Consider the following 56,565-nt stretch of genomic DNA (forward strand, 5'->3'; position numbering starts at 1 on the left):
CGCGCGTGGTCGGGGAGTCCGATTCCCGCGCCGACAACGGATGACGCCGCGAGCGCAGGCGACGAGAATACTGTCGACGAAGAAGGGGGTCGCCGATGACCACTGCAGAACAGCCGTCCGAGCACTTCGCATTCGATCCGCGGAACGAGGTGCACGCCCGGGCGATCGCCCGGCTGTCTCGGGAGGAGATCGCCTGGATCGGGTCCGTCGGCGGCGACGGAACACCGCACGCGGTCCCGGTGTGGTTCCTGTGGCGTGATGGCCGTGTGCTCATCCTGAGCCAGCCGAACACCGCCAAGGTGCGGAACCTCCGGCGCAACGACAAGGCGCTCGTGCACCTGGAGGCCGGGGACGACGGCGAGCAGCTGCTCGTTCTGCGCGGCACCGCCCGCCTGTCGCCGACTCCGGCCGGCGACTGGATCGCCGAGATCGGCCGGGAGTACTCGGAGAAGTACGCCGACGGCCTGGTGCGCGAGAAGCTCACGATGGAGTCGATGGCGGCCAGCTACAGCGTCGTCATCGAGTTCCTCCCGAAGCGCCTGATCGCCTGGTGACGCGGACCGCTCAGCGCTCGACCGGAACGATCTCCACATCGCGCAGCGTGCCGGCATCCGCCACAGCGGTCATGATCGTGCACACGGGCTGACGTCGGCGATCCGTCGGGGATCCGGGGTTCAGCAGCCGGATGCCGCCGGGCGTCGTCGAGTCCCACGGGATGTGGCTGTGCCCGAACACGAGAACGTCGAGCCGCTCGTCGGCGCCGTACCGGGCATCCATCCGCGCCTCTCTGCCCGCCGCGGAGCCGGTCTCGTGCACGACGCCGAAGCGCAGCCCGTCGATCGCGGCCGTCGCGAACTCGGGCAGCCGCATCCGCAGGTCCGCTCCGTCGTTGTTGCCGTACACGCCGACGAACCGTGCCGACCGCGCCTCGATGGCGTCGAGGGTGGCAGTGTCGACCCAATCGCCGGCGTGGATCACCACGTCGGCGGCGTCGATCGCCCGCCACACCGCATCGGGCAGCCGGCGCGCGCGCGTGGGCAGATGCGTGTCCGAGATGAGAAGAAGCCGGGTCACCATGGGTCCATCATCGCGCGGACGGACCCAGGGTGACCCGGCTTCACCGGGATGCGGCTAGTTGACCTCGCCGCGCCAAGCGCCCTCGGCCGTGCCCTGCTTCTCGATGAGCTCCTTGAAATTCTCGAGGTCCTTCTTCACAGCGCGGGAGTCGAAGCCGAGGGCGGATCCGACCTTCTCAGCCGCGCCGGTGGGCTCCCAGTCGAGCTGCACGGTCACCCGGCTCGTGGTGTCGCTGAGGCGGTGGAAGGTCACGACGCCGGCGTGGTTCACGTCACCGTTGATGCTGTTCCAGGCGACCCGCTCATCGGGGTGCTGTTCGGTGATCTCGGTGTCGAACTCGCGGGTCTGGCCGGCGATGGTCACGGTCCAGTGCGTGTGGGTGTCGTCGGTCTGCGTGATCTCGTCGACGTAGTGCAGGAACTGGGGGAACGATTCGAACTGCGTCCACTGGTTGTACGAGGTCGTGACGGGAACGTCGACGTCGATCGTTTCGATTACCTGAGCCATGGTGTGCGTCTCTCTTTTCGTAGGTCGTACCTGAAGTCGGTGCGCTGGGCACCGGATGCCTCCGTCAACGACGGTACGGGCCGGGCCGGTCCGCTCTTTAGGGGTTGACTTCCCAGCCGCCGGAACCCGCCGGCGTGCCACACTCGTTCCATGCGGAGGATCACCGTGACGAACAACATCTCGCTCGATGGCGTCATGCAGGCGCCGATGTCGCCCGAGGAGGACACCCGCGGCGGCTTCACCCTCGGCGGGTGGGCCGTCGGCGCCGGAGCCGACCCAGAACTCGGCGCCGAGATGGGCAAGGGCATGGCCGCCAGCGGTGCGATGCTGTTCGGCCACCGCACCTACGACAACATGGCGGCGTTCTGGCCGCACCAGACGGATGCGAACCCGTTCACCGAGCACCTGAACCGCACCGAGAAGATCGTCGTCTCGCGCGACCCGTCGCTGGAGTTCAGCTGGCAGAACTCCACCCTGCTCGCCGGTGAGGCCGTTCAGACCGTCGCCGAGCTGAAGAACACCGAGGGCGGCGACCTGTCCATCCTCGGCAGTGGTGAGCTCGTGCGAGCCCTCGCATCCGCCGGCCTCATCGACGAGTACGTGCTGATCATCCACCCGGTGCTGCTCGGCAGCGGGCAGCGCATGTTCGATGGCGTGCGGCAGGACCTCACGCTTCTCTCGAGCATGACGACGGCGACGGGCATCATGCTGGCGCGATACGCGCCCGCTGATCGCTGAAACGCCTCCGGGTCTACGCTCGCAGCATGCGTCTGCTCCTCCTCCGCCACGGCCAGACATCCTCGAACGTCCTCGGCCTGCTCGACACCGATGCCCCCGGCCCGAGCCTCACCGAGCTCGGCGAGGAACAGGCCAAGGAGGTTCCCGGAGCGCTCATCGGGCTCGCGCCCGGACTTCAGCTTCCGCACGCCCAGGTGCCCGACGCACTCTTCGTGTCGACGGTGCTGCGCACGCAGCAGACCGCTGTGCCCGTGGCCCAGCATCTCGGCCTGCGGGGCACGGTGCTGCCCGGCGTGCGCGAGATCGAGGCCGGGGACTTCGAGGATCGCAGCGATCCGGAGTCGGTGCGCAGCTACCTCGAGGCGGCCTTCGCGTGGGCGGCCGGAGACGTGGACCAGCGCATCCCGGGTGGGCCCGACGGCCACGAGTTCTTCGCCAGGTTCGACGCCGCCATCGCCGAGGTGGTGGCTTCCGGAGCCGGCTGCGCGCTGGTCGTCAGCCACGGCATGGCCATTCGCGCCTGGGCCGGATCCCGGGCGCAGAACGTCGGCGGCGACTACGCCGCCACCCACGAACTCGACAACACCGGCCTCGTCACCCTCGACTCCGACGCCGACGGCGGATGGAGTCTGGTGGACTGGCACGCCGAGCCCATCATGGGATCGCACCTCGTCGACGAGTCGGCGGTCGACCCGATGAAGCGCACTCTCGCTGAGCTCGAGCATCCGTCGGGGTCCGTCGTCGACTGAGCTGGGGCCGCGCTCACACTGCGCTGCGCCTAGTCGGTTGCGGCGATCACTCCCTCTGCGGCCGCGCCCCGCCGTGGGCGCCGCCGCACCTTGGCCCGCGGCCCGAGTGCCTCCTCGAGCACGGCCAACAGCACCGAGACCACGACAAGGATCGGGAGGGCCACGAGCGCGACCTGCTCGGCGATCACCGGCACGAGCACGAGAGCCAGCACGGCGGCGCCGAAGCGGAGCAGCGACCACTGGCCGGACACCCGCGCCCAGATGAATCCCGTGGTCGCCAGATACAGCGACAGTCCGCCGCCCAGCGCCCAGGCCGCGAAGTAGCCGATGGCCTCCGGAGATTCGACATCGTGCATCGACTGCTCGACGCCGAGCGCGACGATGATGATGCCGGCCACGACGAACGGATGCAGGTAGGTGTAGACGTCGGTGGCTGCATCCACCCTGTCGCGACCCTCACGCTGCTGCAGGGCGTGCTCGGCGCCGCCCGCGAGGTGGTGGAAGTAGTTCCACCACATGGCGACGGCCAGGGTGATGGCGAACAGTGACCCGATGATGATCGGCACGCTGATGGCGAGCTCCGCGACCCCGACGCCCGTCGCCACGACGGACTCGCCCAACGCCAGGATGACGATGAGCCCGTGCCGCTCCGAGAAGTGGGCCATGGAGTAGATGCGCCAGTCGCCGCCGTGCGAGGTCGTGAAGATGATGACCCCCTGCAGCACCGCCGTCCCGAGCCAGATCCAGCCCTGCCAGGCGCCGCCGACGAGAGCACCGACAGTGGTCAGCACCAGCACGGGAACGATCGTGATGCCGACGCTGCGCAGGATCTGCCGGCGAAGCGCGGCATCCTCTCCCGCCGCGATCCAGTAGACGACGGCGTGCACGATGCTCACCAGCGTGATGCCGACCACGAACACCATCGGGGCGAACAGGCCGCCCTCGAGATCGTCGAAGCTCTCGGGGATCACGAGCGACACGATGAACATGATGGCGATCGCCAGCATGATTCCCACGCGAACGACTCCCCGGTCGGCGTGCGCCTGATTGGTGAGCCAGGCGAACGAGGTCCACGACCACCAGATGAGGGCGAGCACCGCGAGCCCCTGGAGCACGCTCTCGGCACTGTGACCGTGCGCCATCAGCTGCGTCACCTGGGTGAACGCGAACACGTAGACGAGGTCGAAGAAGAGCTCCAGCGTGGTGACCCTGTCGCCCTCGCGTGAGGTCTCCGCCGTGAGCAGTTGACCCGTGACCATCGCCCGGAAACCCGTCATGGCGGCAGCCTAGGGGCGGGGTCCTCAGGCGTCCAGAGGTCGCGCCCACCCCGCCGCCGTCCGACGACTCTCAACTGAGGGGGTCAGCGCAAACCGATCGGCCGACGCCTCCGAATCACCTTCACGACCGCGGACGTCTGCCCTTCTTCGTCTCGGCCCGCTGAAGCTCCATCTCAGTGCTGCGTCAGGTGCCCGAACCACCTGCCGCACGGCACCACGCGTAGCAGCACGACCCGCTAGCTCCACCACTCAGCGTTGCCCAAGGAGAAGCTCCCCATGAGAAGGACGATACGAACGACCCCGGTGCGCCGCCGGCTGATCGCAGGCGCCACCGCTTTCACCGCAGTCGCGCTCGCCAGCCTCGGCCTCGCCGCAGCGCCAGCACTGGCGGCCACCCGCACTGCCCCAGCCGACGCCGGCTGGGTGCGGGTCGGACACCTCTCGCCGGACACCGTCGCCGTCGACGTGCGACTCACTCCCGCTGACGGTGGGGCGGCACCGGTCGAGCTGGACGACGTGAGCTACGGCCAGGTGTCTCCGTACGCCGCTCTGGCGGCCGGCGACTACGAGCTCACGATGGTGCCGACGGGCGCGCCTGCCGGCACCACGCCCGTCATCGCGACCGAGGTCGCCGTCACGGCCGGCGTGGCCAACACGGTGGCGGCCTACGGCCTGAACGACTCCCTGCAGACCTTGTCTCTGGGCGACGACCTCACCAGCCCGGCCGCCGGCGAGGCCCGCATCCGCGTCGTCTCGGCATCGACCCAGGTGGATTCGGTCGACGTCACCACCACCACCGGCGTCGCCATAGCGACCGGGGCACTATCGGGCACGGCCACCGACTACGCGAGCGTTCCCAGCGGCCCGTGGGACCTCGTCGTCACGACGCCCGATGCCGCCAGCTACGACGCCTCGGTCACTGTCGACCCCGGTACCATCAGCACGCTGTTCGTTCTCGACAACGCCTCGGGCGGGCTCACCGTCATGCCCGTGCTCGACAGCTCGGCTGCCGGCGACGCCCCCGACGGATCGCTCGACACCGGCGGAGGAGCCCTCCGCGACGCCGGCGGTGCGGGTGCGCTCGGCGCCGCTGGCGCCAGCGCCACCGCGCCACTCACCCTCATCGCGGGCTTCCTCGCCGCCGTCGTGCAGGCCGCCACTGCAGCGCTGCGCTGATCGTCTGACGCCCAACCGATCATGACCGACCCGACCCTGCTCCTCCGTCCACGAGATCGTCGCCATCGCCGACGCCGCCTGCTGGTGACAGCGGTCATCGCTGCATCGAGCCTGGCCGTCGGCGGCATCGCCACGGTCTGGGTGTCCACCACGCGAATGGCGACGGATGGCGCTCCCGCCGCTGTGTCCGCTCCGCTGTCGACGGCCACTCCTCCGGAGGCTCCGCCGCGGAACCGTGACGTCAGCGCATCGGCCGGCAGCATCCAGGACCCCGTCGCTCCGGCGGCATCGGCCGACCGAAGCGGAGTCAGCGTCCAGCGCGTGCAGATCCCGGCGATCGGCGTCGACGCCGCCGTCGAGCCCATCGGTCGCGACCATACCGGCATCCTGCAGCCTCCGACTGCATGGGCTGATGCCGGCTGGTACAGCGCCGGTGTGCTCCCCGGCGCGATCGGCCCGGCCGTGCTTGCCGGCCACCTCGACACCACCGAGCGCGCCGCCGTCTTCGCCCGGCTCAAAGAACTGACGGCGGGCGACACCATCATCGTTTCGCTCTCCGACGGCGCGCAGGCCACGTTCGCCGTCGACTCCGCACTCGACACGTCGAAGGTCGCGTTTCCGACCGACGAGGTCTACGGCCCGACGCCCGATGCGCAACTGCGGCTCATCACCTGCAACGGCCCCTACGACGATGCAGCCCAGTCGTACGCCAACAACTTCGTGGTGTTCGCGTCGCTGGTTCCGAGCGACAGATGACGCGGCCCGTCGAGAGATCGGATGTCTGCGGGAGTGCACGCTACGATCGGGGCATGGCGGTCACCGACGAAGCGATCCTGAAGATCAAAGAGATGATCATTGCGGGTTCGCTCGCTCCCGGCGACAGGCTCCCTCCCGAGAAGGAACTCAGCGAGAGCCTCGGGCTCTCCCGCTCCTCCCTGCGCGAGGCGGTCAAGGCCCTCGAGGTCATCAGGGTGCTCGACGTGCGACGCGGCGACGGCACCTACGTCACCAGCCTCGAGCCACGCCTGCTGCTCGAGGCGATGTCGTTCGTCGTCGACCTGCATGACGACCACTCCGTGCTCGAGATCTTCGCCGTGCGACGCATCCTCGAGCCTGCTGCATCGTCGCTCGCCGCTCGCAACGCCACCGAGCCCGACCTCGAGAAGCTGCGCGAGGTCGTGGCCAGCGTGGATCAGGCGGCGGATGTCGCCGGCCTCGTCGAGCACGACCTCGAGTTCCACCGCGGCATCGCCGAAGCCGCGGGCAACGCCTACCTCGCGAGCCTGATCGACTCGCTGTCGTCGCACACCGTGCGGGCGCGCATCTGGCGCGGCATCACGCAGGAGAACGCCGTCGGCCGCACGCTGCAGGAGCACCACGCCATCCTGGACGCCATCGCGGCAGGCGACGGCGACCTCGCCTCCGCCCTCACCGTGGTGCACGTCTCCGGCGTCGAGCAGTGGCTGCGGAGCGCGCTCGGGCCTGACGCGCCGAGACTCTAGCGAGCGCGCAGAAGAGGCGCCGACTCTCGTCGACGCCTCCCCTGGTACCGCTCCGATGTTCGCTGCGTTCGCTGCGTTCTACTCGTACAAGACGGCGGCGATCTTCTCGTCGTCGATGTTGTCCTTGTCGTACCAGTAGTAGCCGGTGTCGATCGTCTTCGGCAGGTCCTTGCCGTCGATCGCCTCCACGGCGGCCTTCACGGTCTCATAGCCGATGCCGACCGGGTTCTGCGTGATGGCGCCGAGCATCTGGCCGTCACGGATGGCGTCCATCTGGGCCTTGCCGGAGTCGAAGCCGACCACGACGAGCTTCGTCGGATCGATGCCGAGCTCCTTCACGGCCTGCACCACGCCGATGGCCGAGCCCTCGTTCGAGCCGTAGAGGCCCTTGAGGTCGGGGTTGGCCGAGATGATGGCCTTCGCGAGGTCGGCCGACTTGGCCTGGTCGCCGCCGCCGTACTGGATATCGACGATCTCGATCTTCGGCTCGTTGTCCTTCATGTAGTCGACGAAGCCGTCGCGACGCTCCTGCCCCGTCACCGAGGTCTGGTCGTGCACGACGAGAGCGACCTTGCCCTCGTGACCGATCGCGTCGGCCATGTGCTTGGCCGCCTCGGCCGCTGCGGCGGTGTTGTCGGTCGCCGCTGTGGTGACCGGGATGTCGCTGTCGACGCCGGAGTCGAAGGCGATCACCGGGATGTTGGAGTCCTTCGCCTGCTGCAGCAGCGGGCCGGCTGCCTGGCTGTCGAGGGCCGCGAATCCGATGGCGGCCGGGCTCTTGTCGAGCGCCGTCTGCAGCATCTGGATCTGCTGGTCGACGTCGGCCTCGGTGTCGGGTCCTTCGAAGGTCAGCTCGACCCCGAACTCGTCGGCGGCCTGCTCGGCCCCCGACTTCACGGCCTGCCAGAACTGGTGCTGGAAGCCCTTCGAGACGAGGGCGACGTACGGCTTGTCACCGTCGCCGCCTGCGCTGCCGCCCGAGCTGTCTCCGCCCCCGTCGCTCGCGCATCCGGAGAGGATGAGCGCTGCCGCAGCGAGGCCGACGACGGCCCCCATCGCGCGCTTTGTGAACATGGTCACTCCTTTGTGTTGGTGTTTCGCTGTGTGTTACGGATGTCTCAGTCCCGACGCCGCCGCAGCATGTCGAGGTAGACGGCCACCAGGATGACGATGCCGACCGCGACCGACTGCCACTCCTGCGGGACTGAGATGATGCGGAGGCCGTTGGTGAGAACGGCCATGATGAGGGCACCGATGACGGTGCCGATGATGGAGCCCTTGCCACCCTGCAGCGACGTTCCGCCGATGACGACGGCCGCGATGGCCTCGAGCTCGAGGCCCATGCCACCTGTCGGCTGTGCCGACGAGAGACGTGAAGCGCTGAGCACTCCCGCGAGTCCGACGAACAGGCCGGCCAGCGTGTAGATGATGATCTTCCAGCGGCGCACATTCACTCCGGAGAGCGCTGTTGCAGCCTCGTTCGAGCCGATCGAGAACGTGTAGCGACCGATGATGGTGCGCGACAGCAGGATGGCGGCGACGATGATCATCACGATAAAGATGGCCACGCCGAGCGGGAAGCGCACACCGGGGATGATCGACAGGTTCATGATCTGCTGGAAGGCCGGGGTGTCGTTGAAGTAGATGGGCTTCGTTCCCGAGATCACCAGCGACAGACCGGCGGCGATGAGCATCATGCCGAGGGTCGCGATGAACGGCGGGATGCCGAGCACCGACACGTTCACGCCGTTGATCAGGCCGATGATGCCGCCGAACACGATGGTAGCGAGCACGCCTGCCCAGAGTGGCCAGCCCCAGTAGGTCAGGAAGACACCCGCCATCACGCCGCAGAGCACCATCACGGTGCCGATGGAGAGGTCGATGCCGCCGGTGATGATGACGAACGTCGTTCCGAGCGCCAGGATGCCGGTGACGGTCGCGGCCGTCAGGATCGAGATCAGGTTGTTTGCCGTGAAGAAGTGCGTGCTGGTGACCGAGAAGAAGATGACGATCACGATGAGGCTCGCGGCGGCCAGAACCTGCTGCAGTGAGCCGCGCACCCAGGCGAAACGGGGCTTTCCGGCCTCGATGGCCGCGTAGGCGGAGGTCGACGGTGTCTGCGGATCGGCGTTCCGTCGACCGCTGGGGTTCGCTGTCGGTGTCGTGGTGGGGCTCATGCGATCGTTCCTTCGGCGCTGAAGCGGGTGGCGTAGTCCATGACGACCTCGGGAGAGGCGTCGGCATTGTCGAGCACTGTGGTGAGGCGGCCCTCGGCCATGATGGCGATGCGGTTGGAGAGCCGCAGCACCTCGGGCAGCTCGGAGGAGATCATGATGATCGCCTTGCCCTGATCGGCGAGCTGGCGCAGGAGCACGTAGATCTCCTCCTTCGCCCCGACGTCGATGCCTCGCGTCGGCTCGTCGAAGATGAGCACGTCGCAGTCCTTCGCCAGCCACTTGGCGATGACCACCTTCTGCTGGTTGCCGCCGGAGAGGTTGCGCACGAGCTGCGCCGTCGAGGGAGTCTTGATGCGCAGCTTCGAGACGTACTCCTTGCCCGTCGCCTCGATGCGCCGATTGTTCACGAAGCCGAGACCGCTCACGTAGTCGCGCAACGACGCCAGCACGATGTTCTCGCGCACGCTGCGTTCGAGCAGCACGCCCAGTTGCTTGCGGTCCTCGGAGAGGTAGCCGATGCCGAGGCGGGCGGCATCCGCCGGATTCTGGATGTCGACCTGCGCGCCCCGCATCGTGATGACGCCGGAGTCTCGGCGGTCGGCACCGACGATGGCCCGCGCCACCTCGGTGCGCCCGGCCCCCATGAGGCCGGCGAACCCGAGGATCTCGCCGGCGTGCACCTCGAAGCTCACGTCGCGGAGCAGGCGCTTGGTCGACAGCCCCTGCACCGAGAGCACCGGAGCCTCGGATGCCGCCACCGGTCCCGGCCGCTGCTCCGAACGCAGTTCCCGCCCGACCATGAGCGAGATCACGTCCTTCTGGTCGGCGGATGCCGTCTGGAGCGTGTCGATGTAGCGGCCATCGCGCAGCACCGAGATGCGGTCGGAGATGCGCGCGAGCTCCTCCATGCGGTGCGAGATGTAGATGACACCGGTGTCGGGCGAGCGGAAGCGGCGGATGAGGTCGAACAGCACGTCGACCTCGGCATCGTTCAGGGCCGCCGTCGGCTCATCCATGATGAGCACCTTGGCGTCGAAGGAGAGCGCCTTGGCGATCTCGACCATCTGCTGGCGGGCGACGGTGAGCTTCTCGACGGGCTCGTCGGGGTCGAGCGCGAGGCCGAGCCGGTCGAACAGCTCCTGTGCGCGGGCGTTGAGCGCCTTGTCGTCGAGGAAGAGTCCGGCCGAGCGCTTCTCGCGACCGATGAAGATGTTCTGCGCGACCGTGAGGTCGGGCATCAGGTTGAACTCCTGGTGGATGATGCTGATGCCCTGCTCCTGCGCGTGACGAGGGCCGTCGATCACCAGTTCGCGGCCGTTCATCCGGAACACGCCGGCGTCGGGGGTGTAGATGCCGGCGAGCAGCTTCATGAGCGTCGACTTGCCGGCGCCGTTCTCGCCGACGAGGGCGAGCACCTCACCGTGGCGCAGGTCGAGCCGAACATCGTCGAGGGCGAGCACGCCCGGGAACCCCTTGGTGACGCCCTCGAGCTCGAGGAGTGGTGGCGTCTGTACCGCGCTCACTGGGGGCCTCTCTTCCTTGAGATGGGTGTGCTCGAGTGTACTACTCGTCGGATGTCTGTGACCGTTTCCAGCGTAAATCCGGCATTCGAGCCATCGAAGGTCGTCATAGGTCGGATCTGAAGGCGCCTCTCAGCACTGGCCCTCATGGCGCGAACCCCTCGTCGCGCAGCGCATCCCACAGCGCGCCGGGCACGGGCGACGTCGCGCGCTCGACGTTCTCACGCATGGCATCCGCCCGGGCCGATCCGACCACGACGGTGCGCACTGCGGGATGCCGCAGCGGATACTGCATGGCGACGACGGGCAACGCCACCCCGTGCTCCCGGCAGATCGCGGCGATGCGCCGAGCCCGCTCGAGCACGTCATCGCCGACCCGGGCGTAGTCGTAGTGGGCGTTCGCGTCGGGCTCATCGCTCGCGAGCAGCCCGGAGTTGTATGGCGCGGCCGCCACGACTCCGACGCCGCGCTCGAGGCAGAGCGGCAGCAGTTCGGCGAGGGCCGGCTGCTCGAGCACCGTGTACCGGCCGGCGATCATCACCAGGTCGATGTCGCCCTCGCGCACGGCACGCACCGCGGCATCCGCGTCATTGGTGCCGACGCCGATGGCGCCGACGACCCCTTCGTCGCGCAGTCGCTGCAGGGCGGGCAGGCCCTCGGCGAGACCGCGGTCGAGGTCGTAGACGTCGGGATCGTGCAGGTAGGCGATGTCGACGCTGGCCAGGCCGAGGCGCTCGAGGGACTCCTCGATGCTGCGACGGATGCCGGACTCACTCGGATCGAACCGGCGCACGAGGTCGTTCGGAACCGCATAGGCATCGGCGAGGTCGTCGCCGCCGTCGAATGCCGGATTCGGGTCGAGCACGCGGCCGACCTTCGTCGAGATCGTGAACTCATCGCGCGGCCTGTCTCGCAGCGCGGTGCCGAGGCGCTTCTCCGACAGGCCGAGCCCGTAGTGCGGAGCCGTGTCGTAGTAGCGGATGCCGCTCTCCCACGCTGCCGCGACGGCGGCGGCGGCCTCCGCGTCGTCCACGGCCCGATAGAGGTTACCGAGGGGTGCGCCGCCGAATCCGACGGGGCCGAGGCGCGCGGCTGAGGTGACGCTCATACCGAGGCCGCCGCGGTGGCCACCGGGGCCGCCGCCGAGGTGCCGTGCCAGGTGTACTCGTCGATCGACGCCGGCAGCATCTCGGTGCCGGCTCCCGGCGCCGAGGGCACCAGGTAGCGCCCGCGTTCCACCACCGTCGGAGTCACGAAGTGCTCGTGCAGGTGGTCGACGAACTCGATCATGCGGCCGTCCATGCTGGCGGACACCGCGACGTAGTCGAACATCGACAGGTGCTGCACCGCCTCGCAGAGCCCGACGCCGCCGGCGTGCGGACAGACCGGAACGCCGAACTTCGCCGCCAGCAGCAGGTTCGCGATGTTCTCGTTCACGCCGCCCACACGGGTCGCGTCTATCTGCATCACCTGCATGCCCTCGGCCTGCAGCAGTTGCTTGAAGACGATGCGGTTCTGCACGTGCTCGCCCGTCGCCACCCGCACCGGGGCGACACCGCGGGCGATGGTGGCATGGCCGAGGATGTCGTCCGGGCTCGTCGGCTCCTCGATCCAGGCCAGGTTGAAGCCCGCGAGCTCGTTCACCCAGGTGATGGCATCGGCCACGTCCCAGCGCTGGTTGGAGTCGATCGCGATCGGGAAGTCGGGGCCGACCGCTGCTCGGGCGATGCCGAGGCGACGGATGTCGTCCTCGAGGCTCGCCCCCACCTTGAGCTTGATCTGCGGGAAGCCGTCGGCAACGGCCTCGCGGCAGAGGCGATCGAGCTTCTCGTCGGAGTAGCCGAGCCAGCCCGGCGTGGTCGTGTAGGCGGGGTAGCCGGCGTCGAGCAGCTGCGCGATGCGCTCCTGCCGTGTCGGTTCGGCCGCCCGCAGGATGTCGAGCGCCTGCTCGGGCGTGAGCGCATCGCTCAGGTACCGGAAGTCGACGACGGAGACGAGCTCCTCGGGGCTGAGGCTGGCGAGGTGCAGCCAGAGCGGCTGCCCGGCACGCTTGGACCGCAGATCCCAGAGTGCGTTGACGATGGCGCCGATGGCCATGTGCATCACGCCCTTCTCCGGTCCGAGCCACCGCAGCTGCGAGTCGTGCATGAGCAGACGCGACGCCGCGCCCATGTCGGCGAGAAGCTCCTCGACGTTGCGGCCGACCAGGTGTCCGCGCAGGGTGTCGAGCGCTGCGACCTGCACATCGTTGCCGCGACCGATGGTGAACACGAAGGCGTGGCCCTCGAGGCCGTCCTCGGCGTCGGTGCGGATCGCCACATAGGCGGCCGAGTAGTCGGGGTCGGGGTTCATCGCATCCGAACCGTCGAGTTCGAGGGAGGTGGGGAAGCGGATGTCCCGGGTGTCAACGCTGACGATGGTGCTCATGATGTCCTTTCGAGGGCGTTGCCGAGCCTAGACATCGGATGTCTCGAATGTCAAGCGCACCGGTTCCACGAAATTCCCCGCGATGGGCTGCCTTCAGTGGCTCAGAGTTCCGATGTTCGTCTCATGCCGCCTGAACACCCGCACCGCTCCCGCGCACCCCGCTGCTGCCACTGCCCGCCGGCATCAGTAGTCGGCGGAGGTTGTTGCCGGGTCTCGGTCGTTGTCCGGGGTCGATGTGGACGGGTGGGGTGAACCAGGTGCGGTTCTCGACCACCTGGATGCTCCAGCCCTCGCGGTGCAGCAGGTGATGATGGTGGGAGCAGAGCAGCACCCCGTTGGCGATGTCGGTGGAGCCGTGGTGGCGGTCCCACCAGCGGATGTGATGCGCATCGCAGAACTGCGGAGGGCGGCCACAGCCGGGGAACGCGCAGCCGCCGTCCCGTTCGGCGAGAGCGAGCTTCTGCGCCCTCGTGAACAACCGTTGCGCCCGGCCCAGGTCCAACGGGACCGAGTCCCCGCCGAGGACCAGCGGGATGATGCCGGCGGATGCCGCCAGGCCGCGGGCCGTGCTGGCTGAGATGGGCTGGGCGATGCCATCGATCGACGCGACACCGGCACTCTCGGGATCGGCGAGGTCCCCGACGTCCATGCGCACCACCACAGCGGTGCTGGCGTCGATGGTGGTCTGCTCGCGGCCGATCACATGCCGGGCGAGATCCGCCAGGGCGTCGGCGCGCATCTGCGTCAGAGTGCGCTGCTCGGTCACCACCGGATCAACGCAGGCACAGGTATCAGCGGGTGTCCCGTCGGGGCAGGTGCAGGCGCGCCCGGATCCGAACGCGTCCCGTGCCCGCCGTAGCTCGGTGGACACGAGGGCGTTGATCGCCGCCGCGACGACGGCACCATCCACCGGAGCGAACACGCCCGTTAGCCGCACCGCTCCGGACTTGTCCTCCACGATCGACAACGACCGGCCGGCGTGCAGTTCGTCTTCGCGGGGTTGCACCCCGTCGGTGTCGAGTCTGGCTTCGGCATACTTCACCGCCACGGCGAGGCTCCCGAGACTCAGCTGCGCGGCAGCCGCAGCAAGGGCTTCCTCGGTCGCGGCGAGCAGTTCCGGGTCGGCTCGGCAGGCGACCCGATCGAGCATGCGGGTGATCATCGCCGCCGCAGCCACACTGATCCGACCGGCCGTCAACGAAGCCTGCACGAACGGGTGCGGGGACGGCATCCGTTCCCCGGTGAACGACTCCCGCCCGGCCGTGGCCTCACCCACGGTGATGAGGGCCTCCGCTTCCCCCAGGGAGGCGCCTGCACTGGCCGCCAACAGATCCGCCGGCGACGCGAAGCCCTGCCCCTTCGCCAACCCCTCAGCACCCAGCTCGGGCCGCGACCGGCGCGCCACCTCCCCCGCCACCAGGGCCTGCAACGCACCGATGGCCCGCGCGAGCGCCGAGAGGGCGTCGACGACGCGAACCAGCCCGGCATCGCTCATCGACCGCACCGCCGCAGCGGCATCCGCCCCCGGAAGCAGCACCGCGGGCAGGGCATCCTTCCATGCTGTGCGCAGCGCCGTGAGGCTGTCGCGCAGGAGCCGGAAGTGGTTCTTCATGCCTCAATTCTCGCGCGACCCACTGACATTTCCTCGACTTTCTCTTCGAATGTGGATAACTCAGGCAGCGCGAGAATGGGAACACAGAAACGAGAACGCACACCTCATAGATTCCACCCCGGATACCCTCGATCCATGCCCCTCTTCCTCGGCGTCGACCTCGCCTGGGGCGAGGGAACCGCGACCCGCGCCGCGAACGAGACCGGCCTCGCCGCCATCGCCGCTGACGGCACGGTCATCGACGCAGGGTGGGCCCGCGGCATCAACGAGGTCGAGCGCTGGCTGCTGGCGACGGCATCCGTCGGCGACGTGATCGCGATCGACGCGCCTCTCGTGGTTGCGAACCGCACAGGCATGCGCGAGTGCGAGCGCGAGGTCGGGCGCCGCTACGGTCGCTGGAAGGTCTCGGCGAACGCCAGCAACCTCGGCCTCGGCTGGCTCGCCGGAGTCACCCTGCGCAGACGTCTGGAGGCCGCTGGATTCACCTGCATCAGCGGAACGGATGCCGCCCGCGACGACATCGTGCAGTTCTTCGAGTGCTACCCGTACACGACACTCGTCGGCGCCGTCGAGCTCGGCTACGACGGGGAACGCCCCCGCTACAAGCGCCCCAACCTCGCCATCCCGGCGTCGGAGCGACGCGAGTTCAGGGCACACCAGTGCGACGACCTGATCGCGCGCCTCGCAGCGCTCACCGTCGCCGAGACGCCGCTCGACCTTGGCTCGCATCCCGTGACGCATGACCTTCTGAACACCCCGTCACCGCTGACGGATGCCGCCTACAAGCACCGCGAAGACCTCATCGATGCGGTCATCTGCGCTTGGACGGCCTCGCTCTGGGCGCGCCATCACCTCGATCGCTGCCAGGTGCTCGGAGCCGACTCGCAGCCCGACGACGAGGGCCGGCTCGCGACCATCGTCGCCCCGGCGCGGCCGGAGCAGCGGCGACCGCGGGAGCACTGACGGCGGCGCTGCCTCAGGAGTCGCGCTTCGCCTGCCGCTTCGCGCCCTGAGCCGCGCTCGACGCGTCGCGCTTCACGCCACCGCTCGTCTTCTGGTGTTCACGGGCGCGGCCCTCCGACCCGACCCCGCCGGTGTGCGAGGTCTGCGACTGCGGTCCGGCCCACCGGCCCTCGCGTGCGCGGGCCAGCCGCTCGTCCCTGAGGGTCTCCGCCTCCTCGTGGGCGACCCGCGCCAGCTCAGCGCTGATCCGCGCCAGCGCCTCCTCGAACACGGATGCCCGCAGCCGCGCCTTGTCGGATTTCGGTGCCGCAGCCCCTCGGCCGCCGGCCGCCTCGACCCTGGTCGCGGCGTCCCGCCGGTATCGCTTCACATGCTTGTTGCGCGCCTGCCGCACGCGCTTGTGCAGGGCGAGCAGCCCGTCTTCGTCGAGTTCCGCGAGCCGCTCGGGCTCCAGTTCACGGATGAGGTCGAGCTCGTCGTCTTTGAGAACCCACAGGCTGTCTTCCATAGCCCTCATAGTGGCACTCGGCTCGAGCGGGCGATAGGGCGAGGCGGCCATAGGGCGAGGCGACGATCGAGCGAGGCGGCGATCAGCCCCTCTTCACCACCCAGACCTCGGGCTCGGCCGGTGCCTCGGAGGCGGCCTCCTTCGCCGCTCGCCTGCGGTCGCGTGCCTGCTTGGCCACGCCGACGCCCTTTTTCACAGCAGCGTTGGCTTTGGTGCTGACCTTCTTGGCCGTCTCGAACTCGGTCGAGAGGATGCCGAGGCCCCCGAGCACCACGAGGGCTCCCGGGCCCGGCAGCGGGATCATCACTACGCCGAGTGCCACGGTGCCTCCACCGACGACGCCCACGCCGGCCCGATAGGCCTTGTCGACAGTCGGATTGCGGCGGATCGTCTCTCGGGTTCCGTGCGCGGCACTGCGTGTGGCCCGACCGAGGGCGGCCCCCACGCGACGGGTCGTGCTCGGCGCCGTCGGCTCGGACCGCTGCTGCTGACGCTGCTGATCCTGCTGGAAGGTGTCACTCATGCGCACAGCCTAGGAGCCGATGCTGGAAAGCGCCCCAGCGCGCCAACACCCCAGCGCCCCAGCGCCGGCCACCCCGACTACGGCATCCGCTCCAGCACGACATCGGCCACCACCGGGAAGTGGTCAGACGGATACATGCCGTCAACGGCACGGTCGACGAGAAACGCCCTCTCCACCTCGAGCGCCGGCCGCGTGAGGATGTGGTCGACGCGACGGTCGATCTGCTTCGTCGCCTCCAGCGGGGCGAACGGCACGGCGGAACTCAGCGTGACCGCATCCGTCATCCCGCCACCGCGTTCCCAGGTGTCCGATGCCACCTCAGCCAGAGGCGCGAACTCGACCTGGCTCGCATCGGCGTTGAGGTCGGCCAGCAGCATCACGGGCCGACCTGCCCGGGCCAGCTCTTCGATCAGGCGCGCCAGCCGCTTGGTCTGGGCACGATGGTCGTCGGCGTACTCCGGCTCCCACTCCGTCGCGGCCACCACGAGGCTCAGAGGTCCTGACGGATGCTCGACCGACGCCACGAGCGCCACAGGCGGAACCTGGCGATGGGTCACCGGCAGTTCGATAGCCTCGGTGGCGGTGATCGGCCACCGACACACCAGCCCGATGCCCATGCGCATCCCCAGGCGATCGGCGTCTTCGGGCGGGACCGGCGGCAGCGAGGTGGCCACGAACGCGGCATGCCCGCCGGTCACCTCGGCGACGGCATCCGCCTGCGTCGTCTCCGCCGATGCCCAGCACTCCTGCAGACCGACGATGTCGGGGGCGAGGTCGGCCACGATGCTCCGGATGCCGCGCTGGCGCGCCTCGGGCTGCGGATCGAACCACCACAGCACGTTCCACGTGACGACCCTGATGACCGCGCGCTCCGGTCGCGGGTCCCGAACGCCTCCGCCCATCGTGCGCGACCTCCACTCCTGCCTGGCTCGGCGACGCCCTCGCCCGCTCGTCACCTCATCCACTGGAGCACCCGCACCATCGCCCTGCACCATCGCGCGCTCGCATGCGTCGCCTACGCGACGCCCACCACTCGGGCGGCGTCGACGGCCTCCCTGATGCCGTGCCGCCACGGTTCGCCGTGGCCGGGCAGCACGAGGGCGGCATCCGTCTCCTCGAAGACCGCGAGCGATCGCATCGCCTGGTCGCTGTCGGCGGTGGCCGCGCGCGCCACGATGCGGGGTCCGCGCTCGGCCGTGTACGGGTCGAAGGTCACCAGGGCATCGCCGCTGATCAGAACACCCCGGTCGGCGAGATGGAACCCGCAGTGTCCGGCCGTGTGGCCAGGAGTCGCAAGCGGGATCGGCTGCCCGGGCAGGTCGACGGCGACTCCGGGCTGGAGAAGGTTGCTCACGTCGACCCCGTGCACGGCGAGCGCCCCGGCCGCCGCCATCGCCGCCAGTACCGGCACCGACCGCGGATGCTCCACCGGGTAGCGCGTGCGGGCGCGCTCGTGCTCGTAGCTGTACGGATGCCGAGTGATGTACCTGTCGTCCTCGTGCACCCACACCGGGATGCGGTGCTCCTCCACCAGACGCTTCGCCGTCCCGACGTGATCGAAGTGACCGTGCGTCAGCACGAGCCCGCGAATGTCGCCGAAGTCGCGGCCCAGCCAGCGCAGCGTCGCCGCGAGTGCCTGGTACCCGCGCGGCAGTCCGCTGTCGATCAGGGTCAAACCGTCGGTGTCGCTCGTTCCGGCGACGAGATAGCTGTTCACGTGACCGTGCTCCACCAGGAAGACGCCGTCACTCACTTCGGCTGCACGCATGCGCTGGGGACTCATGCGGGGAACGATATTCAGGCCCAACGGATGCCGGAACAGGCTTGACAGCCGGCAGCAGAGTAGCCACCGCGCATCCGCGCGGCAAGGGCCTTCTCCGATCCGAACGGCCGGAGTTGGCTGGCAGGCACGAGCCTGGAGGAGGAGACCATGTCCAACGCATTCTTCGGATCGACCGGTGAGGTGGAACCTCGCGCCGCGGATGAGCCGCGCGGCTCGCTGGAGCTGGTGCACTCCTTCGACGACGGGCCGATGCCGACCGGTGTCAGCGTCTCGCACTCTGGCCGCATCTTCGTGAACTTCCCGAAGTGGGGCGACGACGTGCGCGCGACCGTGGTCGAGCTGCGGGATGGCGAGCAGCATCCGTTCCCCGATGAGGCGTGGAACAGCCCCTCGAGCGACGACGACGAGAACGCCCTCGTCTCGGTGCAGAGCATCGTCGTCGATCCGGCCGACCGACTGTGGATCCTCGACACCGGAAGCCCCATGTTCCAGCCGACGAAGCGGGGCGGACCGAAGCTGGTCTGCGTCGACCTGACAACGGATGCCGTCGTGCAGACGATCGTGTTCGAGCCCGACGTCGCGTTGCCCACCACCTATCTCAACGACGTCAGGTTCGACCTGAGGCAGGGCGACGGCGGAGTCGCCTACATCACCGATTCCTCCGACCAGGGCCCGAACGGCATCATCGTCGTCGACCTCGCCACGGGTGAGGCATGGCGACGCCTGCACGATCACCCGAGCACCAAGGCCCTGCCGCCGCAGGAGATGGTGCCGATGGCCGAGGGCCGGGTCTTCGCCGAACGCTCGGCCGGGGAGCCGCCGAAGCCCGTGACGATGGGGTCGGACGGCATCGCCATCTCGAGCGACGGCGAGCGCCTCTGGTACTGCCCGCTCATCTCCCGCCGCTGGTACAGCGTGTCGACCGAGGCGCTGCGCGATCGCGCCGTGAGCGAGCTGGCCGTTGCGGCATCCGTCGTCGACGAGGGTGACAAGGGCGGGGGAGCCGACGGCCTCGAATCCGACGACGCCGGACGCCTCTATGCGACGAACTACGAGCACAACGCCATCCTGCGCCGGCTTCCGAGCGGCGAACTGCAGACGCTGGTGCAAGACGAACGGATGCTCTGGCCCGACACCATGTCGGTGGCCACCGACGGGCACCTGTACTTCACGGCCAACCAGCTGCATCGGCAGGAGAAGTACCAGGACGGCGAAGACCTGCGGCAGTACCCGTATTCGCTGTTCAGGGTGCGCATCGACGCCGGCCCCGTGCTGCTGCGCTGAGAGCCTGACCGTCTTAGCGGGGTGACAGCCTCTGGAGAACGGTCCCTCGGGCTGTGAGCGCTCCGAGTTGTCATTGACTTGCTAGTCCGTATTCATGCATCGATCCCTCTTTTCAGCGGCCGATCCGTGTGCTAGAACTGGGAGCGCACACAGTTCATGTGCGCAATCCCCGCAGCGCCGCGGATGACCGCGCCTTCACGATGAGGCGTCCCGCCCGAGCTGTCCGACTCGAGAGGAACGTCGATCGTGAGAAAACGAAGCACCTGGAGCCGCGTGGGGCTGGGGGCCCTGGCCGGCGCAGTCGCGGCCGCCATCTCGATTCCCGCCGGGGCGATCGGCGTCGTCGGCGCCGCGAGCGCGGCATCCGCAGCCGAAGTGGACGGCCCGGTCGAAGCCGGCATCTTCGTGAACAAGGTGGAGAACCTCTCCCCCGACTTCGTGAACGGCGTCGACGTGTCGAGTGTGCTCAGCGAGGAGGCGTCCGGCGTCGTCTACCGCGACGCCGACGGGAACCCGCAGGACATCTTCGAGACCCTTCACGAGAGCGGCGTCAACACCGTGCGAGTGCGGGTCTGGAACGATCCGTACGACGCCGACGGCAACGGCTACGGCGGCGGCACCGTCGACGTCCCCCGCGCCGTCGAGATCGGCGAGCGCGCCACGGCCGCCGGCATGAAAGTGCTCGTCGACTTCCACTACTCCGATTTCTGGGCCGACCCCGGGCGCCAGCTGGCCCCGAAGGCCTGGCAGGGCCTGTCACCGGCCGAGACGGTTACAGCACTGCACGACTTCACGACTGAGGCGCTCACGGCGTTCGCGGAAGCCGGCGTCGACGTCAGCATGGTGCAGATCGGCAACGAGACGAACAACGCCATCGCCGGCTACACCCGCGCCGGCACGGCCATCGACCAGCAGTTCGCCGCACTCCTGCAGGCGGGAGCGACAGCGACCCGGGAGACCCTCCCCGACGCCCTCGTCGCCGTGCACTTCACCAATCCCGAGACACCCGGACGCTACGCCACCTACGCCGCCGGCCTGGCGCAATTCGGCGTCGACTACGACGTCTTCGCGAGTTCCTACTACCCCTACTGGCACGGCACTCCCGCGAACCTCACCGCCGTGCTGAGTCAGATCGCGACCACCTACGGCAAGAAGGTCATGGTGGCCGAGACCTCGTGGGCGCACACTCTCGACGACGGAGACGGATTCTCCAACTCCATCGGATCGGGCACCATCACCGACGCCTACCCCGCCAGCGTGCAGGGCCAGGCCACCCAGTTGCGTGACGTCATCGCGGCCGTGGCGGCTGTCGGTGATGCCGGCATCGGCGTCTTCTACTGGGAGCCGGCGTGGATCCCGGTCGGCCCGCCGAGCGCCATCGAGACCAACAAGACGCTCTGGGAGCGCGACGGATCCGGCTGGGCCACGAGCTACGCGAAGGGCTACGACCCGGTGAACGTCGGCGACTTCTTCGGCGGATCCTCGTGGGACAACCAGGCGCTCTTCGCCTTCGACGGCACGGCTCTCGAGTCGCTCCGCACCTTCGAATACGTGCGCACCGGCGCCGCAGCCCCGCGCGAGATCGTCTCGGTCGAGAAGGTCGCCCTCTCGGTGACGGATGGCGCCCCCGTCGCTCTCCCGTCCACGATCACCGTGACCTATAACGACGCCACGACCGAGCACCCCACCGTCGCCTGGAGCAAGGCCGCCGGCTACATCCGTGGCCCGGGCACCTACTCGATTCCGGGTAGGACGTCGACGGGCATCGCCGTGACGGCATCCGTCACCGTGCTCGCCGCGAACCTGGTGAGGAACCACAGTTTCGAGGACGCCGACACCAGCGCCTGGACCTTCACCGGCCCGGCCGCGCGCACCCAGACGGCCGACGGGTCCGACGGCGACTTCGCCGTCACCTTCTGGAACGGCACCGCCTATACGACGTCGGCGACGCAGAAGCTCACCGGGGTTCCGGCCGGAACCTACACGCTGCAGGCCACGACGCAGGGAACGAACTCCCCGGCGACGGATGTGCGCACGCTCGCGGCGACGACGTCGGCGGGCAGCTGGAGCGCTCCGCTCGAGTTCACAGCCTGGAACGAGTTCCACACCGCGACGCTGCAGTCGGTCGTCGTCGGCTCCGACGGCGTCGTCACCATCGCGGCGAACTTCTCGCTCTCGGCCGGAGCGTGGGGCGTGCTCGACGACGTGCGCCTGGTGAAGGTGGAGAAGGCGTCGACGGTCGACAAGCGCCCGATCCAGGCGCTGCTCACGGTGGCCGCTCGGGTGACGCCGGCGAAGTACACGCCGGCCTCCGTCGCGGGCCTGAACGAGGCCGTCGCGATCGGGACCGTCGTGGTGACGTCACCGCGGGCCACCAAGGCCGACGTCATCAGGAGCTCGCTCCTCGTGACGGCCGCGTTGCTCAAGCTGCGGCGCGCCTAGCCGCCGCGTCCGGCTGCCGCCGCGCCGCGCTGCGCCAATTCGCGGGGGTCTGCGCCACCTCATCTGGCGCAGACCCCCGCGAAATGGCGTGCGGCGTCATCGACCGCCCGGGTGACCCCCGCCGTGTCCGTGGTGGCCGCGCTTTTTCGCCGAGGCCGCCTCGAAGGCGCGCTCGATCTCCTGGGAGAACGTGTTGCCCGCGGCATCCGTCGCCGTCACCCGCAGGTCGATCCACGCCCCGGCGTCGGGCACGGCGAGCTTGGCGCTGTATGCCTTCAGGAACGGACGCTCCTCGGGGTAGTTGATCATCGGCGACGCCACCGGCTCTTCATCCGGGGAGGCGGATGCTCCGGATGCCTGTCCCGTCGCTGCCGCCGGCTTCAGGGCCACCGGCGTCCACTGCCCGCCCGCGGTGCGCATCTCGAGGGTCGCTCCGGTGAGCTCGGCCATGCCGTCGGCGCTCTCGATGTGGCTGAGCTCGAGGCCGAGGTCGATGGGCCTGCCCGACGACCGCTTCCCACCGACGGCACCGGATGCATCCGCGTCGACGTCGTAGAAGGCCTGCATCATGGGCAGCGTCTGCTCCGTGAAATCGTCGGCGGATCCACCGTTGCGGAACGTCCACTCCGTCACGGTCTTCGTCGACGACGGGAGGTAGCGTCCGTCGTGGGTCGCCGTGTTCAGCACCCGCCATTCGTGTTCGCCGTCCGGGATGTCGAACACCGTCGCGGACTGCCACGGGGATGCCGCGACCTGCTCGCCGTCGATCCAGACCTCGGTGAGCTGGGAGCGGTCGGGGCGCTGCTCGAAGACGTCGAAGGCGCCGGTGTGCTGCGGGCTTCCGCCGTCACCCCACGAGGGGACGTTCACCTGGGCGAAGGCGGCGATCCGCTCGGGCGCCCAGTACCCCGGTCCGACGAAGGGTCGCACGATGGGCGCGAAGTAACTGGTCGTCGACTTCTGCTTCGGGGTGTAGGCCCGCTTCACGTCCCGCACCTCCCATGCCGCCGCGATGAGGGCAGCGCCCTGGTTCCACTCGACCTTGTCGGTGTTCACCCACTCGGTGCGGGTGAGGCCCCGCTCGGTGCGCAGGTAGAAGCCCGAGCTGACGTCGATGCCCGGTCCGTAGTCCCAGCGGAACTCGCCCACGAGGTCGCCCGCGTGGCCGTGGTAGGTGGTCGTGGTCTTCGCGAGCTTGGTCGGCCGGTAGTGCAGGTCACCGGGGATCGACCCGTCGACGAAGCGCGAGATGTCGTAGACCTCGTCGGCGGCGGAAACTCCGACGCCCGTGAGCGTGACGGCCTTCGCGGGACTCGGCCTCTTGCCCTTGGACGCGGCGACGGCAAGCGACGCGAGCAGAGCCCGACCCTCGACACCACTGATGGAGGCGACCGGAATGGCGACGTCGGTGACGTAGTCGTCAGCTCCGACCCACTCGCTGAGTTCACCGTCGGCGTCGTTCACGACGAGGAGCATCGTGGCGTGCGCCGCGAGCGCGTTGGCCGCCCGCTCGCTCGGAGAGACGGCGTCGGACCGCGTCGCAACGGCGATCTTGCCCTTCGCGCTCACCGCCGCGAACTCGGCCGCACTGCCGGTACCGACGTCGACCGCATCCGCTCGCAGCCTGCCGTCGTAGAAGGTCGAGCCGGCCTGCACCGTGACGTCGAGCCTGCGCTTGCCCGCTGCCAGGGTGAGCAGCGGATCCTGCAGGCGCCAGCGGCTGGTGAACGAGAAGCTGTCGGCGTTCGGCGCCGTCATCGGCTGGGCGTAGAAGCCGTCGCTGAGAAGGTCACGGTAATAGGTGCCGGTGAAGCCGTCGATCCTGTAGTCGAGTCGGCTGAACACCGCGTCGACGCCCGAGTCGCCGACATCGACGGTGACGGGCTTCGTGGTCCTGGCATCGAATGCCACTGTCGCATCGCCGTCGAGAACCAGGTCGGGATCTCCGACCAGCGCCGTGACGACGGAGTCGCCGGAGCGCAGTGCGTCCATGAAGGTCATCACGCCGTAGCGACCGGCCGGCATGCGCATCGTCACGTCGCCCGCCACTCCGAACGGGTAGTAGTCGCCGCTGCCGGCCTCGTACATGATGCCGTAGGTGTCGATCGGTTCACCGGTGAAGCCCGTGGCCTTCACGGTGAGGTTGTAGCGCTCCATCTCGGCGATCATGCCGAGGGCCGTGCGCGTGACGACGGTGCCGTCGATGCTGCCGAGCAACGCTCCGGCGAGCTGCGTTCCCGCGGGCACCTTCGTCGGGTCGACGGTCATGGTGACGCTGCGCGATTCGCCGGCGGGAATGGTGAGGACGTTGGTGTCGAGGGTGAGCACGTCGTCGGCGGCTCCCTCGAGGGAGGCGGTGAGGTCGAGCACCACCTCGGCGTCGCCGCTGTTCGCGACGTCGACCGTGCGCACCACGGGTTCGGCGGTCTCGCCCCAGGCGAGCATCCCGAAGTCGCCCGATCCCGATGCGATGACGGTGGCGTCGATCGCCGTCGCGACGTTCACGACGCCGGTGCCGGCCTGGTACGAGGTCAGCCCGACATCGGTCGTCGTGCTCAGGAGGGTTGCACGCAGCTGCTCGGCGGTGTACTCGGGGTGGAGCTGCTTGAGGATGGCGGCGGCGCCGGCGACATGGGGCGTCGCCATCGAGGTTCCGCTCATGGTGATGTAGGAGCCTTCGCCCGGGCTGTCGGCCGACCGGGCGGCCGTGACGGAGCTGCCCGGGCCGGCGAGCTCCGGCTTCAGGGCGCCGCTCAGGGCGAGTGGACCTTGGCTGGAGTAGTTCGCCAGCTCGCCGCTCGGGTCCTCGACGGAGCCGACGGTGAGGGCGCGGGCGGCGGAGCCCGGGGAGCCGATGCTCTCGGGCGCACCGTTGTTGCCGGCTGCGACCACGAAGAGTGCGCCGGTCTCCTCGGAGATGGCGTTGAGGGCCTCGGCCATCACGTCGAGGCCGTCGGATGCCTGCGACGAACCGAGGCTCATCGACACGATGTCGGCGTTCTCGCCGGCCCACTGCATGCCCTCGATGATCCACGAGTCCTGGCCTGAGCCGTCAGCGCCGAGAACCTTGCCGACGAGCAGGTCGGCACCGTCGGCGACGCCGCGGTGCACTCCGCCGCTGGCCGCTCCGGTTCCGGCGACGGTCGACGCCACATGCGTGCCGTGGCCCTGCGTGTCGGTGGTGGCGTCTTCACCGGGAACGAAGCTCATCGAGCCGGGGAGTACGCGCCCGGCGATGTCGGGGTGCGTGTCGTCGATGCCCGTGTCGAGCACGGCGACGGTCACCCCGGCGCCGGTGTAGCCCTCGGCCCAGGCTGCCGGAGCACCGATGTAGGGCACGCTCGAGTCGAGCGTCGCCTCCACCTTGCCGTCGAGGTGGATCGAGGCGATGCCGCCGGCCAGTGCCGGTTCGGCGCTGAAGGTGCTCGGGCCGGTGGCGCCGGTGCCGCCGGCGCTGCCCGTGAGCGCCGACCAGGCGTCTGCTGCCGCAGCGTGGTCTGCGATGGCGGCCGCGCCGCCGATGCTCTCGAGGGGAGTGCCGATCTCGACCCCGGGAACCGGAGCCGTCATCAGGGCGGGGCCATCGGCATCCGCGAACTCGACGATCACGGGCGTCGCGGGCACCGACGCGTCGTCGTAGCCGAACTCGATCAGCTGGGTGACGTTGAAGAGGTCGGGGTCGAGCGAACCGGCGGCCAGGTACGGCAGCGCTGAGCTGGGGAGCACGTGCAGGTCGCCGTCGAGTTCGACGGACTGCACAGCAGCTCCGGGCACGGCGGTCTCGATCTCGACCGCGCGGGTGCCGTCGCCGAGATCGGTCACTCGCACGCGATCACCGGTGATGAGGGTGACGGAATGCGTGCCGGCAGCGGATCGGGCCGCAGGCGCGGAGGCGGCGGTCGACGAGGCGGCGTCGTTCGGGCCGGCGGATGCGGGAACGGAGGTCAGTCCGACACCGGCGACGCCGATGGCGACGCCTCCGATCGCGGCGGCGATGGTGCGCCGGCGATGACGCCAGAACGGGGGATTGCTGTTCGACACTGACAGGCCTCTCGAACGTGGTGGGTGGGAGCTAAGAAGCAACCTCTCACAGCGCATTCGCTATCCTGTTGGCGGACAGATGCCATGGCTTCCATCCGCCAGCCACGCACCCATCACGACGAGTCGGAGGCCGCAGTGCTCGAGGCCATCGGCTTGGACGACGAGCACACGGCCGTCTACAGACTCGTGCTCTCCACCCCGTCGGCGGCCATCGACGGCATCGCCTCCGCCGCCGGCCTGTCCCCATCGCGGGCACGCGGCATCCTCGACGAGCTCGAGCACCTCGGTCTCATCGCCCGACAGGCGTCGGCGCCCGATCGCATCGTCGCCTCTCCCCCGTCGATCGCACTGCGGCCGATGCTGCTCGAACGCGAACGCGGACTGTCGCAGGCGCATGAGGCGCTCGTGCAGCTGAGCGAGCTGTACAGGCATGGCGCGGTCCAGCGCTCCGCCCCCGATGTCGTCGACGTCGTGCTCGGGGCGGATGCCGTTCGCCAGCGCTTCGCGCAGCTGCAGGCAGCCGCCACCGAGCGGGTCGGCACCTTCGTGCTCAGCGAGATCGCCTTCCTCACCGCCGATGAGAACCCCGAGGAGGACCTGGCCCTCGACCGCGGCGTGAGCTATCGCGTCCTGGTGGAATCGCCGGTCATCGAACGCCCCGGCTTCCTCGATGCCGCCCGCGACGCCGCGGCGAGAGGTGCTGCGGTGCGCGTGCTCCCCCAGCTGCCCACGCGCCTCATCATCGTCGACGACGCCATAGCCCTGCTCCCCATGAAGTCGCATGGCGAGGAGCGGGCGTCTGGCGCGCTGCTCGTGCACCCGAGCGGCCTGCTCGACCTGGTCGCCGCCAGCTTCGACGAGTTCTGGGCGACCGCCACGTCATTCCCGTCCGACCTGGAGAGCGCCAGCGGACTCTTGCCGCTCGATCGCGACCTCATCAAGCTGCTGCTTCTCGGGCTGACGGATGCCGCCGCCGGCGCCCAGCTCGGCATCTCCGTGCGCACAGTGCAGCGCCGGGTCGCCGAGCTCATGGAGACGGCGGGCGTCTCCACCCGCATCCAGCTCGGCGCTGAGGCCGTGCGGCGCGACTGGGTCTGACGGCGCGCGGGCAGACGCGGGCTGGCGTCTCGGGGCTGAGCCTCAGCGCTTCCCGAGTCGCAGCGCGATCTCCCGGGCGGTGCCGTCGGGGTCGGGCCTGTGGTCTCGTGATTCGGGCACGACGACGAGTTCGGCATCCGGAATCGCCTCGGCCAGCAGCCCGGCCGCGCGCACCAGCATGGGGAAGGTCGGCTCGCCGCGCAGGACGGTGACCGGGGCACTCACCGAGGTCATGGCGTCGGTCGGCGTCGAGACCGCAGCCGTGAGGATGGCGTCGTAGACCGTGGACTGGGCCAGCGGAACGAGTGTTGCGAACATCGGGCTCGCCTTGATCTGCTCGACCATCGGCTCGGCCAACCCGATGCCCTCGAGCTGGAAGAGCGTGACCGCATCCTCCGGTCTGCCGTCGATGACCAGCGTCTGCAGTCGATCCGGCAGGTCGTCGGCCGGCTCGCCCTCGCCGAAGTGGAACGGCGGCTCCGACAGGAACAGGTGCCTGATCGGAACCCCCTGACCGGCTGCGAAGAGTGCGAGCACCGCTCCGGACGAGTGCCCGAGAACGGAGGCCTCGCCTCCGACTGCGCTGATCACGGCCGCGAGGTCTTCGGCTTCTCGCTCGGGCGCGTACGGCGTCGTGTCACCGCTGTCGCCGCGCGCCCGGCGATCGACCGTGACTCCCTGATAGCCCGCCGACGCGAGCGCCGCCGCCAGTGGCTCACCGGCCTCCGCCGTCGAGAAGGCTCCACCGACGATGAGCACGGGCGGCCCATCCCCGGTCGTGTTGAATGCGATCGGTGTGCCATCCGCTGACGTTGCGTGCTGCATGGGAACCATAAGACCACCACCCGCCGACACCGGCAAGAGGCGCGGCCCGCGGGAATCCCGTGCGCACTCTCCGAGCTGTTGTCAACCCGTCGTCCGTTACTCGGATGTCGCCGCCGATGGCGCCTACCATCGCCTCATGAACGACCAGAACTCGAACGAAGAGACCGTGACCGACCAGACCATGAGCGATCAGATCCCCAGCGCTCAGACCTCGAGCGAGCAGCTCGCGACAGACCCCGATGTCGCGGATTCCTCAGACCTCGCCGACACCCTGGGCGGCCGCGGCGATGACGACGCCAATCCGGCCAGCAAGGATCCGGCCGAGTGGGTGACCGGCGACGAGCCGATGACCGCCGCGCAGGCCAGCTACCTCGACACCCTGGCCCGCGAAGCCGGCGAGGAGCTGCCGACCGACCTCACGAAGGCGCAGGCATCCGTCGAGATCGAGAGACTGCAGCAGGCCACCGGCCGCGGTCAATAGGCGGCCTCGGCTGACGACGCAGAAGGTCCGCGCCCTCTGCAGGGCGCGGACCTTCACTTCTCTTCTCTGCTGTTCTCGACGCGTGCTCTTTTCGACGTGTCAGCTCGCGTTGCTCGACGCCGTCACCTCGTGTCCTGATGCAGCCATGTTGGACTGCACCGAGACCTTGCGCGGCTTCGCCCGCTCGGACACCGGGATGATGACGCTCAGCACGCCGTTGTCGTAGTGGGCGCTGATGTTCGACGAGTCGATGCCATCACCGATGGTGAGCTGGCGGAGGAACGAACCAGCGGGGCGCTCGTGGGCGAGCCACTGCACGTCGTCCCCGGTGCCCAGAGTGCGCTCGGCGCGCACCGTGAGCAGCTGGCCGTCGATGTCGACGTCGATCGACTCCGGATCGACGCCGGGCAGGTCGGCGGAGAGAACGTAGTGGTCGCCGTCGCGGTGCAGGTCGATCGGCATCAGCCGGGGTCCCTGACGGGAGTCGAGCATGCTCGCTGCGAGGCGGTCAAGGTCACGGAACGGGTCCCAGGTCATAGCCATGGTGTGCTCCTCTCGGATGTGTTCGACGATGAATCTGTAGTTGAGCCTCATCGACTCAACTACGAAAATATTAGCACTCGACGATGGAGAGTGCCAAGCAGCCGATGGCTGTGAAAATGGTGAAAATCGCCGGGATACAGCGCGCTTCTGCGCGCCTCAGCGAGCGCTGAACGGGCCCGGAATCTCCCCGGAGCCTCGCTCGATCAGGCGGGTCTCGAGCTGGATGTGCTGGGTCGGGCGGTCGTCGCCCGAGACCCTGCGCAGCAACAGTTCTGCGGCGAGCTGGCCCATGGCGGCCGGGTCCTGCGCGATCACGGTGATGCCGGGGTCGAGCACATCGCTGAGCTCGAAATCGTCGAAGCCGAGGAATGCCGGAAGGGGACGGATGCCGCGAGCCCTCAGGTGGCGAAGCAGCAGCACGCTCCACCGGTTGTTGCCCGCGAAGATCGCCGTGGGCGGGTCGTCCAGGTCGAGCACCGCGTCGATCACCACGGCGTTCGCGTCTGCGTGCGGAACCGCCATCACGATGAGCTCGTCGTCGACCTCGACGTCGGCGGCCGCCAAGGCGTCGCGGTAGCCGGCGAGGCGTTCCGTGGCGGTGTAGACCGAGGCAGCATCCCCGAAGAATGCGATGCGGCGATGACCGTGGGCGAGGAGATGGGCAGCGCCTCGGGCGGCGCCTCCACGATTCTCAGCGAGCACGGTGTCGGCACGGATGCCGGGAACCGGCCTGTCGACGAAGACCATCGAGCAGCCGGCATCGAGCTCGGCCTGCAGGAACGCCGGATCGGTGCCGCGGGCGGGTGCGATGATGAGTCCGTCGGCGCCACGTGACGAGAAGGACTCGATGATGCGTCGAGAGCGCGCTGCATCCTCGGCTGATGACGCCGACAGCAGCAGGTAGTCCTGGGCCAGCGCCACGTCTTCGACGGCGCGCGTGAGCACCGAGTAGAACGGGTCAGCCACGTCTTCGAGCACGAGCCCGATGGTGGCTGTGGTGCCCTGCCGCAACTGTCGCGCGAACTCATTGCGACGGAAGCCGAGCTGTTCGATCGCCGCCTGCACGGTCTCGAGAGTTTCGGCGCTCACGTAGCCGACGCCGTTCACCACCCGCGACACCGTTTTCAGGCTCACGCCCGACGCGGCGGCGACGTCGCTCATGGTCGCTCGGGAGCGATGGGGTGTCGACGTCATCCCGTCAGGATAGCGGGCACGATCCGCCATAGGACAGCGTTGACATACGAACGCGCTCATTCCCGCGCATTCGCACGTCGAGAACCGCGATGGAACGGAAGAATGGACCCTTCTTGTCCCCCGAATCGGTAGGACAACGTTGACATACCCGACGATTCCTCGCTAGGTTTTCGCAGGGATGCCCCTCGCGTATCCGATTCCAGCCATTTCAGTGTCGAAAGGCCCCGCATGCCGGAGCGCACCACCCGCAGCCTCACCGCCGCGATCACCACCACCACCACATCAACTCGGCGCTCGATGCCCGGCCTCCTGCGCCGCATCACTGCGCCGCTCCTGGCAGGCGCCCTGGTGGCCGCAGCCATCCCGCTGGCTGTGGCGTCGCCGGCCGCAGCGGCCACGGCTACCGCCGCAGCGGCAGCAGCATCCGGTGCCGACGACTGGTCGACGTCGTTCGAGCCGGGCGAGGCCGTCGCGCCCTATGCCAACCGCGTCGAGCTGGCACCGGCCCCCGCCGGCGAAGAAGGCGCACCGCTGCAGCAGAACGTGCATGGCGCCAGCGGCGGCAGCGTGCTGCCGAACGTGACCACCGTCACGGCGAGCGGCGAGAACGCCCCGGGTGAGGCGGCGGTCTGGGCGACCGACGGCGACGCCAACACCAAGTGGCTGGTGTTCTCGGCGACGGGGTGGCTGCAGTACAAGCTCTCCGCGGCCGCGAGCGCCGTCACGTACACCCTCACGTCGGGCGGCGACGCCCCGGAGCGCGATCCGAAGAACTGGGTGCTCAAGGGATCGAATGACGGATCCACCTGGGCCACCCTCGACACCCAGACGAACCAGAGCTGGGCCGACGGCGACCGCAAGGTGAAGAGGACCTTCTCCGTCGCGACGCCGGCCGCCTACAGCTACTACAGGCTCGACGGCATCGTGAACCACTCGGGTGGGCTCATCCAGCTCGCCGACTGGGACCTCATCACCGAGGTCGACCCCAACGCTCCCGCAGCCCCGATCACCACGGCCATCGGCACCGGCCCGAGCGCCGGCTACAACATGAAGGCACGCGTGGGCTGGACCGGCGCGCACTCGCTGCGCTACGGCGGTGAGCACAGCGGCGATGGGGCGGCATCCGTCACCAACCGCCTGTTCGACGTCGAGATTCCCGTCGGCGATCGCACTCGCCTGTCGTACATGATCTTCCCCGACCTCACCGCGAACGACCTGCAGTACCCGTCGACGTACTCGGCCGTGAACCTGCGCTTCAGCGACGGAACCGAGCTGAGCGACCTCTCGCCGACGGATGTCTACGGCATCGACGCGACAGCGCTCGGCCAGGGCGCCGGCAAGGTGCTCTACCCCAACCAGTGGAACCAGGTGGAGATCGACCTGGGTCCCGTGGCGGCAGGCAAGACGATCACCGCGGTGCAGTTCTCCTATGACAACCCGGGTGGAGCGGATGCGTCGGCCTTCGGCGGCTTCGTCGACGACATCGCCATCGAGGCGGAGCCCGCCACCATCGACGACTCGAGCCTGACCCACTTCGTCGACACCCGCCGGGGCACCAACTCGTCCAGCGCCTTCTCGCGCGGCTCCAACGAGGCGATCACCTCGATGCCCAACGGCTTCAACTTCCTCGTGCCCGTCACCAACGCCGGCGCGACCTCGCGCGAGTACTCGTGGCAGCAGGACAACACCGATGCGAACCGCACGCGCTTCGAGGGCCTCGGCATCTCGCACGAGCCGAGCCCCTGGATGGGCGACCGCAACCTGTTCTCGGTCATGCCCGTCGCAGGCGGCACCGCGCCGAACGGCAACTGGCACACCCGCGCCGCGACGTTCAGCCACGACAACGAGACCGCCCAGCCCGACTACTACGGAGTCGAGCTCGACAACGGCGTGACTGCCGAGATGACGCCCACCGATCACGCCGCACTGATGAAGTTCACCTTCACGGGAGACGCGAACAGCGTCGTCCTGGATGCGCCGAACAACGACGGCAGCTTCACCATCGACACCGACGGCTCCGTCACCGGCTGGATCGAGAACGGCGCGGCTGGCGACACGGGTCGCACCCGCATGTTCGTCTCCGGGCGCTTCGACGCCGCTCCCACGACGACGGGAACCGCATCCGGCGGTCGCGCACTCACGAAGTACGCGACCTTCGACACCTCGGGCGACAAGACCGTCGAGCTCCGGTTCGCGACATCCCTGCTCAGCCTCGGCCAGGCCACGAAGAACCTGGCTCTGGAGGTCGGCGCCGAGAGTTTCGACGGCATCCGCGAGTCTGCTCGCTCCGCTTGGAACGACCGCCTCGGAGTCATCGCCGTCGAGGGTGCGTCGGAGACCGAGCTGCGCACCCTCTACAGCAACCTGTACCGGCTGAACCTGTACCCCAACTCGCAGTTCGAGAACACGGGAACCGCGGACGCCCCCACCTACAAGTACGCCAGCCCCGTCTCGGCCCAGGTCGGCGCGAGCACGGCCACCGAGACCGGCGCGAAGATCGTCGACGGCAAGATGTACGTCAACAACGGCTTCTGGGACACCTACCGCACCACGTGGCCGGCCTATTCGATGCTCTACCCCGAGCTCGCCGGCGAACTGGTCGACGGCTTCACCCAGCAGTATCGTGACGGCGGCTGGATCGCCCGCTGGTCATCGCCCGGGTACGCGAACATCATGACGGGCACCAGTTCGGATGTCGCCTTCGCCGACGCCTACCTGCGCGGAGTCGAGCTTCCGGATGCCCTCGCGACCTACGACGCGGCGGTCAAGAACGCGACGACGCCGTCGAGCAACGACAGCGTCGGCCGCAAGAGCCTCGCCACGTCGACCTTCCTCGGCTTCACGCCCGCCTCGCAGGGCGAGAGCGTGTCGTGGGGAACAGAGGGATACATCAACGACTTCGGCATCGGCAACATGGCCGCCGCCCTCGCGGATGACCCGAACACACCGGCCGACCGCGTGGCGCAGCTCCGCGAGGACAGCGAGTACTACCTCGACCGGGCGACCGGCTACGTGAACCTGTTCGACCCGGCGATCGACTTCTTCCAGGCGCGCAACGCCGACGGAAGCTTCGCCACTCCGGCCGACCAGTACAACCCGAAGTCCTGGTGGGGTCCGTACACCGAGACCAACGGCTGGAACTTCGCGTTCCACGCCCCGCAGGACCCGCAGGGTCTTGCCAACCTCTACGGCGGCGACCAGGGCCTGGAGGACAAGCTCGACGAGTTCTTCGCCACCCCGGAGACCTCGACCGGCAGCATCCACGAGGAGGTCGAGGCCCGCGACGGCCGCTACGGCCAGTGGGGCGTGAGCAACCAGGTCAGCCACCACATCCCGTTCATGTACAACGAGGCCGGAGCCCCCGCCAAGGCGCAGGCCATCGTGCGTGAGGCGCTGCAGCGCTCCTACGCCGGCGGCGCCATCGGTCAGGGCTACGCGGGCGACGAGGACAACGGCGAGATGAGCGCCTGGTACATCTTCAATGCGCTCGGCTTCTACCCGATGCAGACCGGATCGACCCAGCTCGTGCTCGGCTCACCGCTGTTCACGAAGGCCACGGTGAACCTCGCCGGCGGCAAGCAGCTCGTCATCAACGCTCCCGAGAACAGCACGAAGAACGTCTACGTGCAGTCGCTCCGGGTGAACGGCGAGGAGCACTCCTCGACGTCGATCGACTCCCGCATCCTGTCCGACGGCGCGACGCTCGACTTCACCATGGGGTCGGAGCCGAGCGCCTGGGGCACGGGAGACGACGACGGCCTGCCGTCGCTCACCACCGGAGCCGACGTGGCCAAGCCACTCGTCGACGCCACCGACCCGTCGCTCGCGACGGTCACGAGCCGCGGCGGCGAGAACGTCTCCGCCCTCGTCGACAACGCGTCCCGATCGCAGGTGACGTTCGCCGACGCGAACCCCGCTGTCACCGTCGCCTACAAGGGCGCCAAGCAGAAGCCCACCTTCTACACGATCACGGCGGGTTCGACTCCGGATGCCGACCCGTCGGCGTGGGCGCTGGAGGGAAGCAACGACGGCACGACGTGGACCGAGGTCGACTCGCGTGCGGATCGCGGCTTCGCGAACCGCTCGCAGACCGTGCCCTTCAAGATCGCGAACCCCGCGGCCTTCCAGCAGTTCCGCCTCACCGTGACCGGCGGAGACGCCGCGATCTCGCTGTCGGAGTTCGAGCTGCTGACCGACGGCAGCGGAGCCGAGGCGAACACCCTCACGTTCAGCCCGAGTGAGAGCCTCACGGCCACGTCGAGCATGGCGAGCGACTTCGCCCTCGGCATCCTGTCGGGCGGAGTGCCTGAGGGCTATGCGGCATCCGTCGACTGGGGTGACGGCACCGACGCGGAGCCCGCGACCATCGGGGAGGCCCAGCTGGGCAACAACCCGGTCTCGGCGAACCACACCTACGCGCAGCCCGGCGTCTACCAGGCGAAGGTCACGGCGACCGACGGAGTGTCGAGCTTCTCGGGAACCGTTCCGATCACCGTCGACTACGTCGAGCCGGGCGGACTGCGCGCGGCCTTCGACAGCGTCTGCATTGCGGATGACGGCGTGGGCGGCAACTGCGACGCGAAGGGCATCTCCTACCCCCGCCAGGGCCTGGCCGACGGCGGTCTCACCGCCGGGGTCGAGCACGACGTACCCGGAACCGACCTGACCTTCACGACTCCGGTCGTTCCGGCAGGCGCTCCCGACAACGCGACGGGCGCCGGCCAGACCATCGCGGTCGACCTCGGCGAGGGAGCGACCAAGCTCTCGTTCATCGGAGCAGCGACGGAGAAGAACCAGGACACGACGGCCACGGTGAACTTCACCGAGGGAGACCCGATCGAGATTCCCCTGCAGTTCTCCGACTGGACCAAGGGCGGCAACGCGAACGCCACGGCGCCCTTCGGCAACATCGAGGTCGTGAAGTCGGCGTACCGGCTCGTGGGCGCATCGCCCTCGAACACAGCGTCGTACTTCTTCTCCACGGTTCCGTACGAGATCCCAGAGGGCCGCACCGTGGCGAGCATCACGATGCCGGTCCAGCCGGGTGAGCCGGGAGTCACCGGTCGCGTGCACGTCTTCGCGATCGCCTCCAACGGCGCCCAGCCCAACCTTGGCTTCGAGGCCACTGTCGGCGACGACATCACCGGAACCGCCGGCGAGGCACTCGAGGCCACGCTGGCGAGCATCACCCAGGCGGATGCCTCCGCCGACGCGCCGATCGTGCGCGTTCAGTGGGGCGACGGCACCACGACCGAGAACGCCGAGGTTGCAGCATCCGACGACGGACTCACCGTCACCGGCGGCCACACCTACGCCGCAGCGGGCAGCTACACGGTCTCGGTGACCGTGGCGAACGGAGCACGCACGACGCACCTGACGCTCACAGCCGAGATCGCCGCCGCCCCGGTCTACGCGACCACTGTGAAGGCGGATCCCGCCGACGACGTGCTCGCGGGGACCGACATCGCTGTAACGGGCGACGGCTTCAAGGCCGGCGAATCCGTGACTGTGTCGCTCGCGACGGCGACGCCGGTGACGGCCACGGTCGAGGCAGGATCCGACGGCACCATCGCCGCCACGGTGACAGTGCCGACGGATGCCGCCCCCGGCACCTACGCGCTCGTCGCCACGGGAGCCGACTCGCGGATGCCCGCGACGGCGACGGTCACGGTGGTTCCCGAGGCGACCGCCCCGGTCTACACGCCGCAGGTGCGCTCTGATGCGACCTCCGGTCGTCCCGGCGACACCGTGACCGTGACCGGCGAGGGCTTCGCCCCCGGCGAGAAGATCACCGTCGAGATGCACTCCGACCCCGTGGTCGTGGGCACCACCGAGGCCACCGCCCGCGGAGCGTTCTCGCTCACCTTCGAGGTGCCCGAGGTTCCGGTCGGCGACCACGAGGTCGTCGTCACGGGCTCGACCTCGGACGTTCCGGTGTCGTTCGGCTTCGAGGTGCTGGCGCCCCAGGTTCCGGGTGATGGAAGCACGGGCACCGATGGGCCGAAGAACCCGTCGGTGGTGGCGTCGTCGCCGTCGTCGCTCAGCAGCACCGGTGTGAACGGCGCCATGCTGGCCACGGCCGGCTGGGTGGCCGGGCTGCTCGTGCTCCTCGGTGCGGTGCTGGTGTTCGTGCGCCGCCGCCGGGCCACGGGAACCAGCGGCGAGACGGAGATGTAGGAGCAGCGGGCGCCGGAGCTGGCGTTGGAGCTGACAGCTCCGGCGCCCTCCCCCGCCTCAGCCGCCCTCCGCCTCGCGGAACGAGCCGGCGTCGACTTCGGGTGTCGGCGCCGGCTCTTCGCTGTGCCCGGCGCTGCATCGCGCCGCGTTGATCGGGCACGCTGCGCCATTTCGCGGACGTGCGCGCCAGTAGATGTGGCGCAAGCCCCCGCGAAATGGCGCACAGTAGCTGCGACTGCGGCCCGAAACAGTAGTGCCCCCACACAACCGCGGCAAGGGCCTCACCCCGTCGCCTAAACAGGTGTTTGCTGTACCTACGCGTCGGCCTTTCTCCGCGCATTCCGACTGCCACCCAGACCGCCGGACCCGCCCCAGTGCACGCACCGAGTGCACGTCCCCTCGAGGAGTCCGATGTCCGGCAAGAAGCACGCGAAGAAGCAGTCCAAGCGCCTCGACAAGAAGCTCTACGAGAAGGAGCTGACCCGCCTGCAGATCGAGCTGGTCGCGATGCAGCAGTGGGTGACGGCATCCGATGCCCGCATCCTGGTGATCTTCGAGGGACGTGACGCCGCCGGCAAGGGTGGTGCCATCAAGCGTGTGATGCAGTACCTCAACCCGCGCACCGCGCGCGTCGTCGCGCTGCCGCAGCCGAGCGAGCGCGAGAAGGGGCAGTGGTACTTCCAGCGCTACATCGAGCGCTTGCCCACCAACGGCGAGATCGTGCTGATGGATCGCTCCTGGTACAACCGCGCCGGCGTCGAGCGGGTCATGGGCTACTGCACCGATGAGCAGTACGAGCGCTTCCTGAAGCAGGTTCCGACGGTCGAACGGATGCTCGTCGACGACGGCATCATCCTGCTGAAGTACTGGTACTCGGTCTCCGACACCGAACAGGAGAAGCGCTTCCGTTCGCGCCTCAACGACCCGATGCGCCGCTGGAAGCTCTCGGAGACCGACCTGCTGTCGATCACCAAGTGGGAGGACTACTCGAAGGCGAAGGACGCCATGTTCGACGTCACCGACATCGAAGCCGCCCCCTGGTGGTCGATCGACAGCGACGACAAGCGTTCCGCCCGCCTCAACACCATCAACCATCTACTGAGTCAGATCCCCTACGACACCATCGATCCCGAAGAGGTGCACTTCCCCGATCGCCCGGTCGCCGCCGAAGCCCCGCGTCCGCCGATCGATGAGCACAAGTTCGTGCCGGACCACGCGGCGACGCTGTAGCGCTGCCAGCCACCCGCCCGCTGAGGGCAGAGCGCAGCGACCGCCTGAAGCGCGCCTTGCGGTGCGGTGCGGTGCGCCAGTGAGACGCTTCGACCGCGGACTCCGTCCGGGCCTCAGCGAGCGGGCCGGGGGTCGAGGGTTGCGCGTGGGCTTGTGGGCGCGTGGGCGCTGGCGGGCATTACGCCGCCCGTTCACCCGCAATGCCCACAGCACCCGCCGCACTCGCGTCGTTCTCGCCCGCGCTGACGACCACCGGACGCATCAGTAGCCGTCGCAGGTTGTTCCCCGGTCTTGGTCGTTGTCCGGGGTCGATGTGGACGGGTGGGGTGAACCAGGTTCGGTTCTCGGCCACCTGGATGCCCCAGCCCTCGCGGTGGATCAGGTGGTGATGGTGCGAGCAAAGGAGGATTCCGTTGGTGATGTCGGTGGGGCCGTGGTGTCGGTCCCACCAGCGGATGTGGTGCGCATCGCAGAACTGTGGCGGGCGGGCACAGCCGGGGAACGCGCAGCCGCCGTCCCGCTCGGCGAGGGCGATCTTCTGCGCCCTCGTGAACAGTCGTTGCGACCGGCCCAGGTCCAAGGGGGCCGAGTCTCCGCCGAGGACCAGCGGGATGATGCCGGCGGATGCGGCCAGGCCGCGGGCCGTTTCCGCGGAGATGGGCTGGGCGATGCCGTCGATCGACGCGACACCGGCACTGTCGGGATCGGTGAGGTCTTCCAGGTCCATGCGGACGACGACGGCGGTTGTGGCGTCGATGGTGGTCTGTTCGCAGCCGATCACATGCCGGGCGATGTCCGCCAGGGCGTCGGCGCGCATCTGCGTGAGGGTGCGCTGTTCGGTCAGCGCCGGATCAACGCAGACACACGCATCCGTAGGAGTCCCGTCGGGGCAGGTGTAGGCGCGCCCGGATCCGAATGCGTCCCGTGCCCGCCGCAGCTCCGTGGACACGAGAGCGTTGATCGCCGCCGCGACGACGGCACCATCCACCGGAGCGAACACGCCCGTTAGCCGCACCGCTCCGGACTTCTCCTCCACGATCGACAGGGACCGGCCCGCGTGCAGCTCCTCTTCACGGGGCTGCACACCGTCGGTGTCGAGTCTGGCTTCGGCATACTTCACCGCCACCGACAGGCTCCCGAGACTCAACTGCGCGGCCGCGGCGGTGAGGGCCTCTTCGGTCGCCATCAGCAGTTCCGGGTGGGCTCGGCAGGCGACCCGGTCGAGCATGCGGGTGATCATCGCCGCGCCAGCCACACTGATCCGACCGGCCGTCAACGCCGCCTGCACGAACGGGTGCGGGGACGGCATCCGTTCGCCGGTGAACGACTCCCGCCCGGCCGTGGCCTCACCGACGGTGATGAGGGCCTTCGCTTCCCCCAGGGAGGCGCCGGCACTGGCGGCCAGCAGATCGGCGGGCGACGAGAATCCCTGCCCTTTCGCCAACCCCGCCGGCCCCAGCTCGGGCCGGGATCGGCGTGCCACTTCCCCGGCCACGAGGGCCTGCAACGCGCCGACCGCTCGCGCCAGCGCCGAGAGCGCATCGACGACCCGAACCAGCCCGGAATCACTCATGGCGCCCACCGCGGAAGCGGCATCCGCTCTAGGAATCAGCACCGCCGGCAGGGCTCCCTTCCATGCTGTGCGGAGCGCCCGAACGCTGTCGCGCAGGAGCCGGAAGTGGTTCTTCATGCCCCAATTCTCGCGCGACCCACTGACATTTCCTCGACTTTCTCTACGAATGTAGATAAGTCTGTTTCCACATTCTCTCGAACACAGAGTCGATTCAGGGAGCAGGAAAAGGAGCCATGCGAGAGTCGGCAGCTGGAGTTGGATGCGGCCCCGTCGGGTCGACTCCATGCAGCACGCGCGAGAGCCCGCGCCAGTGCCCGGCTACTGAATACGGTCAGGAGTCCTGCGGCTCCGCCAACATCACAGGCGCCGCACACACCTGCACGACGTACGTCTCATCGAGGTCGTCGCTCACGGCATCGAAGTGCAACTCTCGGCCGCGCCCGGCGATTCTCACCCTGTAGTGCCCGGGCCCACCCACGGCCGCGCTCGGAACGTCGGCGTAGTCGTCGAAGGACGTGACATTGATGGTGCCGAAGATGGACCGGATGGATGCCTCCCCCACCCAGTCACCCTCGGGAACCGGCGGTTCTTCGCGAGTGGCTTCGACGCGGATCGGTACCCGCCCGGTGTTCAATCCGGTGAATACGAACACGCCGGAGTCGCTCAGCCCGAATAAACGGTTCCTGTAATCGGTGGGGTTGTATTCGGGCGCGTCGGGGTGGGCGCCATCCACCCAGAAGAACCCTTCGTGGACATAGAGGATGACGTCGGCCGAGAACGGGTCACCGCCCGCCTTCACCTCAGGCTCGCGGACTCCGAGGTTCTTCCTGATGGCAGCAGCCCGTTCCTCATCGGTCATCGGCGGGTGTTCCGCGAAGGCACGACGGAGGATCTCTTCGGCATCCTCGGAACCTGGCCCGAATGACAGGTAGCTCATGGGCTCAGAGTATCCGCGGCTAGCCGCTCACCCTCGACCCGCTCGCTGAGGCCCGGACGAAGTCCGCGGCCGAAGCGCACCCAGCCGCTCGCACTCACTCCGCCCGCTGCCCCCGCAGCCGCACCGCCCTCACTCCGCCCGCGGCCACCACCCCGGCATCAGCGTCGATACCCGCGCCGCCGCAGCCGCAGCGTCGCCGTCATCGCCGAGCGCCCAGCTCTCGATAACGCCGACCAGCGCCCCGGCGATGAACGCGGCAGCCTCCGCTTGCGCCGCCGAGCCAACGGGCGCCCCCACCACGCCCTGATCGGCCCACACCTCGAGGGCGCGCTGCGCTCGGGCCCGCATCCGTTCGTCGAGAACTCCGCGGAAGACGCCGCGCGTGCTCGATCCGAACAGCGCCCGGTAGCCCGCGCGGTCCTCGGCGACGTGCTCGAACACCTGGCGCATCGATTCGACGTAGCGTCCGGCCACGTGAGCTACGGACTCCGAGGCGGGCTCCACCGCCACGGCCGTCAGCCGATCGATGCCGCGGCTGAACTCCGCCAGCGCGAAGTCGTGCACGTCGTCGGCGTGCGCATAGAAAGTCGTACGGTGCACCCCGGCCTCGCGGCACAGCTCGGCGACGGTGATGTCGTCGAGCGGCGTCGTCTCGAGCAGACGCGCCAACGCCGCCCCGAGAGACTCCCGGGTGCGACGCTGGCGCGGATCTTCACTCATGGCATCACCCTATGGTCGACGGATGCCGCCGGCACGACGGACACCGCAGGCACGACGGGCGACGGATGCCGCCGGCCACGACGGACGCCGGTTGCGACACCACGACGCCCGCGTCCGCCCGCCGCAGCCCAGCGGCATCCGCTCGCCCGATCAGGACTCGTAGTGAGCGAGGCCCGCCGTCTCTCCGCCATCGGCGACGAACTCGGATCCGGTGGAGAAGCTCGACTCGTCGCTCGCGAGGAAGAGCACGAGGTTCGACAGCTCGATCGGCTCGCCCACGCGGTGCAGGGCGACGTGGCTCTGCGAGGTGTCGAGGCCCTCGGTCATGGGCGTGCGGATGGCGCCCGGGTGCACCGAGTTCACGCGGATGTTGTAGCGACCGAGGTCGAGGGCGGCGTTCTTGGTGAGTCCGCGCACGCCGAACTTCGAGGCGTTGTAGCCGGGCAGGGCCTCGTAGCCCTGCAGTCCGGCGGTCGACGAGACGTTGATGATCGACCCGCCCTTCGAGTTCTTGAGCGCCGGGATCGCCGCCTTGATGCCGTAGAAGACGCCGGTGAGGTTGATCGAGATGATGGTGTTCCAGGCCTCGATCGAGTAGTCCTCGATGGGGCTAAAGTTGGCGATTCCGGCGTTGTTCACCACGATGTCGAGGCCGCCGAAGGTGTCGACGGAGGTCTTCACCGCGTTCTCCCACTGGGCGTAGTCGGTGACGTCGAGGTGCACGTAGCGCACCGCGTCGCCGAGCTCGGCCGCGAGCGCCTCGCCCTCCGCATCGAGGATGTCGCCGATGACGACCTTCGCTCCCTCGTCGACGAGCAGTCGGGCGTGCGAGGCTCCCATGCCTCGTGCTCCGCCGCTGATGAGGGCGATCTTGCCGCTGACGCGTGCCATGGTGCTGACCTTTCTGTCGTGAGGACCCGGCCGTCATCCGACACCGGGTCGGCGGGGCGCTTCATCGGTCCCGTCACAACTAATCTACACCTGTCGATTAACGCATCGACCGGACGCACAGCTGTCTTGCAGGGCTTTCGAACGGATGCTGCAGCTAGCGACGCGCCTACCGCCGCGCTACCCCCGAGCCGCACTCCCCTCCAGCGCCGCCCGATTCGCCAGGTACTTCCGCTTCCCCACGACCCGCCAGATCAGCCGCACCGGCGCCGGCAGATGCTTGTGCTGCCACTCGTCGCCGCCGTCGGGCTGAGCGGCGAGGATCGCGCCGAGCTGCAGGAACATCGCGCCCTTCGGCGTCGCCTTGCGCCCGTGCTCGCCGAACCAGTCCACCTCCTCCTGCGTGAGCGTGGTCTCCATCACCGGCACGATGTTCGCCTCCTCGTCGCCGAGGTGCACGGCGAGCGCCGCGTTCACGCCGTCGAGCGCTCCGCGCACCGGGGCGGCATCCGTTACCGATGCACTCGCCCGCCAGGCCGGCAGAGCCTCATCGAGCGCCTCGAGGTAGATGAGCATCTCGGCGTGCTGCGACTTCATGCGCGCGACATGCGCCGCGCAGGCCGGCGCCCGCTGCTCGAGCTTGTCCCAGAGCGCCGCGTCCTCGCCTTCGTGGTGCGCGTGCAGACCGGTCGACAGCAGCGTCAGGTGATCGGCGACCACCCCGGCATACGCGACATCGCCCGGCGAAACGGATGCCACCAGATCGGGCCCCTCCGCGAAGCCGGCGCGGAACATCCGGTGAATCTCCTCCATCCCCGACGCATCGCAGGTGACGGATGCTGGGCCCGTGCCGGCCGAGCCGCCGGGGGCGCCAGCACCGCCAGGCCGCTCGGGTACGTCACCGCTCGGCGGAAGGATCGTTGCAGACATGAAGAACTCCATTCGGGTTGGAGACTGGCAAGCCGCAGACGCCGAGCCGTCGGCACCCGCATCTACAAGGGAACTGCGGATGCCGCACCGAGCGCAAGAGTTCGACGGCTCGAGATCGCGCCCTCGGCGCCTCAGGCGAAGCCCGCAGCCGATGACCCGCTCCGAGCGCGGCACCCCGATCCCAGCGATTGCCGTTCCTAGACTTGGGCGATGTTCTGGCCCTCACTCGTCTTCCTCGTCATCGCCCTCGCGACGTTGGCGTTGGGGTTTTCCGCGCGGCGCCGCCAGGGCAGCCTGCCACGGTCGCTCATCGTGGAGTACGGCCCCGCGAAGGGATCGACGGTTCTTCGCGACGCGATCCTCGCCGGCCGGGACGACCGGGCGCCCTCCGCGGCCCTGCTCGATCTTGCGGCTCGTCGCGTCGTGCTGCTGCTCACTGACACAGCCAATGCCAGACGCCCGACCGTCGCCGTGGAAGTTCCGGACCCCGACGCCCTCTCCGAGGAGGACGCTCTCGTGCTCGACGCGATCCTCGGGCGCGCTCATCCTGATCGGCGCGTGCGTCGGTTCTCGAAGGATCGCGTCGAGACGAATTCGCGGCTGCGCTCACTTCTGCACAGTCAGGCGTCTGAGCTCGACAACGCCGGCATGTTGGGCGGCGCTCACTATGGCCGAGTGATCCTGCGTTCCTTCGCCTGGCTGGGCGCGGCGAGTGCGGCAATCGTGCTGGTCAGCGGACTCGCCATGGGAGAGCCGCAAGGCGGAGTTCCCCTCATCCTGGCAATCGCCGGGTTCATCACGGCTTTCGTCATCACACCCCAGGGCCTGTCGCGCAGATTCACCGACGCATCACAGCCCGCGCGTCGGCATCTCGATGGGCTGCGGCAATACATGGTGCTGGCCGAGAAGGACCGCATCCGTTCACTGCAGTCACCGCGAACAGCCGAGACGTCAGCCGTTGCCGGTGCGCTCCTGAACGACGCCGCCGACCTTGGCACGGCGATCGGGCGTTTTCGCCTCTACGAGAAGCTCCTGCCCTACGCGGTCATCTTCGGCATCGAGAAGGAGTGGATCTCCAACTTGAAGACTGCCTATGGTGAGCTCCGCCCAGTGGAGGTCAGCGCCCTCGATGCCACCGACTTCGCCGTCGACCTCTTCATCATGGGCGAACTGGGCGGCCAGGTGGTCAATCTCGCGTTCTCACTCGTCGACGTGGCGGGCGTCTTGGAGGCAGCCACCGCCGGGTTCGACCTGTTCGACTGGGGACCGTGAGTCGAGCCGAGCGCGTTTCGACCGTCGGCGGCAGCACGGTCGACCAACACTTCGGCCACCGTCGCCCACGGATGCCGCTTCTCTCAGCGGCCGACGACCTCGACCACCATCGCGGCGAGCGACGTCAGGCTCAGCGTCAGGGCGATCGGCGCCGCGCCGGCACCGAGCACGATGGCGATGATCGCCCGTGCAGGACGGCTGGTCGCCTGCACGAGAGCAACAATGCCGAACACGAGGGCGGCGAGTGAGGCAACGAGGCCGAGCAGCGGAACGAAGAAGGAGAACACCGCGGTGATCGCCGAGATCTGCGCCCAGAATGCGAACGCGTTCGCCTTCGCGAGCTGGCGAGGCGAACGCGTCGGCGGAGTGGGGGCAGCAGTCTGACGGATGCCGGTGGACGTACCTGCGCTCATGGTGACCTTTCAAGGGATTGCTCGGTACAGACTAAGCGAGCCGAGAGGTCGCGCCTGACGCATGGGCGAGCCGCAGTCCCGCGCGCCGTCCCGTCGCCGACTCGAGGCAGTTCCGAGCTTCTCCCCGATACGCTGACGCCATGGATGACCTGACACCTGCGGACTTGGCCCGGGACCTGGGCGTGAGCCAGAAGCGCATCCGCGATGTCCTGCGCGCTGCTTATGGCAAGCTCCGTCCGCCGACGACGCGTTGGAAGCTGACGGCCGATCAAGCGAACGTTGTTCGAGCACACTTCCGCTCGCGGAGCCAGTGATGTCGGGGAGCGCGTGGACTCGCGCCGGCCTCGAAGCCGCTGGATTCGAGGGTTTCATCCCGTTTGCCGCACTCCCTACCTCTCAGGTGCCAGGGGCTCCCGGCGTGTACATCGTCGTTCGCCCGGACACCGCGCCACCCGAGTTCTTGGACCGGAGCATTGCGGGCTGGTTCAAGGGGAAAGATCCGTCGGTTGATTTACCGACGCTCGAATCGGCATGGGTTCAAGATGCGACGGTCGTGTACATCGGTAAGGCCGGAGGAGGATCGACCGGACGGCGGGGCCTCCGCAAACGCCTCGACGAGTACCGCCGGCATGGGGCGGGCCAGCCCGTCGGCCATTGGGGCGGTCGCTATCTCTGGCAGCTCCGCGACAGCGACAACCTCTTGGTGGCATGGAGGGAGACGCCCGATGTCGATCCGGAATTGGTCGAGTCGACGATGATCGCCGACTTCGTAACAGCTTTCGGGGCCCGACCGTTCGCAAATCGAAAGGCGGGACGAATACGTTCGTCAGTTCCTAGTCAATCCCGGGATTCGGTCCATCGGCGCCAATAGCTTTCGAGTCGAGGTCCTCGAAAGCGTCACGTACTTCCCGCGTTCGGTCGACTGCGCCTGGCAGGCCCGCCAGGACGACGAGGGAAACCGCGAGTCTTGAGCCACCAACCCAGGCCACTTCCGCTGAGCGATCGCGTACTGAAGCCATGGGCACTTCAATGGCCGCCAATACCTCGTAGTCCTCGGCCGCCATCACAATGAAGATGGCCGAATCGAAGTCCCACGAACGAAACACTGAAAACTGGATCGGCTTCGTACGCGCAGTCGACGCGATTACGCGCGCTTTCACCTGAAGAAGCCGACCATCGGCGGCCCGGACGTCGTAGCTCTTCTCACTATTTGGCGCAATCACACCGCCGTATGCGCGGGTCACGAGCGCCTCAGCCAGATCTCCTGCCGGGGCATTCAAGGTTCGAATGACTTCGCGACGCATGAGCTCCTTCAAGATCCGTGCGTACATGCCAAGGAGCTCGCGGGAAGAGCGGACACTCAGATCATCATCGGCCATGCCACAGTGTCCCATCGACGGCATGCGACGTGAGCTTCAACTCCGAGGGTGCCGCCCCTGTCATGTGACTCCGACGATGTGCGCCGATGTCCGCGCAGCCGGCCCTGGGCTGCAGCCACCTTCTGGGGGCAGCGCTGAATGTGAAGCCCCAATACCGTTAAGGGATGCCACCGGGTCGCCACAGTTCACCCGTTGATGACTCAGCCGAACTATCTCCGCCGCCGCCACCGCAGGGCTGGTATTCCGATCCGCTGAACGAAAGTCAGTTCGTATGGTGGAACGGCGTTGGGTGGACTGAGCACCGCTATCCAAGGGATCAGGCTTCCGGAGTAATGTTTGCACCGCCAATGGCGACGCCTACACCGGGCGCCGTCGGCGAGCCCGAGTCGACTTTCGGGCCGATCGATCTCCGAGCACGGGTCCCTGCACAGGCATTGATGGAGCTCGTGCTCCGGATGCGCCTCGACGGTCAGCCCGACGCCGAGATCGCTTCCTGGCATTCAGGAGCGATCGGGGAGCGTCATGTTGGCGACATACTGAGTCGCCTCGGATCGGAATGGACCGTCTTGCACTCGGTACCGTTCGGGGACAACGGAACTGACATCGATCATGTGGTCATAGGCCCACCCGGGGCATTCACCCTCAACACGAAACGGCATCCCGGCGGCACGGTCTGGGTCGCCGGGCGCTCACTCCAAGTCGCCGGCCAGTATCAGCCCTACATCCCGAAGGCCGCGGGAGAAGCGCGCCGCGCTGAAGAGCTATTGAGCGCCGCGAGCGGGATACAAGTCGAGACGAGTGGCCTGATCGTCGTCGTCGCTGCGCGCCATGTGACCGTTAGGGAGCGCCCGGACGGCGGCGACATCGTGGTGGACGTCGTACGCGATCACGATCTGTTGGCGGCGTTCATGCGTGCAGGTCGCAGGTATAGCGACGAGCAGGTGGCACGTATTGCTGCAGCTGCGGCGCGACCTGAGACGTGGAGCCGCCTTCCGTTGGAGGCTGTCGACGCCCATTCCCTGATTTCGAACTTCGAAGCGATCAGCTTGTCCCCACCTGAGCGACGACCCAGCAAGGCGACGTCACCACGGCCCGCGGCGAAGGCCATGCCTAGTGTCTTGCGCACACAACGGGCGCCGCGATCGACTCGTCCGTCGAACCGTCGCACGCGCCGAAAGCGCAAATCGGCGCTGCCGGATCTCTTCAAGTTTGCACTCGCCGTTACCTTGCTAATCGTCGGCCTCAACTACGTGAACAACCTGGCCAAACCCGCTGCAGAGGAGCAAGCGTTTGCGACCGCGGATCAGGAACAGGCCGCTTTGGCGCAGTATGCCGGCGCAGCCTCGCTCGGAATCGAACGCGCCAGCGCCGGGGGAACTCGCCCCGCGTCGCTAGCCCTCGGGACCGGTTCCGAACTCCAGCTACCGGACGGCTCCGTTCTCGTGGATCTTCCTGACGGGACGGAAGCCGACTACGCGCCGAGCGCCGACGGGCTCTCCTATTCGCTCACGTTGACCGGCGCCCAGTATGGATCCACCGTCACGCTGACACCCGAAACCGGTGTCGTGGCGAATCACGAAGCAGCCGGATGACCGTCGACCCCAGCGCACCGGACCGGTTTCGGTTCGCTCACGTTCCGGATACAAGCGATACGCGGCTTTACATCGAGTTGGCGAGCTACGCTCGCGATCTTGCCGATGCGACGGCCACACTCGAGCATGCTGTCCAGCTCCAGGCGGATGGTCTGGCGGAGCTATCGGACCGACTAGTTGACCACGCAGTCCTGGCCTACTCTCGTGCGTTCACCCACTCGAAGGCACGAGGTTGGCTGGTCCACCACCTCGAGGTTCCCCGGGCGCAGCTCGACATTCACGACCAGATTCGCGCGTATCGCAATAGGACACTGGCTCACTCGCAGAGCGAACTCGCGACCACTTGGCCGACGCTTGTGTTCGACACCCAGACGGGCACCCGTCATGTCATGGCCACGACGGTCGTGCAACCACTGCCGTGGGAGTTAGTCACGTCTTTCCAGGCCCTAGTAGACGCGGTACTAGCTGAGCTCGACACGCTGATCGATGATGTCGGGACGCGCATTGCGGAGACCTTCGGCGCGATGCCACTGGAGAGCATTGAGCTCGACAACCTGAGGGTGACCGACGCGCCAGCACTCGCATTCGACCCGAAACGCGAGCGGGGCCGCTACCCGCGTTCGCTGACGATGTACTGGTCATCGGCACCCGGAGACCGCCCCGATTCGCCGAGCGAAGGCAGGCGCACCTAGGCAACCTGCCGCACCGGCTTCGCCAGCGCCTCCTCGATGATCCCGTGCACGGCATCCGGACCCGGCGAGCGCCGGATCGCCTCGCCGATCTCGGCAGCCCGCGAGCGGTACCGGTCATCCCTGAGCACCCGCTTCACCGCCGCTCCGACCTTCGCCACCGACGGCGTATCCGTCCGCAGGTTCACGCCCACCCCTGCCCAATCGACGCGCGCAGAAACCTCAGTCTTGTCCTCGGTCATCCCGGCGACCACCAGCGGAACGCCGTGCTCGAGCGCGTAGTGCACGCCGCCGTATCCGCCGTTCGTCACCATCAGGTCGGTGAGCGGCAGAAGCTGGTCATACGGCAGGAACGAGGCCGCCCGCACATTCGAAGGCAGGTCGGTGGGCAGAGACGAGACCGGACGCCCTCCCGTCGCCACCACGACGAGAGCATCGAGCGAGGCCAGAGAACGCACCGTCGGCTCCACCAGGTTCCAGTCCGAGTTCGCGACAGTCCCCTGCGTCACGTGGACCACAGGCCGCACACCCTGCGCGGCGAGGACATCACCCCACCAAGACGGCAGCGAAGCCGTCGACGCCCGCGACCGCGACACCGGCCCCACGAAGTGCACGGTGTCGGGAAGCCCCGCCCGCGGATACTCGAACTCCGGCACCGTGAACTGCACGACCAGGTCGGCACCGCTCGGCCAGTCGAGGAAGAAGCGCGGCAGTTCGCGACCGATCTCGGCCCGCGCGATCTCATTGGCGTAGCGCTGCACCGGCGCGAACACGCCCTTCTCGGCGGTCGCGGTCAGGAAGGCGTTTCGGAGCCGACCGAGTGAGCCGGGCAGCGGCTTGATGCCGAGTCCGAACGGGGCGACATCCGGATGCTTCAGGCCGAGTGGAATCATGCCCAGGTTCACCAGCAACGGACGCCGCGAGCGCGGCAGCCCGCTCAGCACAGCGGCGCCGGCGAACATCGATTCCGCGAGGATCGCATCCGTCTTCTCATTCGCCAGAGCCGACCGCACGGCCGCGAGCTGCGCGGGCACCGGCTTCAGGAAGATCTCGATCATGTCGTAACGGATGCCCGCGGGCCCGCGCAGCCCGCGCCGCCCCGGGAACGCGGCATCCATGTCGGTGTCGTCGTAGTCCGCGGCATCCGGCAGCGGCAGGAACTCGGCGCCGGTCGCGACCACGGCATCGCGGTAGCGCGCACCGGTGAGGAAGCGCACGCGGTCGCCCGCGGCGACGAGCGAGGCCGCAACGGAGAGCAGCGGCGTGACGTGCCCGTGGACGGGCGTGGAGGTGATGAGCACGGATGTCATGGTTGCGAGGTTCCTCGGGTCGAGTGGAAGGCGGGTTACGATTGAATCGCCTCACGCAGTATTCACCACCCTCATGGGTTAAGCAATAGGAGTGGCGACATGTCAGGGAAAGCCCCTACCCGCAGCTACGTCTCGTCCCTGCGCACCGAGCAGGCGGCGACCACCCGCCGGCGCATCCTCGAGTCCGCGGCCGCCTGCTTCACCGAGAACGGCTACAGCGGCACCTCGCTCGCCGACATCGCCGCCCGCGCCGGCGTCTCCCCCGAGACCGTGAAGAACAACGGCCCCAAGCGCGAACTCCTGCTCGGAGCCTTCGAGCAGGCCTTCGCCGGCACCGAAGGCCCAGCGCCCGTGGTCGACAGCGATCCCGCCCAGGAGATTCTGGCGATAACGGATGCGGATGCCTTCCTCACCGCCACCGCCGCCTTCGTCGCCGCAGCCAACGCCCGCACGAGCGTGCTCTGGATCGAGTTCCTGGCGGCCGCCAATGCGGACGCACTGGTGGCCGCGGCGCTGGAGGACCTTCTCGCGCGGCGGCGCGGCGACTACCGAGGGGTGGTTGAACAACTCATCGAGCGCGGCATCGCGACTGGCGTGGGCGAAGACGCCGACACGGCCGCCGCCACCCTGTCGTTCCTCTGGTCGCCCGAGAGCCACCAGCAGTTGGTGCTGCAGAGCGGATGGAGCCAGACCCGCTACGAGCGCTGGCTCGCCGACGCGGCTCGAAGGCAGCTCGCCGGTTGAGTGAAGCAACGACCACTGGCGCCCGCTGACATCGAGCCCCTCCTCCAGCGAGCCGACCGTCAGCCTCGATGCCGTCCGGATGCCCGCGCACGCCCGGCGCCCTCCTGGAGCTTGCCGTCGGCGAGCACGAGCACGAGGTCGGCGCGCTCGCGGATGCGGAGGTCATGGGTCGCCACGATCGCTGTCATGCCCTGATCGCGCACGAGGCTCTCGAGCAGGGCCATGATCGACTCGCCCGTCTCGGCGTCGAGCTGGCCGGTCGGCTCGTCCGCAATGAGCACGCGGGGTGCGTTGGCGAGTGCCCTCGCGATGGCCACGCGCTGCTGCTGACCACCGGAGAGCTCAGCCGGGCGTTGCCTGGCGTGATCGGTCAGCCCGACCAGGTCGAGCAGTTCGGTCACCCGCTCCTCGCGCTGCTGCGAATCGACGCCCCGCATGCGCAGCGGAAGACCCACGTTCTCGGCCGCCGAGAGCATCGGCACCAGCCCGAAGGTCTGGAAGACATAGGCCAGCCGGTCTCGCCGGAGTGCGGTGCGGCCGCGGTCGTCCAGCGCCGCGACATCCGTCCCATCCACCACGACCCTGCCCGAGGTGGGGGTGTCGAGGCCGCCGAGGCAGTTCAGCAGAGTGGTCTTGCCCGACCCGGATCGCCCGACCAGGGCGATCAGGGCGCCGACCGGCAGGCTGAACGTGACGCCGGCCAGCGCGTGCACGTCACCCCCGCCCGACGAGTAGGTGCGCGTCAGACCCTCGACGATGACGATCGGCTCGGGCTCAGGCTCGCGCTCCGTCAGGAGGAACGGATCCTGTGTCCCACTCATGCGTCATCCTCCTTCCCGGGCTCGTGCTGCTCCGCCCACACTCCGACATGGTCGGTCTCGAGCTCCAGCCGTACCCGGCGTTCCAGTCCGAGCGCCTGTCGATAGCCGGCAGGCAGTTGCAGGCGACCGGCACGATCGAGCACAGCGAACTCGCGTGCGATCACGTGCGAGTCGCCGAACTCATCGATCCGGGTGCTGCGCAGCACCTCTGAGGAGGTGCGGCCATCCCGGATGGCGAAGGTGAGCTGCACCTGGTCGGAGACCGCCGCGTCGTGCGTGACGATCACCACGGTCGTTCCTCGTTCCGCGTTGACCCGACGGAAGGCGGCGAACACCTCCTCGCCGGTGTCCGAGTCGAGCTCGCCGGTCGGTTCGTCGGCGAACACCAGTTTCGGCTCGTTGGCCAACGCCACGGCGATGGCCACCCGCTGCTGTTCCCCGCCCGAGAGCTCACCCGGGCGCCGCCCCGCCTTGTCGATCATGCCGAGGGATGCCAGCAGGTCACGGGCGCGCTCCCGTCGGGCGGAGGCGCGGGTGCCGCGCAGGCCCATCGGCAGCTCGACGTTCTCCAGTGCGCTGAGGTACGGCATGAGGTTGCGGCCGGTCTGCTGCCAGACGAAGCCGACGGTCGAACGCCGGTAGGCGAGCCGATCTGCTGCGGACATGGTCATCAGGTCCCAGCCCGCGACCCTCGCCGCACCCGCTGTCGCCGCGTCGAGCCCGGAGAGGATGCCGAGCAGGGTCGACTTGCCCGATCCGGATGCGCCCACGATGGCCACCATCGCACCCTCCTCCACGAGCAGGTCGAGGCCCTGCAGCGCCTGCACCTCGACATCCGCCGTCTGGTAGATGCGCACGAGGTTCTCGCACACGATCAGCGGATCCTTCGACAGCGCCATCGTCATCACACTCATATCGTCTCCCCTGCTCTCAGCACATCCCGCGAACGTCGCTGCCGTGAGGCCAACGCGTCGATCCCCAACCCGACCGCGAGGGCTGCGACGAGTCCGCCCACGAGCACCGCGGCAGTCTCGGGCGGCACGACCGGATGCGGCGCACCGAGTCCGCCGGTGAGCGTGGCCAGTCCGAGGCCCGAACTCGTCATCCAGACGATGGCCACACCGGTCGCAGCGCCGCCGATCACGGCCGCGATCACCAGCGGCAGTTCATCCGCCAGCCCTAGCCAGGCCCTCACCGAACCCGGCATCCCGACGGTGCGCAGCAGTGCCGCCGATCGGGCGCGCTCACGGCTGCCTCCGGCGATCCACCCGGCGAAGCCGATGAGGGCGAGCACCGCCAGCAGGGCGATGCCCCAGCCGAACCCGGCCTGAACGCCGGCGGCGGCGGCAGTGTCGCGCCAGTGCTCCAGCCAGCCCGTTCGGGTGGTCACGTGACCTACGTTTGCGCTTCGGGCAGCCTGCGCCGCACCGGGCCCGGCCACCAGGAGCGTGTCGGCGTGCCCCGCATCCGACCCGGCATCGGCCAGCGCCGCCGCGAGCCCGGCGAGGTCGACGTACAGGAAGGGGCCGGCCTCGGTTCCGCTCGGGCCGGCATCGATCGTGGCGACGACGTGCACAGGTACCTTCTGGTGATCGATCTCGAGTGTGATGTCGTCGCCGATCAGTCGCTCGGCAAGCCCGCGATCGACGATGGCGGGCAAGACCTCGCCGGCGGACGGCTCGAGCGAGTGGAAGAGGGCTGCATCCGTCGAGGCATCAGCACCGGCCGACCCCACGATCCCCGGAAGCGCAGGCAACACTGCCACCAGCTCGGCGTGGTGCCTGTCGACCGCGAGCACTGTGGCCAGCGACGATGCGGTGCCGAGGTCGATCGTGGCCGCGGGGGCGGTGAACTGGGCGGATGCGGCCTGCACGCCGGGCGAACTCCTCACCTGGTCGGCGATCTCCGCCGTCACCGCGCCGTCGATGCGCGCGTCGGCGCCGACCCTCGCCCACGCGGCGTCCTCCTGCCCCGACCGCACCGTCGTCGCCAGTGTCGCGTCGGCCGCGAGGAGCGCGACAGCCAGGGTCAGCGCCAGGAGGGGAAGCACGGCGAGCGAGCCCTCCGCGCGCACGGAGGCGAGCAGCCCCCACGGGCCCCGAGCGCGGCGTGTCAGGGCCGCGACGGCGCGCACCGGCCAGCGGTACACCCGCAGCACGAGCACCGTCACCGCGGCCGCGGCCAGCACCGGCGCCGCGGCGGCGATCAGGTCGATGCCGCCGCCGCCGATCATCAGCCCGCGCGACTGCAGCGACAGCATCGCGAGAACGGCGAGCACGACCACGGAGATGTCGACGACCGCCCGCCCGGTGGTCTTCCTCCGCTGCAGGGCGTCGCGATCACGTCGGTTGGCCGGTGCACGCCGACCGCCGGCCTGCCGGCCCGCCCCGACGACAGCCTGCACGGGCAGGGCCAGCACGGCCACGGCGAGCACCACGAGGGGCCAGGCGAGCTCGAGCGTCGCACTGGACTGGATGGCCGCAGCCACCCCGATGCCGATCGCGAAGGCCGCGGTTCCGAGAACCAGCGCCTCCCAGCCTGCGCGCAGGGCCACCGCGGCGAGCGAGGAGCCCCGCGCCCGCTCGAGGGCGACATCCGCAGCCCTCCGGCGCACCAGGATGCCGCCGATGATCAGCAGCACGAGAACGGCCACTGAGAGGATCCCGACCGTGAGCACGGTGAAGTGCGCACGCACCGTGGTCGCCATCACTACGAAGGCGTCCTGCACATCATCGAAGTCGCTGCGCACCTCGATCGTGAGCGCCGAGTCCGACAGCAGTGGCGACGGGTCGAGCTGGAGCCGTCGCGATTCGAGGGCGACCTCGTCGACCAGCGCTCCGGTGAAGGCGCCGGCGTCTGGACGCACGCGCACGGTCGCGGTCGCGGGTTCGCCACCTGCGCGAACGGATGCCGCCAGCCCGGTCGGCGTCACCAGCACGGTGGAGCCCACCGAGGTCCCCTGGCCACTGGGCGCCGCAGCCGCGTAGGACGCCGGGATCTGACGGGCGCCTGCGGCCGCATCGGCGCCCGCATCCGCACCCGGCTGCTGCGCATCCGTGATGCCGACGATCACCAACTGCGCCGAGACCTCGCCGGCGAAGAGGAGCCCCAGCCGGGATCCGACCCCGAGACCGGCCGCGCGCGCGGAGGGCTCCGAGACGATGGCCTCGATGACGACGGCGTCGGTGTCTGCGGTGGCCGACTCGGCCGACGGCGCATCCGCCGGTGGCTCATCGGCCGGCAGCCGACCGTCGCTGAGGGCGAGCGTCTCGGATGCGGCGTCGGTCAACAGGCCGGCGCGGAGTGACACGCGCTTTGACGGGGCGGGCGAGCCGTCGACGGGCGCGGTCGCGATCGGCGGCGTCAGCACCGAGAAGGTCGTGTCGCGGTGCACGGCGGCGAGCGCCGGCGGCAGGTTGCCTGCCAGAGACCCCGCGACCTCGGCGATCTGATCGGGCGGAATCACGGGAACCGGCACCGACCGGCTCGGCGCGCCCACGAGCGCCCGCACCACGAGGTCGGCCGATGCGCCCGCCGTCGCCACTGCATCGCGAGCTGAAGCGTCGGTCACGGCACCGGCCAGCCGCGGGGCGCCGATCGCGATCAGCAGCGTCAGGGAGAGCAGGAGCGTCCAGCTCACCAGCACGCCCAGATCCCGGCCGGCACGACGGCGTGGCAGCGTGAATCCGAAAGCGATCAGCGACCGCCAGCGCGCTGCGCCGTCTGGCCGGTCTGCGCCGTCTGGCCCGTCTGCTCGCGTCCGCGCCTCGGTCATTCGGCGGCCCCCCGCAGCGCGCTCGCCGGCTCCTCGAGACGCTGGCGGAGTCCGACCACGCTCACCACGACCGCGATGACCGCCACCAGACCCAGTGCGAGAGCACCGACCTGCAGCCACGGAATCGAGACCACGACCGAGGGCACGGCGGGCGCACCGCTCGGCGACACCGCGACGACCGGCGCCGTCATCGTGGAGAGCAGCAGTCCGATGGCCACACCGAAGACGATGCCGAGTGCTCCGACCACGAGCGCCTCGGCGGCGATCAACCCCGTCAGGGCGGAGCGGGGCAGGCCGATGGCGCGCAGCTGCGCGAACTCCAGCCGGCGCGCACGCACGGTCGCGGCCGTGTGCGCCGCGAATCCGATCGCGGCCAGCACCGCCGATCCGCCCACCACCAGAAGAAGGGCCGCCTGGGCCGCAATGCGCAGCGGACCGCTCTGCAGGGCGCGGGCGAGGCCGTCGACGCTGAGGGTGGGCTGACGTCCCGCAGGCGACGGATGCGCGGCCGCATAGGTCTCGCCCGTTCCGTCCGGCACGTCGACCCACCACTCGTCGACCGAGGTGCCGTGCTGCCCCGCCTGCACGAGCGAGCGGGCGAGGGCCTGCTGATCGACCACGACCACGGCGCCTTCCGGGCCGTCGACTCCCGTGCGCAGGCTGCTGCCCGACACCCCGGGCACGAGCGCCGCCGAACCGCTCAGCACGATCGGCACCCGTGCTCCGGCGATGCCGAGCGAGAGCGGCATGACGTCGGTCAGCCCGAGCTGCTCCACGAGCTCCTCCGACACCACGGCCGCCAGGCCCGTGGTCGGGAGCCATCCGAGAAGAACGTAGCTCGCCGGGTTCACGGCGAGGTCAGTGGGCAGCTGCACGTCCATCCGCAGCTGCGAGCCGACCGGGACATCGCCGGTGAGAGGTGCCTCGCCGAACTTCACGTTCGTCGACGCCTTCCAGGCCGTCGCGGGCGCCATCTCGACGGGGCGCGCGGTGAGCCCGGCCGCTTCGGTGGCCGGCGGCCCTGTCAGTGCTGCGACGTCGCCGACCAGCACTTCGGCGGATGCTCCCGGCTGGCTGGCGTAGCCCTCCGGGTCGCTGGCGAAGATGTCGACCTGCAGGCCGACCAGCCGCATCCGCTCGTCGTCGGCCTGGGCTGCTGCGGGCTGCGCGGATGCGGGCACCGATTCCTCCGCGGATGCGGCCGGCAGCACCCCTCGCAGCGCAACCGGCTGACCGTCCAGCACCGCGGACCCGAGGTCGAGCGTGCCGAGCAGGCCGGCCGAATTCTCGAGCACCGCATAGATGCGTGCCGTCGCGCCGGGCAGGGGCGCATCAGCATCGCCGACGGTCACCGTGGCGGCCACGCCGCGCATCTCGTCACCGAGCTCGACCCCATCGGTGATCCCGGCCGCCCGTTCGGCGGCCAGGCCCTTCGCCACGTCGTCGCCGCCCTCCGCACCGAGCCGGCCGCGCTGGATCAACGGCATGGCCGACTCCGGGAGGCCGAGCACCGTCGCGGATGCCACTCCCCTCGAGTCATCGGCGGTGAGCTCCGCGCCGGCCGTCGCCAGCCGGGCCGATCGCCGCATCACCGGCTGCGGTTCGCCGATGGCACCGCCTGCGAGTTCGGCCCGCCGCGATGCAGGGTCGACTCCGTCGGCGGACACC

Annotated in this window: 49 protein-coding genes and 1 pseudogene (2 of these 50 only partly in view); 21 read left to right on the top strand and 29 right to left on the bottom strand. The window is 69.0% G+C overall.

Annotated elements, in window-relative coordinates; translation table 11 throughout:
• Together ASC59_RS10775 and ASC59_RS10780 are read left to right on the top strand one after the other, a co-directional pair.
• Positions 1-44, top strand: partial view of a 1-phosphofructokinase family hexose kinase gene (locus ASC59_RS10775; protein ID WP_055822013.1) — the final stretch only. The gene continues 907 nt to the left of window position 1, outside the view; only the last 44 of its 951 coding nucleotides appear in the window; the start codon falls outside the window, past its left edge; the stop codon is at positions 42-44.
• Between the two features lie 51 nt (positions 45-95).
• A complete protein-coding gene (locus ASC59_RS10780) occupies positions 96-554 on the top strand; it encodes a pyridoxamine 5'-phosphate oxidase family protein (RefSeq protein ID WP_055822015.1) in 459 nt (152 codons plus the stop codon).
• A gap of 10 nt (positions 555-564) precedes the next feature.
• Here ASC59_RS10780 and ASC59_RS10785 read toward each other — a convergent pair whose 3' ends face one another.
• Positions 565-1,077, bottom strand: coding sequence for a metallophosphoesterase family protein (locus ASC59_RS10785; RefSeq protein WP_055822018.1), 513 nt, complete (start codon positions 1,075-1,077; stop codon positions 565-567).
• Between the two features lie 54 nt (positions 1,078-1,131).
• Positions 1,132-1,584, bottom strand: a complete 453-nt coding sequence (locus ASC59_RS10790; RefSeq protein ID WP_055822021.1) for an SRPBCC family protein — start codon at positions 1,582-1,584, stop codon at positions 1,132-1,134.
• A 150-nt stretch (positions 1,585-1,734) separates the two neighbouring features.
• Here ASC59_RS10790 and ASC59_RS10795 point away from each other — a divergent pair, with 150 nt between their 5' ends.
• On the top strand, positions 1,735-2,322 hold the full coding sequence (locus tag ASC59_RS10795) for a dihydrofolate reductase family protein (RefSeq protein WP_055822024.1): 588 nt from the start codon (positions 1,735-1,737) through the stop codon (positions 2,320-2,322).
• A 26-nt stretch (positions 2,323-2,348) separates the two neighbouring features.
• Complete coding sequence (locus ASC59_RS10800) at positions 2,349-3,071, top strand: histidine phosphatase family protein (RefSeq protein ID WP_055822027.1); 723 nt, start codon at positions 2,349-2,351, stop codon at positions 3,069-3,071.
• Between the two features lie 29 nt (positions 3,072-3,100).
• Here the strand turns inward: ASC59_RS10800 and ASC59_RS10805 are convergent, their stop codons facing one another.
• Entirely contained in the window at positions 3,101-4,348 is a 1,248-nt protein-coding gene (locus ASC59_RS10805) for a low temperature requirement protein A (RefSeq protein ID WP_082513529.1), read from the bottom strand.
• Between the two features lie 276 nt (positions 4,349-4,624).
• On the opposite strand from ASC59_RS10805, the gene ASC59_RS10810 reads away from it, so the two are divergent.
• Genes ASC59_RS10810 through ASC59_RS10820 form a run of 3 tightly spaced genes read left to right on the top strand, consistent with a single transcriptional unit; the run spans position 4,625 to position 7,026 of the window.
• Positions 4,625-5,524, top strand: coding sequence for a DUF4397 domain-containing protein (locus ASC59_RS10810; protein ID WP_082513530.1), 900 nt, complete (start codon positions 4,625-4,627; stop codon positions 5,522-5,524).
• 21 nt (positions 5,525-5,545) lie between these two features.
• On the top strand, positions 5,546-6,280 hold the full coding sequence (locus tag ASC59_RS10815; RefSeq protein ID WP_055822036.1) for a sortase domain-containing protein: 735 nt from the start codon (positions 5,546-5,548) through the stop codon (positions 6,278-6,280).
• A gap of 53 nt (positions 6,281-6,333) precedes the next feature.
• The gene (locus tag ASC59_RS10820) at positions 6,334-7,026 is read left to right on the top strand and encodes a FadR/GntR family transcriptional regulator (protein WP_055822039.1); all 693 of its coding nucleotides are present in this window, start codon (positions 6,334-6,336) and stop codon (positions 7,024-7,026) included.
• 78 nt (positions 7,027-7,104) lie between these two features.
• On the opposite strand, the gene ASC59_RS10825 is transcribed toward ASC59_RS10820, so the two are convergent.
• The 6 genes from ASC59_RS10825 to ASC59_RS10850 form a co-directional block, all read right to left on the bottom strand.
• Positions 7,105-8,100: an ABC transporter substrate-binding protein gene (locus tag ASC59_RS10825; RefSeq protein ID WP_055822042.1), complete on the bottom strand. Its 996-nt coding sequence runs from the start codon at positions 8,098-8,100 to the stop codon at positions 7,105-7,107.
• 44 nt (positions 8,101-8,144) lie between these two features.
• Entirely contained in the window at positions 8,145-9,203 is a 1,059-nt protein-coding gene (locus tag ASC59_RS10830) for an ABC transporter permease (protein ID WP_082513531.1), read from the bottom strand.
• A complete protein-coding gene (locus ASC59_RS10835; RefSeq protein ID WP_055822045.1) occupies positions 9,200-10,726 on the bottom strand; it encodes a sugar ABC transporter ATP-binding protein in 1,527 nt (508 codons plus the stop codon). Before ASC59_RS10835 ends, ASC59_RS10830 begins: the two co-directional genes overlap by 4 nt.
• Positions 10,727-10,868: 142 nt before the next feature.
• Positions 10,869-11,831: an aldo/keto reductase gene (locus ASC59_RS10840; RefSeq protein WP_055822047.1), complete on the bottom strand. Its 963-nt coding sequence runs from the start codon at positions 11,829-11,831 to the stop codon at positions 10,869-10,871.
• Positions 11,828-13,150, bottom strand: coding sequence for an L-fuconate dehydratase (locus ASC59_RS10845; protein WP_055822050.1), 1,323 nt, complete (start codon positions 13,148-13,150; stop codon positions 11,828-11,830). The genes ASC59_RS10840 and ASC59_RS10845 overlap by 4 nt, the downstream gene beginning before the upstream one ends.
• Before the next feature lie 121 nt (positions 13,151-13,271).
• The gene (locus tag ASC59_RS10850) at positions 13,272-14,762 is read right to left on the bottom strand and encodes an HNH endonuclease signature motif containing protein (RefSeq protein ID WP_055822052.1); all 1,491 of its coding nucleotides are present in this window, start codon (positions 14,760-14,762) and stop codon (positions 13,272-13,274) included.
• A 135-nt stretch (positions 14,763-14,897) separates the two neighbouring features.
• Here ASC59_RS10850 and ASC59_RS10855 point away from each other — a divergent pair, with 135 nt between their 5' ends.
• The gene (locus ASC59_RS10855) at positions 14,898-15,725 is read left to right on the top strand and encodes a DUF429 domain-containing protein (RefSeq protein WP_055822056.1); all 828 of its coding nucleotides are present in this window, start codon (positions 14,898-14,900) and stop codon (positions 15,723-15,725) included.
• Between the two features lie 13 nt (positions 15,726-15,738).
• Here the strand turns inward: ASC59_RS10855 and ASC59_RS10860 are convergent, their stop codons facing one another.
• From ASC59_RS10860 to ASC59_RS10875, 4 genes are all read right to left on the bottom strand, one after another.
• Positions 15,739-16,233: a hypothetical protein gene (locus ASC59_RS10860; RefSeq protein ID WP_055822059.1), complete on the bottom strand. Its 495-nt coding sequence runs from the start codon at positions 16,231-16,233 to the stop codon at positions 15,739-15,741.
• 82 nt (positions 16,234-16,315) lie between these two features.
• Complete coding sequence (locus ASC59_RS10865) at positions 16,316-16,756, bottom strand: PGPGW domain-containing protein (RefSeq protein ID WP_055822062.1); 441 nt, start codon at positions 16,754-16,756, stop codon at positions 16,316-16,318.
• Between the two features lie 77 nt (positions 16,757-16,833).
• Positions 16,834-17,658: an endonuclease/exonuclease/phosphatase family protein gene (locus ASC59_RS10870; protein ID WP_055822065.1), complete on the bottom strand. Its 825-nt coding sequence runs from the start codon at positions 17,656-17,658 to the stop codon at positions 16,834-16,836.
• Between the two features lie 113 nt (positions 17,659-17,771).
• Entirely contained in the window at positions 17,772-18,539 is a 768-nt protein-coding gene (locus ASC59_RS10875; protein WP_235492662.1) for an MBL fold metallo-hydrolase, read from the bottom strand.
• A 147-nt stretch (positions 18,540-18,686) separates the two neighbouring features.
• Here ASC59_RS10875 and ASC59_RS10880 point away from each other — a divergent pair, with 147 nt between their 5' ends.
• Together ASC59_RS10880 and ASC59_RS10885 are read left to right on the top strand one after the other, a co-directional pair.
• Positions 18,687-19,823 (top strand): L-dopachrome tautomerase-related protein, encoded by a 1,137-nt coding sequence (locus ASC59_RS10880; protein ID WP_055822071.1) that lies wholly within the window; start codon positions 18,687-18,689, stop codon positions 19,821-19,823.
• 246 nt (positions 19,824-20,069) lie between these two features.
• Positions 20,070-22,265, top strand: a complete 2,196-nt coding sequence (locus ASC59_RS10885) for a glycosyl hydrolase 53 family protein (RefSeq protein ID WP_235492663.1) — start codon at positions 20,070-20,072, stop codon at positions 22,263-22,265.
• A gap of 96 nt (positions 22,266-22,361) precedes the next feature.
• On the opposite strand, the gene ASC59_RS10890 is transcribed toward ASC59_RS10885, so the two are convergent.
• Complete coding sequence (locus ASC59_RS10890) at positions 22,362-26,306, bottom strand: S8 family peptidase (RefSeq protein WP_055822073.1); 3,945 nt, start codon at positions 26,304-26,306, stop codon at positions 22,362-22,364.
• Between the two features lie 84 nt (positions 26,307-26,390).
• Here ASC59_RS10890 and ASC59_RS10895 point away from each other — a divergent pair, with 84 nt between their 5' ends.
• Positions 26,391-27,404: a helix-turn-helix domain-containing protein gene (locus ASC59_RS10895; RefSeq protein ID WP_235492664.1), complete on the top strand. Its 1,014-nt coding sequence runs from the start codon at positions 26,391-26,393 to the stop codon at positions 27,402-27,404.
• 42 nt (positions 27,405-27,446) lie between these two features.
• On the opposite strand, the gene ASC59_RS10900 is transcribed toward ASC59_RS10895, so the two are convergent.
• Positions 27,447-28,229 (bottom strand): alpha/beta fold hydrolase, encoded by a 783-nt coding sequence (locus ASC59_RS10900; protein ID WP_055823220.1) that lies wholly within the window; start codon positions 28,227-28,229, stop codon positions 27,447-27,449.
• 181 nt (positions 28,230-28,410) lie between these two features.
• On the opposite strand from ASC59_RS10900, the gene ASC59_RS10905 reads away from it, so the two are divergent.
• Entirely contained in the window at positions 28,411-28,710 is a 300-nt protein-coding gene (locus tag ASC59_RS10905) for a DUF3072 domain-containing protein (RefSeq protein WP_082513636.1), read from the top strand.
• A 99-nt stretch (positions 28,711-28,809) separates the two neighbouring features.
• On the opposite strand, the gene ASC59_RS10910 is transcribed toward ASC59_RS10905, so the two are convergent.
• Positions 28,810-29,253 carry an Hsp20/alpha crystallin family protein gene (locus tag ASC59_RS10910; RefSeq protein WP_055823224.1) on the bottom strand — a complete coding sequence of 148 codons (444 nt, stop codon included), beginning with the start codon at positions 29,251-29,253 and terminating at the stop codon, positions 28,810-28,812.
• Positions 29,254-29,409: 156 nt separating this feature from the next.
• On the bottom strand, positions 29,410-30,447 hold the full coding sequence (locus tag ASC59_RS10915) for a LacI family DNA-binding transcriptional regulator (protein ID WP_055822075.1): 1,038 nt from the start codon (positions 30,445-30,447) through the stop codon (positions 29,410-29,412).
• A gap of 228 nt (positions 30,448-30,675) precedes the next feature.
• Between ASC59_RS10915 and ASC59_RS10920 the strand changes: the two genes are divergently transcribed.
• Both ASC59_RS10920 and ppk2 read left to right on the top strand, forming a co-directional pair.
• Positions 30,676-36,624 (top strand): GH92 family glycosyl hydrolase, encoded by a 5,949-nt coding sequence (locus ASC59_RS10920; protein WP_235492665.1) that lies wholly within the window; start codon positions 30,676-30,678, stop codon positions 36,622-36,624.
• 411 nt (positions 36,625-37,035) lie between these two features.
• Entirely contained in the window at positions 37,036-37,854 is an 819-nt protein-coding gene (gene ppk2, locus ASC59_RS10925; protein ID WP_055822078.1) for a polyphosphate kinase 2, read from the top strand.
• A 178-nt stretch (positions 37,855-38,032) separates the two neighbouring features.
• On the opposite strand, the gene ASC59_RS10930 is transcribed toward ppk2, so the two are convergent.
• From ASC59_RS10930 to ASC59_RS10940, 3 genes are all read right to left on the bottom strand, one after another.
• Positions 38,033-39,544 (bottom strand): HNH endonuclease signature motif containing protein, encoded by a 1,512-nt coding sequence (locus ASC59_RS10930; RefSeq protein ID WP_055822081.1) that lies wholly within the window; start codon positions 39,542-39,544, stop codon positions 38,033-38,035.
• Positions 39,545-39,758: 214 nt separating this feature from the next.
• Positions 39,759-40,364, bottom strand: a complete 606-nt coding sequence (locus tag ASC59_RS10935; protein ID WP_055822085.1) for a hypothetical protein — start codon at positions 40,362-40,364, stop codon at positions 39,759-39,761.
• Between the two features lie 129 nt (positions 40,365-40,493).
• On the bottom strand, positions 40,494-41,084 hold the full coding sequence (locus ASC59_RS10940) for a TetR/AcrR family transcriptional regulator (RefSeq protein WP_157487985.1): 591 nt from the start codon (positions 41,082-41,084) through the stop codon (positions 40,494-40,496).
• On the opposite strand from ASC59_RS10940, the gene ASC59_RS17245 reads away from it, so the two are divergent.
• Positions 41,083-41,247, top strand: a complete 165-nt coding sequence (locus ASC59_RS17245) for a hypothetical protein (protein ID WP_157487987.1) — start codon at positions 41,083-41,085, stop codon at positions 41,245-41,247. The genes ASC59_RS10940 and ASC59_RS17245 overlap by 2 nt on opposite strands.
• Here the strand turns inward: ASC59_RS17245 and ASC59_RS10945 are convergent.
• Complete coding sequence (locus ASC59_RS10945) at positions 41,235-41,975, bottom strand: glucose 1-dehydrogenase (RefSeq protein ID WP_055822092.1); 741 nt, start codon at positions 41,973-41,975, stop codon at positions 41,235-41,237. The two genes, ASC59_RS17245 and ASC59_RS10945, sit on opposite strands and share 13 nt — an antisense overlap.
• 177 nt (positions 41,976-42,152) lie before the next feature.
• On the bottom strand, positions 42,153-42,902 hold the full coding sequence (locus ASC59_RS10950; protein WP_055822097.1) for a hemerythrin domain-containing protein: 750 nt from the start codon (positions 42,900-42,902) through the stop codon (positions 42,153-42,155).
• Between the two features lie 210 nt (positions 42,903-43,112).
• Here ASC59_RS10950 and ASC59_RS10955 point away from each other — a divergent pair, with 210 nt between their 5' ends.
• Positions 43,113-44,174, top strand: coding sequence for a DUF2207 family protein (locus ASC59_RS10955; RefSeq protein ID WP_055822100.1), 1,062 nt, complete (start codon positions 43,113-43,115; stop codon positions 44,172-44,174).
• A gap of 83 nt (positions 44,175-44,257) precedes the next feature.
• On the opposite strand, the gene ASC59_RS10960 is transcribed toward ASC59_RS10955, so the two are convergent.
• The gene (locus tag ASC59_RS10960; RefSeq protein ID WP_055822103.1) at positions 44,258-44,587 is read right to left on the bottom strand and encodes a hypothetical protein; all 330 of its coding nucleotides are present in this window, start codon (positions 44,585-44,587) and stop codon (positions 44,258-44,260) included.
• Positions 44,588-44,727: 140 nt separating this feature from the next.
• Here ASC59_RS10960 and ASC59_RS17250 point away from each other — a divergent pair, with 140 nt between their 5' ends.
• A complete protein-coding gene (locus ASC59_RS17250; protein WP_157487989.1) occupies positions 44,728-44,901 on the top strand; it encodes a hypothetical protein in 174 nt (57 codons plus the stop codon).
• Positions 44,902-45,420: 519 nt separating this feature from the next.
• Here ASC59_RS17250 and ASC59_RS10965 read toward each other — a convergent pair.
• A complete protein-coding gene (locus tag ASC59_RS10965; RefSeq protein WP_055822106.1) occupies positions 45,421-45,966 on the bottom strand; it encodes a DUF6998 domain-containing protein in 546 nt (181 codons plus the stop codon).
• 164 nt (positions 45,967-46,130) lie between these two features.
• On the opposite strand from ASC59_RS10965, the pseudogene ASC59_RS17800 reads away from it, so the two are divergent.
• The 3 genes and pseudogenes from ASC59_RS17800 to ASC59_RS10975 form a co-directional block, all read left to right on the top strand.
• A pseudogene (locus ASC59_RS17800) lies at positions 46,131-46,277 on the top strand (DUF2510 domain-containing protein); the annotation flags it as partial.
• Between the two features lie 21 nt (positions 46,278-46,298).
• On the top strand, positions 46,299-47,558 hold the full coding sequence (locus tag ASC59_RS10970) for a nuclease-related domain-containing protein (RefSeq protein WP_235492666.1): 1,260 nt from the start codon (positions 46,299-46,301) through the stop codon (positions 47,556-47,558).
• On the top strand, positions 47,555-48,250 hold the full coding sequence (locus ASC59_RS10975; RefSeq protein WP_055822112.1) for a hypothetical protein: 696 nt from the start codon (positions 47,555-47,557) through the stop codon (positions 48,248-48,250). Before ASC59_RS10970 ends, ASC59_RS10975 begins: the two co-directional genes overlap by 4 nt.
• Here the strand turns inward: ASC59_RS10975 and ASC59_RS10980 are convergent.
• Positions 48,247-49,557: a glycosyltransferase gene (locus tag ASC59_RS10980; protein ID WP_055822116.1), complete on the bottom strand. Its 1,311-nt coding sequence runs from the start codon at positions 49,555-49,557 to the stop codon at positions 48,247-48,249. The genes ASC59_RS10975 and ASC59_RS10980 overlap by 4 nt on opposite strands.
• Before the next feature lie 99 nt (positions 49,558-49,656).
• On the opposite strand from ASC59_RS10980, the gene ASC59_RS10985 reads away from it, so the two are divergent.
• A complete protein-coding gene (locus ASC59_RS10985; RefSeq protein WP_055822121.1) occupies positions 49,657-50,301 on the top strand; it encodes a TetR/AcrR family transcriptional regulator in 645 nt (214 codons plus the stop codon).
• Positions 50,302-50,360: 59 nt separating this feature from the next.
• Here ASC59_RS10985 and ASC59_RS10990 read toward each other — a convergent pair whose 3' ends face one another.
• The 4 genes in view from ASC59_RS10990 to ASC59_RS11005 are tightly spaced (each overlapping or abutting the next) and all read right to left on the bottom strand, a layout consistent with a single transcriptional unit that may run on beyond the window.
• A complete protein-coding gene (locus tag ASC59_RS10990; protein ID WP_055822124.1) occupies positions 50,361-51,122 on the bottom strand; it encodes an ABC transporter ATP-binding protein in 762 nt (253 codons plus the stop codon).
• The gene (locus ASC59_RS10995) at positions 51,119-52,036 is read right to left on the bottom strand and encodes an ABC transporter ATP-binding protein (protein WP_055822126.1); all 918 of its coding nucleotides are present in this window, start codon (positions 52,034-52,036) and stop codon (positions 51,119-51,121) included. Before ASC59_RS10995 ends, ASC59_RS10990 begins: the two co-directional genes overlap by 4 nt.
• Entirely contained in the window at positions 52,033-54,897 is a 2,865-nt protein-coding gene (locus tag ASC59_RS11000; protein WP_055822129.1) for a hypothetical protein, read from the bottom strand. The genes ASC59_RS10995 and ASC59_RS11000 overlap by 4 nt, the downstream gene beginning before the upstream one ends.
• Positions 54,894-56,565: the 3' end of an ABC transporter permease gene (locus ASC59_RS11005; RefSeq protein WP_055822132.1), read on the bottom strand. Its footprint extends 1,751 nt past the window's final position; only the last 1,672 of its 3,423 coding nucleotides appear in the window; its start codon lies off the right edge, out of view; its stop codon occupies positions 54,894-54,896. The genes ASC59_RS11000 and ASC59_RS11005 overlap by 4 nt, the downstream gene beginning before the upstream one ends.

Source organism: Leifsonia sp. Root1293, assembly GCF_001425325.1.
In the GTDB taxonomy this organism is placed as follows: Bacteria; Actinomycetota; Actinomycetes; order Actinomycetales; family Microbacteriaceae; genus Orlajensenia.

Excerpts from the sequence above, each read along its gene's own strand:
- ASC59_RS10975 (WP_055822112.1), top strand. The coding sequence starts at position 47,555 with ATGACCGTCGACCCCAGCGCACCGGACCGGTTTCGGTTCGCTCACGTT.
- ASC59_RS10800 (WP_055822027.1), top strand. The coding sequence starts at position 2,349 with ATGCGTCTGCTCCTCCTCCGCCACGGCCAGACATCCTCGAACGTCCTC.
- ASC59_RS10815 (WP_055822036.1), top strand. The coding sequence starts at position 5,546 with ATGACCGACCCGACCCTGCTCCTCCGTCCACGAGATCGTCGCCATCGC.
- ASC59_RS10855 (WP_055822056.1), top strand. The coding sequence starts at position 14,898 with ATGCCCCTCTTCCTCGGCGTCGACCTCGCCTGGGGCGAGGGAACCGCG.
- ASC59_RS10880 (WP_055822071.1), top strand. The coding sequence starts at position 18,687 with ATGTCCAACGCATTCTTCGGATCGACCGGTGAGGTGGAACCTCGCGCC.
- ASC59_RS10840 (WP_055822047.1), bottom strand. The coding sequence starts at position 11,831 with ATGAGCGTCACCTCAGCCGCGCGCCTCGGCCCCGTCGGATTCGGCGGC.
- ASC59_RS10970 (WP_235492666.1), top strand. The coding sequence starts at position 46,299 with ATGTTTGCACCGCCAATGGCGACGCCTACACCGGGCGCCGTCGGCGAG.
- ASC59_RS10825 (WP_055822042.1), bottom strand. The coding sequence starts at position 8,100 with ATGTTCACAAAGCGCGCGATGGGGGCCGTCGTCGGCCTCGCTGCGGCA.
- ASC59_RS10965 (WP_055822106.1), bottom strand. The coding sequence starts at position 45,966 with ATGGCCGATGATGATCTGAGTGTCCGCTCTTCCCGCGAGCTCCTTGGC.
- ppk2 (WP_055822078.1), top strand. The coding sequence starts at position 37,036 with ATGTCCGGCAAGAAGCACGCGAAGAAGCAGTCCAAGCGCCTCGACAAG.
- ASC59_RS10860 (WP_055822059.1), bottom strand. The coding sequence starts at position 16,233 with ATGGAAGACAGCCTGTGGGTTCTCAAAGACGACGAGCTCGACCTCATC.
- ASC59_RS10980 (WP_055822116.1), bottom strand. The coding sequence starts at position 49,557 with ATGACATCCGTGCTCATCACCTCCACGCCCGTCCACGGGCACGTCACG.
- ASC59_RS10865 (WP_055822062.1), bottom strand. The coding sequence starts at position 16,756 with ATGAGTGACACCTTCCAGCAGGATCAGCAGCGTCAGCAGCAGCGGTCC.
- ASC59_RS10875 (WP_235492662.1), bottom strand. The coding sequence starts at position 18,539 with ATGAGTCCCCAGCGCATGCGTGCAGCCGAAGTGAGTGACGGCGTCTTC.
- ASC59_RS11000 (WP_055822129.1), bottom strand. The coding sequence starts at position 54,897 with ATGACCGAGGCGCGGACGCGAGCAGACGGGCCAGACGGCGCAGACCGG.
- ASC59_RS10905 (WP_082513636.1), top strand. The coding sequence starts at position 28,411 with ATGAGCGATCAGATCCCCAGCGCTCAGACCTCGAGCGAGCAGCTCGCG.
- ASC59_RS10960 (WP_055822103.1), bottom strand. The coding sequence starts at position 44,587 with ATGAGCGCAGGTACGTCCACCGGCATCCGTCAGACTGCTGCCCCCACT.
- ASC59_RS10795 (WP_055822024.1), top strand. The coding sequence starts at position 1,735 with ATGCGGAGGATCACCGTGACGAACAACATCTCGCTCGATGGCGTCATG.
- ASC59_RS10940 (WP_157487985.1), bottom strand. The coding sequence starts at position 41,084 with ATGAGTGAAGATCCGCGCCAGCGTCGCACCCGGGAGTCTCTCGGGGCG.
- ASC59_RS10920 (WP_235492665.1), top strand. The coding sequence starts at position 30,676 with ATGCCGGAGCGCACCACCCGCAGCCTCACCGCCGCGATCACCACCACC.
- ASC59_RS10995 (WP_055822126.1), bottom strand. The coding sequence starts at position 52,036 with ATGAGTGTGATGACGATGGCGCTGTCGAAGGATCCGCTGATCGTGTGC.
- ASC59_RS10805 (WP_082513529.1), bottom strand. The coding sequence starts at position 4,348 with ATGACGGGTTTCCGGGCGATGGTCACGGGTCAACTGCTCACGGCGGAG.
- ASC59_RS10955 (WP_055822100.1), top strand. The coding sequence starts at position 43,113 with ATGTTCTGGCCCTCACTCGTCTTCCTCGTCATCGCCCTCGCGACGTTG.
- ASC59_RS17245 (WP_157487987.1), top strand. The coding sequence starts at position 41,083 with ATGGCATCACCCTATGGTCGACGGATGCCGCCGGCACGACGGACACCG.
- ASC59_RS10900 (WP_055823220.1), bottom strand. The coding sequence starts at position 28,229 with ATGCAGCACGCAACGTCAGCGGATGGCACACCGATCGCATTCAACACG.
- ASC59_RS10785 (WP_055822018.1), bottom strand. The coding sequence starts at position 1,077 with ATGGTGACCCGGCTTCTTCTCATCTCGGACACGCATCTGCCCACGCGC.
- ASC59_RS10930 (WP_055822081.1), bottom strand. The coding sequence starts at position 39,544 with ATGAAGAACCACTTCCGGCTCCTGCGCGACAGCGTTCGGGCGCTCCGC.
- ASC59_RS10915 (WP_055822075.1), bottom strand. The coding sequence starts at position 30,447 with ATGACGTCGACACCCCATCGCTCCCGAGCGACCATGAGCGACGTCGCC.
- ASC59_RS10820 (WP_055822039.1), top strand. The coding sequence starts at position 6,334 with ATGGCGGTCACCGACGAAGCGATCCTGAAGATCAAAGAGATGATCATT.
- ASC59_RS10950 (WP_055822097.1), bottom strand. The coding sequence starts at position 42,902 with ATGTCTGCAACGATCCTTCCGCCGAGCGGTGACGTACCCGAGCGGCCT.
- ASC59_RS10895 (WP_235492664.1), top strand. The coding sequence starts at position 26,391 with ATGGCTTCCATCCGCCAGCCACGCACCCATCACGACGAGTCGGAGGCC.
- ASC59_RS10850 (WP_055822052.1), bottom strand. The coding sequence starts at position 14,762 with ATGAAGAACCACTTCCGGCTCCTGCGCGACAGCCTCACGGCGCTGCGC.
- ASC59_RS10910 (WP_055823224.1), bottom strand. The coding sequence starts at position 29,253 with ATGGCTATGACCTGGGACCCGTTCCGTGACCTTGACCGCCTCGCAGCG.
- ASC59_RS10790 (WP_055822021.1), bottom strand. The coding sequence starts at position 1,584 with ATGGCTCAGGTAATCGAAACGATCGACGTCGACGTTCCCGTCACGACC.
- ASC59_RS10990 (WP_055822124.1), bottom strand. The coding sequence starts at position 51,122 with ATGAGTGGGACACAGGATCCGTTCCTCCTGACGGAGCGCGAGCCTGAG.
- ASC59_RS10830 (WP_082513531.1), bottom strand. The coding sequence starts at position 9,203 with ATGAGCCCCACCACGACACCGACAGCGAACCCCAGCGGTCGACGGAAC.
- ASC59_RS10870 (WP_055822065.1), bottom strand. The coding sequence starts at position 17,658 with ATGGGCGGAGGCGTTCGGGACCCGCGACCGGAGCGCGCGGTCATCAGG.
- ASC59_RS10810 (WP_082513530.1), top strand. The coding sequence starts at position 4,625 with ATGAGAAGGACGATACGAACGACCCCGGTGCGCCGCCGGCTGATCGCA.
- ASC59_RS10935 (WP_055822085.1), bottom strand. The coding sequence starts at position 40,364 with ATGAGCTACCTGTCATTCGGGCCAGGTTCCGAGGATGCCGAAGAGATC.
- ASC59_RS10845 (WP_055822050.1), bottom strand. The coding sequence starts at position 13,150 with ATGAGCACCATCGTCAGCGTTGACACCCGGGACATCCGCTTCCCCACC.
- ASC59_RS10780 (WP_055822015.1), top strand. The coding sequence starts at position 96 with ATGACCACTGCAGAACAGCCGTCCGAGCACTTCGCATTCGATCCGCGG.
- ASC59_RS17250 (WP_157487989.1), top strand. The coding sequence starts at position 44,728 with ATGGATGACCTGACACCTGCGGACTTGGCCCGGGACCTGGGCGTGAGC.
- ASC59_RS10985 (WP_055822121.1), top strand. The coding sequence starts at position 49,657 with ATGTCAGGGAAAGCCCCTACCCGCAGCTACGTCTCGTCCCTGCGCACC.
- ASC59_RS10945 (WP_055822092.1), bottom strand. The coding sequence starts at position 41,975 with ATGGCACGCGTCAGCGGCAAGATCGCCCTCATCAGCGGCGGAGCACGA.